At 64.3% G+C, this 56628-nt stretch carries 54 protein-coding genes (1 of these 54 only partly in view); 24 read left to right on the top strand and 30 right to left on the bottom strand.

What is annotated here, in order from left to right; all coding sequences use genetic code 11:
• The 6 genes from AC1D34_RS00660 to flaF all read left to right on the top strand — a co-directional run.
• Nucleotides 1-465 carry the 3' portion of a hypothetical protein gene (locus tag AC1D34_RS00660; RefSeq protein WP_441491508.1) on the top strand. It extends 24 nt beyond the left edge of the window, so only the last 465 of its 489 coding nucleotides appear in the window; its start codon lies beyond the left edge, outside the window; it ends in the stop codon at nt 463-465.
• A gap of 192 nt (nt 466-657) precedes the next feature.
• Nucleotides 658-1119 carry a hypothetical protein gene (locus AC1D34_RS00655; RefSeq protein WP_476823227.1) on the top strand — a complete coding sequence of 154 codons (462 nt, stop codon included), beginning with the start codon at nt 658-660 and terminating at the stop codon, nt 1117-1119.
• Between the two features lie 244 nt (nt 1120-1363).
• Nucleotides 1364-2668 (top strand): flagellin N-terminal helical domain-containing protein, encoded by a 1305-nt coding sequence (locus AC1D34_RS00650; protein WP_441491510.1) that lies wholly within the window; start codon nt 1364-1366, stop codon nt 2666-2668.
• Nucleotides 2669-2891: 223 nt separating this feature from the next.
• Nucleotides 2892-4202, top strand: a complete 1311-nt coding sequence (locus AC1D34_RS00645; RefSeq protein ID WP_441491511.1) for a flagellin N-terminal helical domain-containing protein — start codon at nt 2892-2894, stop codon at nt 4200-4202.
• Between the two features lie 40 nt (nt 4203-4242).
• Nucleotides 4243-4635: a flagellar biosynthesis repressor FlbT gene (gene flbT / locus AC1D34_RS00640; RefSeq protein ID WP_441491512.1), complete on the top strand. Its 393-nt coding sequence runs from the start codon at nt 4243-4245 to the stop codon at nt 4633-4635.
• Nucleotides 4619-4990, top strand: a complete 372-nt coding sequence (gene flaF, locus AC1D34_RS00635; protein WP_441491513.1) for a flagellar biosynthesis regulator FlaF — start codon at nt 4619-4621, stop codon at nt 4988-4990. The genes flbT and flaF overlap by 17 nt, the downstream gene beginning before the upstream one ends.
• Nucleotides 4991-5086: 96 nt before the next feature.
• On the opposite strand, the gene AC1D34_RS00630 is transcribed toward flaF, so the two are convergent.
• From AC1D34_RS00630 to AC1D34_RS00595, 8 genes are all read right to left on the bottom strand, one after another.
• Nucleotides 5087-6604 carry a flagellar biosynthesis protein FlgL gene (locus AC1D34_RS00630; protein WP_441491514.1) on the bottom strand — a complete coding sequence of 506 codons (1518 nt, stop codon included), beginning with the start codon at nt 6602-6604 and terminating at the stop codon, nt 5087-5089.
• Nucleotides 6605-6615: 11 nt separating this feature from the next.
• A complete protein-coding gene (flgK, locus tag AC1D34_RS00625) occupies nt 6616-8490 on the bottom strand; it encodes a flagellar hook-associated protein FlgK (RefSeq protein WP_476823226.1) in 1875 nt (624 codons plus the stop codon).
• A gap of 71 nt (nt 8491-8561) precedes the next feature.
• A complete protein-coding gene (locus AC1D34_RS00620; protein ID WP_476823225.1) occupies nt 8562-9977 on the bottom strand; it encodes a flagellar hook protein FlgE in 1416 nt (471 codons plus the stop codon).
• A gap of 201 nt (nt 9978-10178) precedes the next feature.
• Nucleotides 10179-11180 carry a YcjF family protein gene (locus tag AC1D34_RS00615; protein WP_476823224.1) on the bottom strand — a complete coding sequence of 334 codons (1002 nt, stop codon included), beginning with the start codon at nt 11178-11180 and terminating at the stop codon, nt 10179-10181.
• Between the two features lie 17 nt (nt 11181-11197).
• Nucleotides 11198-12646 carry a YcjX family GTP-binding protein gene (locus AC1D34_RS00610; protein ID WP_476823223.1) on the bottom strand — a complete coding sequence of 483 codons (1449 nt, stop codon included), beginning with the start codon at nt 12644-12646 and terminating at the stop codon, nt 11198-11200.
• A 25-nt stretch (nt 12647-12671) separates the two neighbouring features.
• On the bottom strand, nt 12672-13199 hold the full coding sequence (locus AC1D34_RS00605) for a SixA phosphatase family protein (RefSeq protein WP_441491519.1): 528 nt from the start codon (nt 13197-13199) through the stop codon (nt 12672-12674).
• 52 nt (nt 13200-13251) lie between these two features.
• Entirely contained in the window at nt 13252-13488 is a 237-nt protein-coding gene (locus AC1D34_RS00600; RefSeq protein WP_069879946.1) for a helix-turn-helix domain-containing protein, read from the bottom strand.
• Nucleotides 13489-13497: 9 nt separating this feature from the next.
• Nucleotides 13498-14064 (bottom strand): hypothetical protein, encoded by a 567-nt coding sequence (locus AC1D34_RS00595; RefSeq protein ID WP_476823222.1) that lies wholly within the window; start codon nt 14062-14064, stop codon nt 13498-13500.
• Between the two features lie 91 nt (nt 14065-14155).
• Here AC1D34_RS00595 and AC1D34_RS00590 point away from each other — a divergent pair, with 91 nt between their 5' ends.
• Nucleotides 14156-14749, top strand: a complete 594-nt coding sequence (locus AC1D34_RS00590) for a hypothetical protein (RefSeq protein ID WP_441491522.1) — start codon at nt 14156-14158, stop codon at nt 14747-14749.
• A gap of 12 nt (nt 14750-14761) precedes the next feature.
• On the opposite strand, the gene AC1D34_RS00585 is transcribed toward AC1D34_RS00590, so the two are convergent.
• Nucleotides 14762-15607, bottom strand: coding sequence for an AAA family ATPase (locus AC1D34_RS00585; RefSeq protein ID WP_441491523.1), 846 nt, complete (start codon nt 15605-15607; stop codon nt 14762-14764).
• A gap of 147 nt (nt 15608-15754) precedes the next feature.
• Between AC1D34_RS00585 and AC1D34_RS00580 the strand changes: the two genes are divergently transcribed.
• On the top strand, nt 15755-17542 hold the full coding sequence (locus AC1D34_RS00580; protein WP_441491524.1) for a cation:proton antiporter domain-containing protein: 1788 nt from the start codon (nt 15755-15757) through the stop codon (nt 17540-17542).
• Here AC1D34_RS00580 and AC1D34_RS00575 read toward each other — a convergent pair.
• Nucleotides 17481-18560: a glycosyltransferase family 4 protein gene (locus tag AC1D34_RS00575; protein ID WP_441491525.1), complete on the bottom strand. Its 1080-nt coding sequence runs from the start codon at nt 18558-18560 to the stop codon at nt 17481-17483. The genes AC1D34_RS00580 and AC1D34_RS00575 overlap by 62 nt on opposite strands.
• Nucleotides 18560-19372 carry a UDP-2,3-diacylglucosamine diphosphatase gene (locus AC1D34_RS00570; protein ID WP_441491526.1) on the bottom strand — a complete coding sequence of 271 codons (813 nt, stop codon included), beginning with the start codon at nt 19370-19372 and terminating at the stop codon, nt 18560-18562. The genes AC1D34_RS00575 and AC1D34_RS00570 overlap by 1 nt, the downstream gene beginning before the upstream one ends.
• Nucleotides 19373-19496: 124 nt before the next feature.
• Here AC1D34_RS00570 and AC1D34_RS00565 point away from each other — a divergent pair, with 124 nt between their 5' ends.
• The 3 genes from AC1D34_RS00565 to AC1D34_RS00555 all read left to right on the top strand — a co-directional run bounded on the left by AC1D34_RS00565 (nt 19497) and on the right by AC1D34_RS00555 (nt 22211).
• Nucleotides 19497-20276, top strand: a complete 780-nt coding sequence (locus tag AC1D34_RS00565) for an SDR family oxidoreductase (protein WP_441491527.1) — start codon at nt 19497-19499, stop codon at nt 20274-20276.
• Between the two features lie 228 nt (nt 20277-20504).
• The gene (locus AC1D34_RS00560; RefSeq protein ID WP_476823221.1) at nt 20505-21428 is read left to right on the top strand and encodes a DMT family transporter; all 924 of its coding nucleotides are present in this window, start codon (nt 20505-20507) and stop codon (nt 21426-21428) included.
• Nucleotides 21429-21590: 162 nt separating this feature from the next.
• A complete protein-coding gene (locus tag AC1D34_RS00555) occupies nt 21591-22211 on the top strand; it encodes a helix-turn-helix domain-containing protein (protein WP_043237595.1) in 621 nt (206 codons plus the stop codon).
• Between the two features lie 137 nt (nt 22212-22348).
• Here the strand turns inward: AC1D34_RS00555 and AC1D34_RS00550 are convergent, their stop codons facing one another.
• The 9 genes from AC1D34_RS00550 to lysM all read right to left on the bottom strand — a co-directional run bounded on the left by AC1D34_RS00550 (nt 22349) and on the right by lysM (nt 31011).
• Entirely contained in the window at nt 22349-23278 is a 930-nt protein-coding gene (locus AC1D34_RS00550; RefSeq protein WP_476823220.1) for a c-type cytochrome, read from the bottom strand.
• Between the two features lie 149 nt (nt 23279-23427).
• On the bottom strand, nt 23428-23862 hold the full coding sequence (locus AC1D34_RS00545) for a c-type cytochrome (RefSeq protein ID WP_441491530.1): 435 nt from the start codon (nt 23860-23862) through the stop codon (nt 23428-23430).
• A 283-nt stretch (nt 23863-24145) separates the two neighbouring features.
• Nucleotides 24146-24583: a c-type cytochrome gene (locus AC1D34_RS00540; RefSeq protein WP_441491531.1), complete on the bottom strand. Its 438-nt coding sequence runs from the start codon at nt 24581-24583 to the stop codon at nt 24146-24148.
• Between the two features lie 131 nt (nt 24584-24714).
• A complete protein-coding gene (locus AC1D34_RS00535) occupies nt 24715-27024 on the bottom strand; it encodes a xanthine dehydrogenase family protein molybdopterin-binding subunit (protein WP_476823219.1) in 2310 nt (769 codons plus the stop codon).
• Nucleotides 27025-27147: 123 nt separating this feature from the next.
• Complete coding sequence (locus AC1D34_RS00530) at nt 27148-27471, bottom strand: rhodanese-like domain-containing protein (RefSeq protein ID WP_441491533.1); 324 nt, start codon at nt 27469-27471, stop codon at nt 27148-27150.
• A gap of 10 nt (nt 27472-27481) precedes the next feature.
• Nucleotides 27482-28801 carry a TRAP transporter large permease gene (locus tag AC1D34_RS00525; protein WP_476823218.1) on the bottom strand — a complete coding sequence of 440 codons (1320 nt, stop codon included), beginning with the start codon at nt 28799-28801 and terminating at the stop codon, nt 27482-27484.
• Nucleotides 28798-29274, bottom strand: coding sequence for a TRAP transporter small permease (locus tag AC1D34_RS00520; protein WP_441506264.1), 477 nt, complete (start codon nt 29272-29274; stop codon nt 28798-28800). The genes AC1D34_RS00525 and AC1D34_RS00520 overlap by 4 nt, the downstream gene beginning before the upstream one ends.
• 36 nt (nt 29275-29310) lie before the next feature.
• Entirely contained in the window at nt 29311-30363 is a 1053-nt protein-coding gene (locus tag AC1D34_RS00515) for a TRAP transporter substrate-binding protein (RefSeq protein WP_441506265.1), read from the bottom strand.
• A 207-nt stretch (nt 30364-30570) separates the two neighbouring features.
• Nucleotides 30571-31011 carry a peptidoglycan-binding protein LysM gene (gene lysM, locus AC1D34_RS00510; RefSeq protein ID WP_476823217.1) on the bottom strand — a complete coding sequence of 147 codons (441 nt, stop codon included), beginning with the start codon at nt 31009-31011 and terminating at the stop codon, nt 30571-30573.
• 195 nt (nt 31012-31206) lie between these two features.
• On the opposite strand from lysM, the gene AC1D34_RS00505 reads away from it, so the two are divergent.
• Together AC1D34_RS00505 and AC1D34_RS00500 are read left to right on the top strand one after the other, a co-directional pair.
• Complete coding sequence (locus AC1D34_RS00505) at nt 31207-31635, top strand: GlcG/HbpS family heme-binding protein (protein ID WP_476823216.1); 429 nt, start codon at nt 31207-31209, stop codon at nt 31633-31635.
• A 126-nt stretch (nt 31636-31761) separates the two neighbouring features.
• On the top strand, nt 31762-32832 hold the full coding sequence (locus tag AC1D34_RS00500) for an NAD(P)/FAD-dependent oxidoreductase (protein WP_476823215.1): 1071 nt from the start codon (nt 31762-31764) through the stop codon (nt 32830-32832).
• A gap of 196 nt (nt 32833-33028) precedes the next feature.
• Here AC1D34_RS00500 and AC1D34_RS00495 read toward each other — a convergent pair whose 3' ends face one another.
• A complete protein-coding gene (locus AC1D34_RS00495) occupies nt 33029-35485 on the bottom strand; it encodes a hypothetical protein (RefSeq protein ID WP_441491539.1) in 2457 nt (818 codons plus the stop codon).
• Between the two features lie 168 nt (nt 35486-35653).
• Nucleotides 35654-36889 carry a urate hydroxylase PuuD gene (locus AC1D34_RS00490; protein WP_476823214.1) on the bottom strand — a complete coding sequence of 412 codons (1236 nt, stop codon included), beginning with the start codon at nt 36887-36889 and terminating at the stop codon, nt 35654-35656.
• Between the two features lie 171 nt (nt 36890-37060).
• Between AC1D34_RS00490 and uraH the strand changes: the two genes are divergently transcribed.
• Nucleotides 37061-37417, top strand: a complete 357-nt coding sequence (gene uraH, locus AC1D34_RS00485) for a hydroxyisourate hydrolase (protein WP_476823213.1) — start codon at nt 37061-37063, stop codon at nt 37415-37417.
• A gap of 122 nt (nt 37418-37539) precedes the next feature.
• Nucleotides 37540-38964, top strand: coding sequence for an allantoinase PuuE (gene puuE / locus AC1D34_RS00480; RefSeq protein ID WP_476823212.1), 1425 nt, complete (start codon nt 37540-37542; stop codon nt 38962-38964).
• Nucleotides 38965-38970: 6 nt separating this feature from the next.
• Here the strand turns inward: puuE and AC1D34_RS00475 are convergent, their stop codons facing one another.
• Nucleotides 38971-39732, bottom strand: a complete 762-nt coding sequence (locus AC1D34_RS00475; protein WP_476823211.1) for an SDR family NAD(P)-dependent oxidoreductase — start codon at nt 39730-39732, stop codon at nt 38971-38973.
• 162 nt (nt 39733-39894) lie between these two features.
• Between AC1D34_RS00475 and AC1D34_RS00470 the strand changes: the two genes are divergently transcribed.
• Entirely contained in the window at nt 39895-40032 is a 138-nt protein-coding gene (locus tag AC1D34_RS00470; RefSeq protein WP_476823210.1) for a hypothetical protein, read from the top strand.
• 18 nt (nt 40033-40050) lie between these two features.
• On the opposite strand, the gene AC1D34_RS00465 is transcribed toward AC1D34_RS00470, so the two are convergent.
• Together AC1D34_RS00465 and AC1D34_RS00460 are read right to left on the bottom strand one after the other, a co-directional pair.
• Entirely contained in the window at nt 40051-41490 is a 1440-nt protein-coding gene (locus tag AC1D34_RS00465) for an SNF2-related protein (protein WP_476823209.1), read from the bottom strand.
• On the bottom strand, nt 41487-42458 hold the full coding sequence (locus tag AC1D34_RS00460; RefSeq protein ID WP_476823208.1) for a LysR family transcriptional regulator: 972 nt from the start codon (nt 42456-42458) through the stop codon (nt 41487-41489). Before AC1D34_RS00460 ends, AC1D34_RS00465 begins: the two co-directional genes overlap by 4 nt.
• Nucleotides 42459-42627: 169 nt before the next feature.
• Here AC1D34_RS00460 and AC1D34_RS00455 point away from each other — a divergent pair, with 169 nt between their 5' ends.
• The 6 genes from AC1D34_RS00455 to AC1D34_RS00430 all read left to right on the top strand — a co-directional run bounded on the left by AC1D34_RS00455 (nt 42628) and on the right by AC1D34_RS00430 (nt 49554).
• Complete coding sequence (locus AC1D34_RS00455; protein WP_476823207.1) at nt 42628-44157, top strand: ABC transporter substrate-binding protein; 1530 nt, start codon at nt 42628-42630, stop codon at nt 44155-44157.
• A 178-nt stretch (nt 44158-44335) separates the two neighbouring features.
• The gene (locus tag AC1D34_RS00450; protein WP_043237557.1) at nt 44336-45253 is read left to right on the top strand and encodes an ABC transporter permease; all 918 of its coding nucleotides are present in this window, start codon (nt 44336-44338) and stop codon (nt 45251-45253) included.
• A gap of 2 nt (nt 45254-45255) precedes the next feature.
• Entirely contained in the window at nt 45256-46152 is an 897-nt protein-coding gene (locus AC1D34_RS00445; protein WP_476823206.1) for an ABC transporter permease, read from the top strand.
• Nucleotides 46152-47138, top strand: a complete 987-nt coding sequence (locus tag AC1D34_RS00440; protein WP_476823205.1) for an ABC transporter ATP-binding protein — start codon at nt 46152-46154, stop codon at nt 47136-47138. Before AC1D34_RS00445 ends, AC1D34_RS00440 begins: the two co-directional genes overlap by 1 nt.
• Nucleotides 47135-48148, top strand: a complete 1014-nt coding sequence (locus AC1D34_RS00435) for an ABC transporter ATP-binding protein (protein WP_476823204.1) — start codon at nt 47135-47137, stop codon at nt 48146-48148. Before AC1D34_RS00440 ends, AC1D34_RS00435 begins: the two co-directional genes overlap by 4 nt.
• A 17-nt stretch (nt 48149-48165) precedes the next feature.
• Nucleotides 48166-49554 carry a M20 family metallopeptidase gene (locus AC1D34_RS00430; protein WP_476823203.1) on the top strand — a complete coding sequence of 463 codons (1389 nt, stop codon included), beginning with the start codon at nt 48166-48168 and terminating at the stop codon, nt 49552-49554.
• A gap of 3 nt (nt 49555-49557) precedes the next feature.
• Here AC1D34_RS00430 and AC1D34_RS00425 read toward each other — a convergent pair whose 3' ends face one another.
• On the bottom strand, nt 49558-49812 hold the full coding sequence (locus AC1D34_RS00425) for a hypothetical protein (protein ID WP_441491552.1): 255 nt from the start codon (nt 49810-49812) through the stop codon (nt 49558-49560).
• A 156-nt stretch (nt 49813-49968) separates the two neighbouring features.
• Nucleotides 49969-50481: an MgtC/SapB family protein gene (locus AC1D34_RS00420; RefSeq protein ID WP_476823202.1), complete on the bottom strand. Its 513-nt coding sequence runs from the start codon at nt 50479-50481 to the stop codon at nt 49969-49971.
• 198 nt (nt 50482-50679) lie between these two features.
• Here AC1D34_RS00420 and AC1D34_RS00415 point away from each other — a divergent pair, with 198 nt between their 5' ends.
• Nucleotides 50680-51357 (top strand): HPP family protein, encoded by a 678-nt coding sequence (locus tag AC1D34_RS00415; protein ID WP_476823201.1) that lies wholly within the window; start codon nt 50680-50682, stop codon nt 51355-51357.
• A gap of 123 nt (nt 51358-51480) precedes the next feature.
• Nucleotides 51481-52446 carry a pyridoxal-phosphate dependent enzyme gene (locus AC1D34_RS00410; protein WP_476823200.1) on the top strand — a complete coding sequence of 322 codons (966 nt, stop codon included), beginning with the start codon at nt 51481-51483 and terminating at the stop codon, nt 52444-52446.
• 350 nt (nt 52447-52796) lie between these two features.
• Here AC1D34_RS00410 and AC1D34_RS00405 read toward each other — a convergent pair whose 3' ends face one another.
• The 3 genes from AC1D34_RS00405 to AC1D34_RS00395 all read right to left on the bottom strand — a co-directional run bounded on the left by AC1D34_RS00405 (nt 52797) and on the right by AC1D34_RS00395 (nt 56259).
• On the bottom strand, nt 52797-53537 hold the full coding sequence (locus AC1D34_RS00405) for a lysozyme (protein ID WP_476823199.1): 741 nt from the start codon (nt 53535-53537) through the stop codon (nt 52797-52799).
• A gap of 165 nt (nt 53538-53702) precedes the next feature.
• Nucleotides 53703-54872, bottom strand: a complete 1170-nt coding sequence (locus AC1D34_RS00400) for an acyltransferase family protein (RefSeq protein WP_476823198.1) — start codon at nt 54870-54872, stop codon at nt 53703-53705.
• Between the two features lie 541 nt (nt 54873-55413).
• Nucleotides 55414-56259 (bottom strand): hypothetical protein, encoded by an 846-nt coding sequence (locus AC1D34_RS00395; RefSeq protein WP_476823197.1) that lies wholly within the window; start codon nt 56257-56259, stop codon nt 55414-55416.
• Between the last annotated feature and the right edge of the window lie 369 nt (nt 56260-56628).

Here is a 56628-nt window from a genome sequence, read left to right as displayed (position 1 = left end):
GACGAGCGGCCGCGGATCGCAAGCGCTCTCGAAGCGCAGGCGCTGATCGAAGCCGTGCTGGAGACGCTCGGGGCCCTGTCCCATGTCGTTGGCGAGGAAACCGAACTGGTCCGCGCCGGCAAATTGTCGGACGCAATGGAACGCGAACCGCGAAAGACCGAGCTTGCCGGCATCTATATGCGCGGCGTCGAGCAGGTGAAGCTGAATGCGGTGGCATTGGCGCGCTTCGTCCCCGATCAGGTCAAGCGCCTGAAGGCCGCCCATGTCGCATTCCAGGACCTGATCGAGATCAACCAGATCGTGCTTGCCACCGCGCGAGCCGTCTCGGAATCGATCGTCCGCGATCTCGCCTCCGAGGCAAACCGTCCGATGCGGGCCGCCGGCTACGGACCGACGGCAACTGTGGGAGCCGGCGCCTTTGTCCGCCCGAACTCCGGGCCGCTCGTGATCTCCCGCAGTCTCTGAGCCACGGGGAGCCAGCGTGCCAGGGGGGAGGCGGCGGCTGCCACGGCAATCGTCAAAATTTACCTAATCTCCTTACGGAAGATTCAATCTTCGCGGTCATTGTCGATATGATGCGAAGGGTGCGGCTTGTCCGCGCCTTTCGTACGACGGCCGCGAGGGGTGGCTGTTATCCGACTCCAGAAGGAGTGAGCGATGGATTTCGGGGCCTCGACGAGGGCGACAGCGGTCGGCGCCTATCACGTGACCGCCAGAAGCGATGCCGCCGCAACCAAGGGAAGCATCCCGGTCGAACTGGCGCCAGCGCAAACCGTCCAGTCGGCAGGGGCGGGCGAAGCCGTCCAGCTCGACCTGCAGGCCCGTTCCGAACAGGCCCGTCGCGATGATGCTGCCGCGAAGCGGAGCGCGATGCTCGACGATCAGTCCGCGCGCCAACGCGAAAGAGATCTGCGCGACGTCATTGAGCGGCGCCTCGTGATCGACCCCCGCTCCCGAACGGTCATCCTTCAGAAGAAAAACAAGGCAACGGGCGAGACGATTTCGCAACTTCCGGATGAAGCGATCTTGAGATTGCGCATCTATTCGCGGGAACTCGCCGAACGTTCCCGACAATCGGACCAGACGGCTGTCAGGCATTATGTCGAGCGAACCGCCTGACGCGCAGCCGCGTTTCTTCCCGTTTGCAAATCGCCGCCCGCTCATGCGGGCGGTCTGCGTTTGGAGCCAGCGARGCCTGATCAGGCTCTTATCAAGCACTTAACCATGCCGCGGCTTTGCCCAATCTCGCGGCAATTCGATCGGTGAAATTTACCACTCGTTACGGGTTGGCGACCGAGTGTCCTCCGGTCGCGGCCAGAAGGCCACGGCGCCAGAAGGCACCATCCCAGAAGGGTATTCTACAATGGCTACCGTTTCCGTTTCTGCCGGCGTCCGCGCCGCGCTCGGCTCGCTCGGCTCCACCAAGACCGAAGCCCAGCAGGCCCAGTATCGCCTCGCCACCGGCAAGAAGGTCAACTCGGCCGTCGATAGCCCGGTCAACTTCTTCACCGCCGCCAGCCTGAACGATCGCGCCGGCCAGTTCACCGGCCTGCTCGACGGCATCTCCAACGGCATCCAAACGATCCAGGCGGCCTCGAAGGGCATCGACTCTATCACCAAACTGGTTGCGTCGCTGCAGTCGACGGTCAAACAGGCACAGAACGAAGCCGCGGCAAACCGCCCTACGGTCGCAGGCACAGTGGCTCTGGGCAAGGCCTCCGAAGCAACCGCGACCAACAGCACGATCCGCGACGTGGCGCTGAACAAGGTGCTTGTGGGCACTGCGGCCGATGCGTCGGCGACCGATCCCGGCAAGCTAGGTATGGCAGCTGGTTCGACGACAATCCGCCTGACGTCGGCCAGCGCGACACCGGTCACCTATGACATCTCCATCAGCGCGACGACCACCGTCCGCGACCTTGTCGAGAACATCAACAAGTCGGGCATCGCGACCGCTTCGGTCGGCAATGACGGCAAGCTTTCCGTCATCGGAACCGGTTCAGACGCCCTGTCGGTCCAGGCTGGCGCGGTCGCTGGCGCGCCGCCTGTTTTCACAGCTGGTGCAGCAACCGAGAACGAGCTGCTCTTCGGCACCGGCACCGTCACCGCCGCTGTGACGAAGGCCGGCTCCTCCGCCACCCGCACCTCGCTGGTCGCGCAGTTCAACGACCTGCGCGATCAGATCGATGCGCTCGCCAAGGATTCCGGCTTCAACGGCATCAACCTGCTTGGCGGCGATAAGCTCTCGATCACGCTGAACGAGAAGACGGGCAGCAACAAGAACAAGATCGACGTGCAGGGCGATCTGTTGACGTCGGAATCGCTGGGTATCGGCAAGGCCAACGACCTCAAGACGTCGATCGCCGGCGAATTCAGCCTGCAGAACGACAATGACCTCGCCAAGGCAGCCGATTCTCTGACCAACTCTCTGTCATCGCTGCGGGCCACGTCGTCTTCACTGGGCTCCAAGCTTCAGGTCGTTCAGACTCGCCAGGACTTCAGCAAGGACCTGATCAACACGCTGACCCAGGGTGCCGACAACCTCGTCCTCGCTGATACCAACGAGGAAGGCGCCAAGCTGCTCGCTCTGCAGACCCGCCAGCAGCTCTCGCAGACCGCCCTCACCCTGTCGAACCAGGCTGACCAGGCCGTCCTGCGGATGTTCTGATCCTTCGTCCGCAGAAGCGGGCTTGCCCACAGAATGTGGGCCGAAGACAACAAGCGGCGGGGCGCGAGCCCCGCCGTTCTTTTTTGCAGTCGCCCTATCGTCGCGGATCGGGCCCGCAAAGCACCGGTTTTAGCGGAATTAACGGAATATTATCCTTAACGAGGAATTGTCGGGTCCACAGCAAAACCGGAGCAGCGCAGAATCGCGCTTTCAGGGGACCACGATGGCCAACACGATCCTTTCCAGCGGCGTCCGCAACAACCTCCTGACGCTTCAGCAGACGACCGCGCAGCAAAGTGTCATTCAGAATCGCCTCGCCACGGGCAAAAAGGTCAACTCGGCCATCGATAATCCGGTCAACTACTTCACTTCGTTTAATCTGAACGATCGTGGTGAGCAGTTGACGGGCTTGCTGGACGGCATTTCGAACGGCATCCAGACCATCACGGCCGCATCCAAGGGCATCGACTCGATCACCAAGCTGGTTTCATCGCTGCAGTCCACCGTCAAACAGGCTCAGAACGAGGCCGCTGCAAACCGTCCGACGGTCGCCGGCACATTGGCCCTTGGCAAAGCCTCTGAGGCAACCGCGACGAACAGCACGATCCGCGACGTGGCGCTAAGCAAGCTGGTTCAGGGCGCAGTATCCGATGCAACGGCGGCTCTGCCAGGTAACGCCGGGTTGGCTGCTGGTTCGACGACGATCCGCCTGACATCGGCCAGCCCGACCCCCATCACTTACGACATCACCATCGGCGCAACGACCACCGTCCGCGATCTTGTCGAGAACATCAACAAGTCAGGCATCGCGACCGCTTCGGTCGGTAATGACGGCAAGCTTTCCGTCATTGGAACCGGCTCGGACGCCTTGTCGGTCGAGGCTGGCTCAATCGCGGCAGGCCCGCCGCCTGTCTTCACGGCTGCTGCTGCAGCTCAGAACGAGCTGCTCTTCGGCACTGGCACCGTCACCACCGCTGTGACCAAAGCCGGTTCCTCAGCCACGCGTACCTCGCTGGTCCAGCAGTTTAACGACCTTCGCGATCAGATCGATGCCCTCGCCAAGGACGCCAGCTTCAACGGCATCAACCTGCTCGGCGGCGACCGGCTCTCGATCACGCTCAACGAGAAGACTGGAAGCAACAAGAACAAGATCGACGTGCAGGGCGATATGTTGACAGCAGAATCGCTGGGTATCGGCAAGGCCAACAATCTCAAGGTTTCGATCGCCGGCGAATTCAGCCTGCAGAATGACAATGATCTCAACAAGGCGGCAGATGCCTTGACGAACGCAATCTCATCGCTTCGAGCTACCTCGTCGTCTTTGGGGTCGAAGCTGGCCGTGGTGCAGACCCGTCAGGATTTCACCAAGGAACTGGTCAACACGCTCACGATCGGTGCAGACAAGTTGGTCGCTGCCGATCCGAACGAGGAAGGTGCCAGCCTGCTCGCGCTGAACACCCGCCAGCAGCTCTCGCAGACCGCACTCTCGCTGGCCAACCAGGCGGACCAGGGCGTGCTCCGGCTCTTCGGCTGATCACCCCCTCCCCTCCCAAACGCCAGAAGGCAGGATCGTCATGGCTCTCAAAGTCGAGCTCAAGCCAAACGAGCGCATCATCATCGGCCAGGTGGTGATCCGCAACGACGAGCAGCGCACGCGCTTCTTCATCGAAGGCGAAGCGCCGATCCTGCGCGAGAAGGATATTCTCACCGCCGCCAGCGCCGACAGCCCGGCGAAGAAGATCTATCTTGCCATCCAGCTGATGTATCTGGCGCAGGACCCGACGCATGAACACGAGACCTATTTCGCACTCGTGCGCGATTTCATGAAGGCGGCTCCGAGTTCCCTGCCGCATATGACCGAGATCAATAACCGCATTTTAAGCGGCGATCTGTACAAAGCACTCAAGGCAGCCAAGCAGCTGATCGCCTACGAAGCGGAACTCATCGAGAATGCAACACGGGTTTAACGCGTATGCCTCTGCCGCCAAGACTGCCCAGTCTGCCGTCTCCCCTCGCGAGCTCGAAGCCTCTCTGCTCCTGAAAGCCGCCGTCCGGCTTCAGTCCGTCGCCGACGACTGGTTCAACCGCCAGCGCGAACTCGATGAGGCCCTGAACTACAACCGCAAGCTCTGGACCCTGCTGGTCTCGGCCGTGATCGCCGAGGACAATCCGCTGCCGGTCGAGATCAAGCGCAACATCCTTGGCCTCGCCAATTTCATCTTCAACCAGACCTTCCGCATCGCGGCCAATCCGGCTCCGGAAGCACTCGCCGCCCTCATCAACATCAACCGCGACATCGCCGCCGGCCTGCGCGGGCGCTGACCCGGCGACCCTCGCGCGCCGACATCGACCCAACCTTCAAACGAAAACGGCGCCAGGTTATGGCGCCGTTTTCGTTTGGACCACGCCTCGACCGGGTCAGATATAGTTCGTCAAGGTGAGCTTTGAGAGGATCGCGGTCGTCTGGTAGCTCGCCTGTAGCCGCGTCTGTAGTGCCAGGATCTGCGTCGCCACCTCTTCGGTGGTGACCTCTTCGACCCCGGCGAGGGTCGTCGTCAGATAATTCTGGGTAGCGGTGTGGCGCTCTTTGGCGCTTGCCATCGCCTTCTGGGCTGTCCCGAGCTCGACGATGATCTCGGCCGGCTTCTGCACGCCGTTGGCGTAGCCGATCGTGTTGTTGACGCGCTCGGCCAGGGCCTCGTAGCGCCCCCTTGAGTTGGGATCTCCAGCGGGGAACGTCTCGGCAGCGAACACCGCAAACTGCGCCAGCCCCACCTTGAAGGCTTCCTCATTGGCGCGGGCGCCGATGCCGATGGTCTCGGTCTGATCGACCTGCACCGTCGCCGTCGCGCGCGCCGAGCCCGGTGCATCATCGCCCTGATACCAGATCACCGTATTCGCCGCAGTCCCCGGCGCAGGCGCAGCCGTCGCGGTGGCAAAGGGTGGACCTGGCACCCGCACCGGCGGGTTGCTCGGACTGCCGTCGAAGAAGTTTTTGGCCGCGACCTGGGCTGACGAAGCCGAGAGCGTGGTCTGGGCCTCCTTGCCGAACGCGGCCGAGACCGATGCGCGCAGATTGGCAGCCGTGGCATTGACGTCGGCGCCGATCTCGAACGTATCCGCCGCGTTGCCACTGGTCCCGGATGCACGCGCCGTCAGGACGATCTCCTTCTGGGTGCCATCGGGCAGATCGACCTTGAAGCGCAGCGTGTCGCCGGGTTGCGGCTGGGCCGCGACATTCACGGAGATATCGGCCGGCGGGCCCGCGGTATAGGTCGGGACCAGTCCTGCCGATGTCGTGGTGGCGGACTTCAGCTTGAAGCCGTAATTGGGATTGCCAGCCTCTTCCGCGATTGTCGCCGTCGTGCCGGCACCACCCGCCGTGAGCCGTCCGAGCCCGGTCAGGCCGAGATCGGCCTCCTTGCGCTCGGCGATCAGCTGCTTCAGCCCGGCGCGGCCGGCGCCGTCCCCATCCATGATCAGGGAATAGCTGACCACCGGCTCGGTATCCGAGGTCCGCCCCGAGAACAGATAGCGCCCGCCGACATTGGTGTTGAGCAGGTCAAGCGTCTGCTTGAATTTCTCTTCGGCCAGCAACTGCGGCGCCGTACGGCCGCTGGCACTCTCGACATAGCTGCCGGAGCGCGCATCATTCTTGGTCTCGGCCGTCATCTTCGCAAAATTCTCGACTGCCTTGGTCGAGAGCTTGAGATTGACGTCGGCAAGCTGGATTCCGGAGAGCCAGGAATCGAGCGTGGCCTTCTTGGCGTTGAGGTCGAGGCTGGTGCGCCGATCGATACCGAGATCACCATAGCTGGTGACCTTCTTGCCCGTGTCGAGCTGGCGCTGAAGATCATCGAACTTCGCCCGGGTCGAAACGAATTCGCTCGGCCTGGCCGCGCGATAGGCTCCGGTGCCATAGGAGGTAATCGTCATGATGGCGTCCCTCAGACTCTCATCAGCATGTCCATCATCTCCTTCACGGTGGAGATGATGCGGGCATTGGCGGCATAGGCGTTCTGCAGCTCGATCAGCGTCGCCATTTCCTGATCGACATTGACCTGCGAGGTCTCGGCGAAGCGGCTCTGCACCGAGGCAAGCGCCACCTGCTGGCCTTCATCGAGGCGCTTGGCGTTCTCGACCGCCTGCCCCTGCGAGGCGACGACGCGCTGCACGAAGTTCGAGACGGTGATGTTGGAGGTCGCCGTCGAGCCGTCGAGCGAGACCGCGTTGGTGACGCTTCGCAGGCCCTTGGTCAGCCGGTCGAGCAGCATCTGCGGCCGGGTGGCGTCACCCTGCGGCGTCGCCGGCGTGGTGTTGAAGACGACCAGCTTCGAGCGGTCCGCGATCAGGCCAGGATTGATCGTGATGCGGCCGGCAAAACCCAGCGCCTGGGACTTGCCCTCGAACGAGCCGGTATAGGCGCCGTTGCCGTTCCCGGCATCGACGAAGAAGGGCAGTTCGGGCGATCCACCGGCCCCGGACAGGCTGGTAGCGGTCGGTCGCGCGGTCAGGCCGAGCACATCGCGGGTATTGCCCGCGCCGTCGTCGACGATGCGCAGCATCGAACCGGTGTTGGAGACTGTGAACCCGCCGCCGATCGCAGCCTGGATCTGGGTTGCGACCGAAGCCGGCCCGCCTGAGAAATCAATGCCGACCACGGTGTTGTTGGCATCGCCGCTGGCCGATGCCGGCAGCGGCAGCGATGCACCGGATTCCACGCGCACGAAGGTGAAACGCCGCGTCGCGCCACCGGGAGTGACCTGGTAGTCGAGCGTTACGCTGTTGCCGGACTGAAGCCCGGCGAGGTCGACATCGAAGCCTGAGGCCGCGCCTGCGGTGACGGCCGTTCCGGCGATCTCCCGATCGGACAAGGCGCTCGAGAGCTGCGCCGCCATCTCGTCGAGCTGGGCCTGCATTTGCACCAGCGTCTTGTCGCGGAGCTCGAGATTGGCCGCGATCTCGCCCGACCGGAACACCTTGTTGGCGATCGCGTCGATCTGGTTGCCGGAATTGTCGGTCATCGTGATGGTGCCGACACCGCGCGTCGCCGCGTTGGGGCTCCATTGCGATTCCGGGCCAAGCGCCGAGCGCCCGTCGAAGCTGAACTTTACCGCCGGGCGGCCGTCGAAGATCTGGGCACCGGATCCAGTGATGATGCTGAGCGAGCCGCGCGCATCCTCGCTGGTCTTGATGTCCATGTATTGCGAGAGTTCGGAGACGATCCGGTCGCGCTGGTCCTTCAGGCCGGCTGTCGCCTGGTCGCTCTGCCCCTGCACGATCCGCGCATTGACGCTGGTCAGCGAGTCCAGCAGCTGGTTGATCTGGTTGACGGCACCGCCGATCTTCGTCTCGGCCTGGGTGCGCTCAGCCTGAACACCGGCGGACAGCCCGTTCAGGCGGTTTGCGAGCTGGCTGGCCGCGTCGAGCACGGCCGTGCGGTTGGTATAGGATGAGGGATCGTTCTTCAGCGCCTGGAGAGAGGTGGTGAAGGAGCTGTAGACAGAATCCAGCGCCGTCGCGCTTCCCGGCGCGCCGAACAGCTTGTCGAGGTTCGAGAGCGCATCCGCCCGTGTCGAAGTGTAAGCGGCGCCGGCACTTTCCTGCCAGAGCTGATGCTGGACGATCTTGTCGAGCAGGCGCTGAACAGCCGTGCTCGACGTGCCGATCGTGGCGCCGCTCAGCGTATCGGAAGTGCTGACGACGCGCCGGACATAGCCGGCAACGCCGGCATTGGCGACATTCTGCGAAACGACGCCGATACCGGTCTGCGTGACATGCAGCCCGGAAATCGCGGTGCCCAGGGAAGTACTCAGACCCATCGTCAACTCCTGCCGTCACCGGCGATCCTCCTGGATCGCCCGGAACCGCCTCCGCCGGCGGTCAAGGCCGCTCAGCGGATGATGCTGAACACGTCGCGCAGCATTTCCTGCGCAGTGCTGATCACCTTGGTGTTGGCCGAATAGGCCTGCTGGGTGACGATCATCTTCGAGAACTCGTCGGCGATGTCGGTGTTGGATTGCTCGACATTGCCGCCGATGAGCTGCGACGTACCCAGACCGATGATCGGAGGACCGGACTCGATCGTTTCCTCGAAGGCGCCACCGTCGAGGCGCTTCAGGGCGTTGCCGGCATTGAAGCGGGCCACCGAGAGCTGGGCCATCGCGACGACCTGGCCGTTGCTGAACGTGCCGATCACCTGGCCTTCGGCCGAAACCGAGACGCGGTCGAGCGTGCCGGCGGTGTAGCCATCCTGGCGGATGCTGCGCGCGTCGATCTGGCCGCTGACATCGCCGTTCTGGGTCAGGCCATTGCCGCCGGTCGTGAGATTGATGCCGGAGATCGCCGTGCCCGCGATCGTCATGTTCGGCAGCGTGATGTTCCCGCCGGCAGGGCTCGTCATCTGGCCGGTGGTACCGAAAGTGATGTCGACATTGGCATTGCGATAGGCCACGGCGCCGCCCGTCGCGCCGGTGTTCTCGGCAACGAAAAGGTTCCAGGTGTCGACGGTCGCCGGAACGGCCGGCGGCCCCACCTGGGCCGGCGCCGCATTCGTGGTCTTGGCCCAGCGCAGTTCGACGCTCGTCGCCTTGCCGAGCGCGTCATAGACCGTGACGGAGCCGCCGGCGATGGAATCACTCAGGAATCGGGTGACGTCGGCGCCGGTCACGAGGCCGGTTCCGCCGGCGGTCGTGGACAGCGGATTGGAGGTATAGCCGGTGGCCTTCAGCAGCTCGGAACCCGGAACTGTGGTCTTCGCGTTCGTCGTGCCGGGATAGGCCGGGATATTGGCGCGATACTCGATCGAGGTCGTCGCCTTGGCCGGGAACTGTTCCTTGGTGATGCGCAGCACTTCTGGCTGGGTGCCGACCAACTGGCCCGTGACGGCGTCGATCTTCAGTCCCTTCAGATAGTAGCCCGCGCCATTGACCAGATAGCCATTGGCATCGAAGTCGAAATCGCCGCGGCGGGTATAGAGATTGCTGTTGGTGAACTGGGTATTGGCCCCGAGGCCGCTCTGGCGCTGGTCGACGACGAAGAAGCCATCACCGTTGATCGCCACGTTGGTGTCGATGCGCGTGGCCTGGAGGTCGCCCTGGATCGTATTGGTCGCGCGGCTATAGGCCGCGACCGACCCCGCGATCTGGCGATTGAGTGCCGAATCCGGGACGAGATCCGAAAACGTCGTATCGACACGCTTGAAGCCGGCCGTCCGCGAATTCGCGATGTTGCCTGAGATATTTTCGAGCGCATAGGACTGCGCCTGCATGCCGGAAACTGCCGGCGTCAGCGCGCTGAAGACACCCATGATACCCTCGCCTCAACCCTGGCGCCCGGATGGGCGCCCAATACGTCGAGGCAGCCACTGCACGGCCTGTGCCATGCAGGAGGATTCTATTTTTCAACGACTTGGATGGTTTCGAAACCGTGTCGTGGMGAATTCCGCCCGGCAGTTTCCGTGCCGGCCGGCAAATTTTGCCGAGCCCCAAGATCTTGCCGAGCCCGAAGGTCAGCTGGAAGCCGTGCCGCGCCAGGACGGAAGGTCGCTTGCCACATCCGACAGGGTGGGTGGCTTGGCTTCGATGAATGGCAGAGGCCGGCACACGGCAAGCGCAGCGAGCCCGACGCGCGCCGTCAGCAGGCCATTGAGCACGCCCTCCCCGAGCTTGGCCGAAAGCCGAGCGGCGAGCCCCTGCCCGACGACCTGCTGGACCAGCGCGTCACCGGCCGCGATGCCGCCTGTCACGACCAGGTGGCCGAGCACCTGCCGTGCCAGACGCAGCAGGCCCAGCGTCCCGGGGCGGCCGGCATAGATGCCGGCGATCGCCCGCAGCAATCTCGCGCAGGCCACAAGCACGAAGACGATATCGATCAGGGCCCGCGGGCTGACGGCCGTGACCAGCGAGACCCGGCGCGCGGCCAGCGCGATCTGCGCCTGCGCCGCGGCGTCGAGCGGCGTCATCAGGCTCCGCTCTGCGACCGTCAGAACGTCATGCGGCGCAAAGAGCTGGGGCAGGCTGTCCGCCAGCTCTGCCCGGCTCTTTGCAGTCTCCGGTCGCGTCGCATAGAGGCGCTGAAGTTCGCCGGTGATCGCCTTGGCTTCGTCGAGACTGCCACCGGCAAGCACCGCCGTGGCACGCAGCCGCAAGGACTCGACGCGCCGCTCGCGCAGGATGTCGCGCAGAACCTTGCCCAGCATCACCAGAAGGGCGAGCACGGCGAGCGCCGCCGAGGCCAATGCCGCATAACCCAGCACTGGGCTCTCATTCATCAGCGAGGAGATGGTCCGCTCGGCCCAGACGCCGATCGAGAGTGTCAGGAAGGCGGACAGACCCGCAACGAACACGCTGCCCCAGCTGAAGCCCTTTCGGCTCGCCACCGGGACGACGGCCGGCTCGACCGGGTCGAGCGGTTCGATTTCGGGCAGGACCGCGACGCCCTTCGTCATGCGTGGAGCGTCCTCGCCCGGCACGGTGGCATCGAGACGAACGGCGCGGGGAGCCTTGTTCATGGATCTGCCTCCCTCCGTCACGCCAGCTTGTCACCGATCAGGAATTCGAGCGCACGGTCGAGGCGAATCTGCGGCGGAGGCTGGCTCCGCCCTCCTGCATCCGGCAGCACCAGCGGCGGCCTGAAGCGTGGCGCCCGCACCTGCCAGGACTGCGCCTTCGGATCGAAGATCGCCTCGGGACGCTCGGGCAGTTCACCCGGGAAGATCGCCGCTTCGGCGATGCCGTCGAACACCTCGTCGCCGACCCTCTCGCCCGCCTCCGGAACGCCCGCAATCGCCGGCAGATCCTCGCGTCCCTGCTTGATCCTGACCTCCCTCGTCGCCCGCACCGCAGCCAGCGCCATCGCCTCGACCTTGGCGCCGGCCCCTTGCGCCCGTGCGGCCGCCCGCGCCACGAGATGAGACATCACTGCTGCCAGCCGGTCATGGCTGGTATGGTGGATATGGTCGGCTTTCGTCGCAGCGAAGAGGACGCGCTCGATGCGTGGCGCGAACAGGCTCGTCAGCCAGGAGTTGCGACCGACGGAAAATGCCGTGAGGGCCTGGCCCAACGCCGTTTCAAGATCGGCGAGCGCCGGTGGACCGGCATCGAGCGCCGCCAATGCATCGACCAGCACGATCTGCCGGTCCAGGCGGGCGAAATGATCACGGAAGAACGGCGTCACCACGACGCGCTTATAGGCCTCGTAGCGATCCGCCATCAGCCCCGCCAGCGTGCCTGGCGCGACCTCGGTATCGGGAGCGATGTCGAGCGGCGCGAAGGTCAGCGCCGGTGAACCCTCGAGGTCACCTGGCATCAGGAACCGCCCGGGCGGGGTCACGGCGACAGCCTCCGGATCGGCGCGCAGCCTCGCAAGATAGGCCTTGAACAGATCGCTCGCGAGTTCCGCGGCCAGTTCGTCAGGCGGCCCCGACGGATCGCGGACAGCGAGGCCATCGAGCCAGGGCTTGGCCGAACCGATCCGGTGAGGCTTGCGCGCATCCGCGATCGCCTGCCGCGACCACGTCTTGTAGTCGACGCCGATCAGCGCGAGATCGAGCAGCCATTCGCCGGGATAGTCGACGATATCCAGTGTCAGCGTCGCCGGCCCCTTGAACCAGCCGGCCGCTCGCTCGTAGTCGATCTCGACCCGCAGCTCAGCAATGCGCCGGGTCGACTCGGGCCAGCGCCGGTCGGGACCCGACAGGGCGGCGCGGTGAGCCTCATAGGGAAAGCGCGGTATATCGGGATCCGGCTGGGGCACCAGCCGTACGCGCGTGATCCGTCCATCTGCAGCCGCCTTGAGCACCGGCAGCCTGGCGCCCTCGATGAGATTCTGGATCAGCGCCGTGGTGAAGACGGTCTTGCCCGAGCGCGACAGACCGGTGACACCCAGTCGCAGGCGCGGCCGGGCAAGTCCAAGCAGGCTGTCACCGAAGGCCAGCGCGGCATTGCGCGCCTCGTCGAGATAGGAGGGGGAGCTCATGTGGCGAGGAACGGAGCAGGTCCGCTCATTCGTCCGGCCCTTCGCCCAGCGAGGCGGGTGTCACGAAACGATCGAGCCGCCCGCCGCGCGGTGCGACATCGCGCCAGTCTTCGACGGCGAAATCAAGCACGGCAAGCCCGCAGGTCGGGTATTTCTGTGCCATTCGCGCCGCCGCATAACGGTCGCCATGGCCGGTCAACTTTGCGGCCAATTCCTCAAAGCCGGGATTATGCCCGATCATCAGGAGCGTGCGGACATTGGCTTCCGTGTCATGGACGACCTGCAGCAATCGCTCGGGCTTGGCCTCGTAGATGCGTGGTTCGAGATGGCTCCCGGGGCGCTCCGGCAGCATCGGCCCGACCAGCTCCCAGGTTTCGGTTGTCCGTCGTGCTGGCGAGACCAGCACGAGATCGGGCAGCAGCATCTCCTCTGCCAGATAGCGCCCCATGACAGGGGCTGCTTCGCGGCCCCTGACCGCTAGTGGTCGCTCCCGATCGGTGAGACCGGTGGACCAGCTCGACTTGGCGTGGCGGAGAAGCAGAAGGCGCAGCATAATCAGAACCTAACCATCTGCTTCGGGTTTTGCGAGAGGCCGCGCACGACTCTCAAGCCTCTGCGCCCCCACCCTCCTCCTCTTCGCCCGGCTCGTAGCGCAGCAGGTCGCCGGGCTGGCATTGGAGCGTGTCGCAGATGCGCGAAAGCGTATCGAAACGCATGCCACGGACCTTCCCGGACTTGAGCTGAGACACCTGCTGCTCGGTCAGGCCGATGCGCTGGGCAAGTTCCTTCGAGCGCATCTTTCGACGCGCCAGCATGACATCGAGTTCGACGATGATCGGCATCGCCCTGTCCTACACGAAACTCTGATTCTCGTCAGAGAGGCGCATCGCCTCGCGCAGCACCAGCCCGAAGGCGACAAGGACAGCGCCTGCAGCCAGCGCGCCGAACATGGCGGGATCGAGCGTGATCGCAAGCTGCCTGCGGCCGGCCGGATTGTCATAGGTCAGCGCCACGCTCTGCAGGGCGCGCGCAATCGGGGTCGCCGCACCAAACAGAATGAGCAGCCAGCCGATCCGGCTGAGTTCGACGGCATTGACGACTTCGAGGACCCGTCCCTTTCCGAAGCGCCCAAACAGGTTTGCGAGACGCAGCATCGCGTAGATGAACAAGCCAGCCGGAACGGTGGCGACAGACAGGGCGAGCCAGTAGCTGCGCATCGCCGGCGTCGGCGGCGCGACAGTTACGCCAATCGTGCCGCGCGCATGATTGGCGAGGCTTTCAGGATCGCTCCACAACCAGGCCATGCCAAATCCCATGAGCAATGCTGCGGCATAGCTGGCGAGCCGTGCTGCCATGCTGAAGCGCTTCAACCTGGCCAGCGGCGCATCGCTCGACCTCAAAGTGTTTTCCGCGTTCATCTCATTCTGCCTTCGATTGACAAAATTAAACTAATATATGAATTTTTGAATGTCCAGGCCATATTCCMATTCGAAATTGACGAGCCTCACCATGCGCCCTTCCCTGTTCGCTTCCATGATCGCAGCCGCCCTTGCCGGCGCCTGCGGCCATGTCCCGCTGAGTTCCCTGCCGAAATTGTCGCGCATCGACATGCGCAGCACGACTTTGGCCGATCTGCGTGCTGCCATCAGCCTGCCGTCCGACATCCGCCCCCTGCCGGGCGGCGTCACCATGACGATCGTGGTCAACCCCAAGGACGGCGGGCGCCATGAGCGCAAGGTGGTGCTGGAAGAAGTGCGCGACGCCACCGAGCTCGCCGCATTGCCTGTCGTGACTTCTCCGGGACGGCGTCTGGCCGTGTTCCGGCTTAGCCCCGCGGATGCAACCAAGCTCTCGGTGTTCCGCGAGGAACTGCTTGTCGGGGTCGGCAACAGCGGCAATCGCGGTTCCCTGGCGCTAAACGCGGACAAGGCCTGCCGTACGGGAGAGCTCGGCGACAAGCCAATCCTGATGACGAGCTATCTGAAGACGTCGGAAACGCAGGACTACGTCGTCGTGGCACGCGATTTCGATCTGCGCGAAGCCGTGCGCGAGGTCGATGCCAAGATCGATCTCGCGGTGGCGATCCCGCCTTGCAATCCCTGAGCGGTCAGCCGCTCAGCGGCTCTCCCGCCTCACCATGAAGGCGAGCTTCTCGAACAGGCTGACATCCTGCTCGTTCTTGAGCAGCGCTCCGTGCAGGGGCGGGATCAGCTTGCGCGGGTCGCGCTCACGCAGGACCTCGGGGCCGATATCCTCGGCGACCAGCAGCTTCAGCCAGTCGAGCAGCTCCGAGGTCGAGGGCTTCTTCTTGATTCCCGGAACTTCGCGCACCTCGAAGAACAGGCGTAGCGCCTCCTCCATCAGCCGCTTCTTGATGCCGGGGAAATGCACTTCGACGATCGCCTGCATCGTCTGCGTATCGGGGAAGCGGATGTAGTGGAAGAAGCAGCGGCGCAGGAAGGCGTCCGGCAGTTCCTTCTCGTTGTTGGAGGTGATGATCATCACCGGGCGCTGCGCGGCCCGAACCGTCTGGCCCGTCTCGTAGACATGGAACTCCATGCGATCGAGCTCGAGCAGCAGGTCGTTGGGGAACTCGATATCGGCCTTGTCGATCTCGTCGATCAGCAGCACGGGTCGTTCGCCCGAGGCGAAGGCTTCCCAGAGCTTGCCGCGCTTGATGTAGTTGGAGATATCGGACACCCGCGGGTCGCCGAGCTGGCTGTCGCGCAGACGGCTGACCGCGTCATACTCGTAGAGACCCTGCTGGGCCTTGGTCGTCGATTTGATGTGCCAGGTGATCAGCGGCGCCTTCAGGGCCGATGCGATCTCCTCCGCCAGCACGGTCTTGCCGGTGCCCGGCTCTCCCTTGACCAGCAGAGGCCGCTCCAGCCGGATCGCCGCGTTGACCGCGACGGTGAGATCCTCGGTCGCAACATAGGAATCGGTGCCGGCAAAACGCATGGAAACCCCTTCGAACAATGCGGGCGGAAGCTACGGGCCGTCTCCGCCAACGGCAAGTTTTTTGCTGGGGTCCGCACAAGCGCTTGTATCGCAAGCTCTTGGACCGCAAACATGATTCGCCCCCTGAATCGGCAACGCGAGGATAGCTTGGCAGCCACGATCGACCCCTCGGCCTATAAAGACGCCATCGTCGTCCTCGCCACGGCCGGCGTAATCGTGCCATTTGCCAAGCGCTTCCGCGTCAATTCGATTGTCGCCTTCATGGCCTGCGGCGCGCTGCTCGGCCCCTTCGGATTGGGCGGCCTCGTCTCTTCGGTGCCGCTGCTGCGCACGATCACCGTGTCCGACTCGAGCACATTGACCGGCCCCGCCGAAATCGGCGTTGCCTTCCTGCTCTTCGTCATCGGGCTCGAGCTCTCCTTCGAGCGCCTGATGACCATGCGCAGGCTGGTCTTCGGCCTCGGGCTCGGGCAGGTCGCGCTGTCTGCCGCAATCATCGGCGGCGGCGCCTTCCTGCTGAAGCAGCCCGCTGCGGCGGCCTTGATCATCGGCTTCGGCCTCGCCCTGTCCTCGACCGCCATGGTCGTCGAACTGCTCTCGGCCAAGCGCCGCATGATGACCTCGGCCGGGCGCACCAGCTTTGCGATCCTGCTTTGCCAGGATATCGCGGTCGTGCCCTTGCTCTTCCTCATCGCCGTCCTCGGTGCGCAGAATGGCGGCTCGCTGATCGCCGGCCTTGCGCAGGCGCTCGTGCACGCCTTCGCAGCGATTGCCGGCATTGTGGTGGTCGGGCGGCTGGCGCTTCGTCCGCTCTTTCGCCTTGTCGCCTCGACGGACAGCTCCGAGAGCTTCCTTGCCGCAACTCTGCTGGTGGCACTCGGCACGGGACTTGTGGCCGCAACAGCTGGCCTCTCCATGGGCCTCGGCGCCTTCATCGCCGGCCTGCTCCTGGCCGAAACCGAGTATCGGCGCGCCATCGAAGTCACGATCGAGCCGTTCAAATCCCTGCTGATCGGCGTCTTCTTCCTGATCGTGGGCATGAGTGTCGATCCCGCGCAGCTTGCGGCCCAGCCCGCAATCATCCTCGGCATCGCGGCCGGCCTTCTCCTGACCAAAGTGCTGGTTGTGCTGGGCCTGGCCCGGCTGCTGGCTCTCTCCGTCCCGACAGCGCTCGAGACCGCGATCATGGTCGCTCCGGGCGGCGAATTCGCTTTCGTGCTGCTCAACGCGGCTGTCGGCGCGAAGCTTGTTGACCAGCACGCGGCAAGCCTCGTGCTTGCCGCGGTGTCCCTCACCATGGTGGCGCTGCCATTATTGGCTCGTGTGGCCCGCCATATGGCGGCGCGTTTCGCACCGCCGGTGATACTGCCTGAGGAGGCTACGATCCTGCCGCCCGACGACCATACGGGGCGTGCGATCGTCATCGGTTGCGGCCGGGTTGGCAGGCTCGTCGGTTCGATGCTGGAAGAGCACAAGAAGCCCTATATCGCGCTCGACTCCGATCCGATCCTGATCGCCGGCCAACGGCGCGCTGGCCGGCCCGCCTTCTTCGGCGACGCGACCAAGCCAGACTTCCTGAAACTCTGCGGCGTGGTCGACGCAAGCGCCCTGATTGTCACGATCCACAACCACCGTGCAGTCGATGAGATCGTCAAGGCGGCAAGGGCTCTGCGCCCCGATCTCGTCATCGTGGCGCGCGCCCGCGACGCCGCCCATGCCCGGCATCTCTATGAACTCGGCGTCAACGACGCAGTGCCGGAGACCATTGAGGCCAGCCTGCAATTGTCGGAGGCAGCACTTGTCGGGCTTGGCGTGCCGATGGGCCTCGTCATCGCCTCCGTGCACGAAAGGCGGGACGTGTTTCGGCGCGAACTCAAGCCCGCTGCCGCTCCTGCACCTGCGCTTCCCCGGCACGGGCGTTCGCGAAGGTTGTGATGTTCTGGACCGAGGCACGCTGGGAAATCCGCTGGATATGCCCGTAGAACTGCTCGGCACTGCTCTGCCAGCTATGGCCTGCGGCAAGTCCCAGGCAGGCTTCGCGCGGGATGCGCAAGGCCGCTAGCGCTGCGCGCCGCAGATCCTCGTCCAGCACGGCGGCACCACTGCCGGCAAAGACATCGCTCGGCCCCTGCACCGGAAAGGCGGCAACGGGCAGCCCGCTTGCCGCGGCTTCGAGCAGCACGATACCAAAGGTGTCGGTCAGGCTCGGAAAGACGAAGACATCCGACGACGCATAGATCGCGGCCAGGTCGTCGCCCTCGCGTGTGCCCAGGAACGTCACATCCGGGAAGGCCCGCTGCAGATCCGCGCGCGCCGGGCCATCGCCGACGACGACCTTGCTGCCGGGCAGGCGCAGCGACAGGAAGGCATCCAGGTTCTTTTCGACCGCGACTCGCCCGACGCTGAGGAAGATGGGACGCGGCAGGTCGAGCACGCTTGCCTGGCGCGGATGGAACTGCTGGAGATCGACGCCTCGCCCCCAGCGCAGAATGCGCTCGAACCCGTTCTCCTTCAGTTCGGCCTCGACTGTCGCGGTCGAGACCATGACCCCGGCAGCCGCCCCATGGAACCGGCGCAGGAACTGGTAGCTCCAGCGTTCCGGGATGGGCCAGCGGGCCGCGACATATTGCGGAAACCTTGTGTGGTAGCTCGTCGTGAACGTCCGCTTCTGCGCGAGGCAGACGGCGCGGGTCAGCCAGCCGATAGGCCCTTCCGTCGCGATATGGATGTGATCCGGCCCAAAATCGGTGATGCGCCGGGCGATGGCGCCCTGCGTTGCCAGCGCGATGCGGATATCGGGATAGGATGGCAAGCCAATCTGCCGAAATCCCTCGGGCGTCAGCATATGCGGCGTCACACCGAATGACGGTCCTGCCTCGACCATCCGCTCCAGCGACCGGACGACCCCATTGATCTGGGGGCGCCAGGCGTCCGTCGCGATGAGGACGCGCATCAGGCGGCCTCGCTGACCAGAGCCGGCAGCGGGATCGGCCGCACGGGCTCGCTCTTCAGCCGGTATTGCGGCCAACGAATGACCTCGAAGCGGCCGTCATGATGCTCGACCACAGCCGTGCAGCTTTCGACCCAGTCGCCCGTGTTGATGTAGGTGAGCCCGTCGATCTTGCGATGTGCGGCGTGGTGGATATGGCCGCAGACGACGCCGTCCGCACCATGGCGGCGGGCCTCGGCGGCAAGGCAGATCTCGAACTCGCCGATATAATTGACCGCATTCTTCACCTTCTGCTTGGCCCAGGCCGAGAGCGACCAGTGCGGCAGATGGAAGAGGCGACGGACCTTGTTGACGACCGTATTGGACGCAAGCGCGACCGTGTAGGCCCAGTCGCCCAGCAGGGCGAGCCATTTTGCGTTGCGCACGACCAGATCGAACAGATCGCCATGGATCACCAGCAGGCGCTTGCCGTCGGCAGTTTCGTGCAGCGCATGGTCGGCGATGTGGATTCCGCCGAACTCGCTTCCAGTGAAGTCGCGGAGGAAATCGTCGTGGTTGCCGGTGATGTAGATCAGCCGCGAACCCTTGCGCACCTTGCGCAAGAGCTTCTGCACGACGTCGTTATGCGCCTGCGGGAAGTACCAGCCGCTCTTCAGCCGCCAGCCATCGATGATGTCACCCACGAGATAAATCTGCGGAGCATCATAGGCCCGCAGGAATTCGAGCACGAGATCGGCCTGTGCTCCTCGCGTTCCCAGATGCAGGTCGGAGATGAAGATGCTGCGAACCTGCTTCGCCTCGTCCTCGTCGCTCATGCCGCCAGCCCATCTTGTTGCATTGCTTGCGGCGTGTGTCTGATTTGCATTGCGCTTTGATGACGCAGACCTCAATCCGTGGTTCTGCTCAGCTGAACATCAGCGAAAGCTCGGGAGAAACGCGATGGATTTGGGTATTGCCGGCCGTACGGCCATCATTTGCGCATCGAGCAAGGGGCTTGGCCGCGGCTGCGCCGAGGCCCTCGCAGAGGCCGGATGCACCGTGGTCATCAACGGCCGCGACGCGACCACGCTGGAGGCCACGGCAAGCCAGATCCGGGCCAAGTATGGAGCAACCGTGATCGCGGTCGTTGCCGACGTCTCGACCCGCGCAGGTCAGGACGCGCTGCTCGCCGCCGCGCCGGAGCCGGACATCCTGGTCAACAACAATGGCGGCCCACCGCCGAAGCCGTTCCGCGAAGTCTCGCGCGAAGCGCTGCTCGAAGGCGTCATCCAGAACATGGCGACGCCGGTCGAACTGATGCAGCGTGTCGTCGACGGCATGATCGCGCGCGGCTTCGGCCGCATCGTCAACATCACCTCGATGAGCGTGCTGACCCCCTTGACCGGGCTCGATGTCTCGTCGGGCGCACGCGCCGGTCTGACCGCCTTCTTCTCCGGCGTCGCCCGCGAGGTCGCATATGCCAACGTCACCATCAACAACATCCTGCCCGGCATGTTCGATACCGATCGGCTGAAGGGCTCGACCACCAAGATGGCGGCGATCAAGGGGATCACGCCCGAAGAAATGACGAAGGGCCGCATGGCCGAAATCCCGGCGAGGCGCTTCGGCAGCGCCGAGGAGTTCGGCAAGGCCTGCGCCTTCCTGGCAAGCGCCCATGCCGGCTACATCACCGGCCAGAACCTGCTGATCGACGGCGGCGTCTTCAAGGGAACGTTCTGAGACGCGGCAAGACCAGCATCTGCCCCGGTGAGCCTTGCTGTCCGGGGCAGGAATTCTCTCCCAGTTCCTGCCGCGCAAGACCCGCATCCAGCACGCTTCCTCGGCACGCATGCGCCGCCGCGGGCATCAGGGTTGCAAGCATTGCGCTTGGACCGGACGCGCGAACGTGATCTAGAGGGACCAAGTCTTTTATAAGACTCTCTCCCCCGACACGTACGCGCAGCACCGTTGTCTCCTCTCCTCGGCATCACGCTCAAGCTGATCTCGGCTTTGTCCTTCACCCTGATGTCGGCTGGCATCAAGGCGATCGCGGCCCGTTATCCGACAGGTGAACTCGTCTTCGTCCGGTCCTTCTTCGCGCTGATCCCGCTGCTGCTCTGGCTCGGCTGGCGCGGCGAAATTCCGGCTGCCCTGAAGACCAAGAATCTGCGCGGCCATTTCAAGCGGGGGGTGATCGGTTCGACCGGCATGTTCTGCGGCTTCGTAGCCTTGAGCTTTCTGCCGCTCCCGGACGCGGTCGCGCTCGGCTATGCCGCGCCGCTCGCAGTCGTCGTGCTTGCAGCTCTGGTGCTGAAGGAGCGTGTCCGCATCTATCGCTGGAGCGCGGTGACGATCGGCTTCATCGGCGTCCTGATCATGCTGTCCCCGCATCTGGGCAGTTTCCAGATCTCTGGCAGCAATGCACCGGCAATCGGCGCGGCCTTCGGCCTTGCCGGCGCCTGCTGCTCGGCTTTTGCCTCGATCGAGGTGCGGCAATTGACCATGACGGAGCGCACCGGCGCGATCGTCTTCTATTTCACGCTGATGACGACGACGCTCGGCCTCTTCACCATTCTGCTCGGCTGGCGAATGCCCGATCTTCAGGACGCCGCACTCATGGTCGCGATCGGCATTCTTGGCGGGCTCGGCCAGATTTTCCTGGTCCAGGCCTATCGCTACGGCGACGCCTCGCTGATCGCGCCGTTCGAATACTCGACGATGCTCTGGGCCRTTACGATCGGCTGGTTCGTCTTCGGCGACTGGCCGGCTTCAGCCGTGCTCATCGGCGCAGCCATCGTCATCGCATCCGGCATCTATGTGATCCTGCGCGAGAAGCAGCTCGGTCTGCTCAAGCGGGAGACGCGCGAGGTCGGCCCGACGCGGGCGACCTGAGAACACGGGCAGAATTGTGTGAAAGGCGCCCCGACGAAGCCGCCCTCGGCCGTCGCCCGCCCCTCTCCGGCTTGCTCCTTCCAACTGGAACAGGCATTGTCCGGTTAGACAAACGTTTGTTCGCTTCCGCAAACGATCAGCATTCGTGTGACAGGTATCAGGATGGGTATCGAGACCAAGGAACGTGGCGGGCGCGAGCTCGAATCCGGAGCCCAGGTCATCTCGGGCCAGCTCGGCAAGACGATCCAGCGCCTGCGCAAGGCCTATAATCTCTCGCTTTCCGAGCTCGCGGAGCAGTCGGGCGTTGCCAAGTCGATCATCAGCCAGATCGAGCGCAACGAAACCAACCCGACACTGGCGACGATCTGGCGGCTCTCGCAGGCCCTCGACATCTCGATCGAGCGCGTGCTGTCGAGCGGCGAAGAGGAAGCCTTCATCGACAAGACCACCCGCGCCGATACGCCGATTCTGGTCTCAGAAGACGGCAAGCTCAGGCTCGCCATCATCGGGTGGATCAAGACGGTCGAATGGCTGCAATGGTACGACGTACAGGCCGAGCCCGGCGGCGAGCTCGATTCCGAAGGTCATCAGCGCGGCTCGATCGAGTCGCTCTCCGTGACCTCCGGCGAGTTCGAGGTCGAGGTCGGGGACGTGATCCAGCGCGCCAAGGCGGGCGAGACGCTGCGCTACCGCTGCGACCGCCGCCATATTGTCCGCTGCGTCGGCGACCAGCCCGGTTCGGCGCTGATGGTCTGCATCCTCAAAGCGGCGGTGATGGAGTAGACGCTAAAGCACCGGCCTGAAGAGTGGATTGCGGTCTCGCGAAGGCCGATCCAAACGCAGAAGGTTGGATCATCCCGGGCGGCCAAAGGCAGACCGGGATGACAGTGCGAGCGTAACCGCCAACGCGCCAATGCGGCTCACTCGGCCTTCTTGGGCCGCGGCGGGCCGACGACCGCCGGCAGCGACTTGATGAACTCCGCCATCGCCATCCGATCGGCATCTGACAGCTGTGCGGTGTTGCGCACCACCGCCGCCATGCTGCCGCCGACGCTGTCGAAGCTCGGAGTAAAGCCGGTCTTGAGCATCTCGGCGATCTCCGACTTCGACCAGTTCGCCAGCCCGTCCGCATGCTGCGTGATGTTCGGCACGAAGCCCTTGCCCTCCGGGTCTGGGCCACCGGCGAAGCGTGTCGCCGGAATGATCGCGCCCAGCGCATTGCGATTGGAATGGCATTCGGCGCAATGGCCCGGCCCCTGCACCAGATAGGCGCCCCGGTTCCACTCCTCGCTCTTCGTCGGGTCCGGCCGGAACGGCGTACCGTCGAAGAACAGCAGCTTCCAGCCCCCGACCGCGCGGCGGATGTTGAAGGGGAAAGGCAGATCGTGCCCCGGCGCACGTCCTTCGACCGAGGGCAGCGTGCGCAGGTAGGCGAAGAGATCGGCCAGGGCCTTGGGTGGCATCAGCCGATAGGAGGTGTAGGGAAACGACGGATAGTAATGCTGTCCCGACGGCGAGACACCGGTCGCCATCGCATCGACGAAATCCTTCACGCCCCAATTGCCGATTCCGTCCCGCGTGTGCGGTGAGATATTGGGAGCGTGAAACGTGCCGAAGGGCGAGGGCAACGCAAGCCCGCCGCCAAGCCGGAGCTTGTCATCCTGACCGGGCGTTGCATGGCATGAAGAGCAGCCTCCCGCCGCAAAGAGCAGTTTGCCATTCTCGACATCCGGCGGCGGCAGAGTGCCGATCTCGGGCGCGGGCGAGACGACGCGCGGGTCAGTGAGAACATAGAAGCCGGCTAGTCCCAACAGGATGAAAATGCCGAGCGTGAGGAATAGGCGGCGCATCAAGCGTTTCCCGGTTTGCTGGTGCCTCATCGCTCCGAGGATTCCAAAAGTTCGAAGCGCAGGTCTGACGAGAATGGGCGGGCCCATGGTGGAGCCCGCCCATCAACCCATGTTCGACCGCACGACGCAACCGCGCGGCGCAGCCGAGCTTACTTCTTGATGCGGTAGACCTCGTGGCAGGAGCCACAATTCTTGGTCGCAGCGCCAAAGGCAGCCTTGAAACTGTCGAGGTCCTTGGCGGCGGCGGCGCCGGCCACAGACTCGGTCTCGAACTTGGCGAGCGCGGTCTTGAAGCCAGCCTGATCCTCCCAGATCTTCGGCGCAGCCGTGGTCTCGCCGCCGGTCTTGGCGGTTTCCGGGAACAGGACCGGCAGCTTCTTGGCCGCGTCGGCGTAGACCTTGAAGATCGTCTGGGCCTTGGCGGAATCGAAAGCTGCCTCGCCCTTGGCGATAGCCGCGCCCTCGCGCGTTGCCGCGCCAACGGCCTTCATCGCGTCGCGGCGCTGGGCGATAGGGTCAGACTGCGCGACGACGGCCGAAAGGCCGAGAATGAGGCCAGCAGCAACGACTACGGTACGGATCATGCGCGACTATCCTTTTCGGGGAGATGCGGCGCCTGACAGGCACCGCTTAGAACCCTTCCAGATCAGCTCATTCGCATGACAGCGCCAAGTCGCATTTTCGTGAACGCACCGGAATTTAAGCAAATCTATCTGGCGCTGCCGCGGACAGGCGGCCCCCACCAACGTTGCGGGAGTCTGGAACGGCCGTAGTGCAGGGCAAAGACAAAAGGGCGGGCTCCAATATGGACCCCRCCCATCACCTCATGTTCGACCAGGCGGCACCACCGCAGTGGCCCAGAGAAACCTATTTCTTGATGCGATAGACCTCGTGGCAGGCGGCACAGTTCTTGGTCACCGTTCCAAAGGCGGTACGGAAGCTGTCGAGGTCCGTGGTGGAGCTCGCCGCCGCAACGGTGGCCTCCGTATCGAGCTTGGCAAACCCAGCCTTGAAGCCGGCTGGATCCTCCCAGATTTTGGGTCCGGCTGTACTCTCGCCACCGGTCTTGGCCGTATCAGGGAAAAGGCCCGGCATCTTCTTGGCGGCGGCCGCGTAGACCTTGAAGATAGTCTCGCTCTTGGTCGCGTCAAAGGCAGCCTCGCCCTTGGCCATGGCCGCGCCATCGCGCGTGGCGGCGCCTACCCCCTTCATCGTATTGCGACGCTCGGCAATCGGATCCGATTGGGCAATCACGGTCGAGAGCGTCACAACTAGGCCAGCGGCGACGAGTACGGTGCGTATCATGCGTAAGCCTCCTCCCGGAAAGCGCGGCGTCGAGCGCGCCGCTTAGAAGCGTTCCAGATCAGCCGATCCGCATCACGACGCCAAGTCGCATTTCCGTGATCACGTCGGAACGAGAGGGGCTTACGCCTGCGTCAGTGCTGATAGCCCGCAGCTCTCAATGCCCCGAAGACCTTCTTCGGCGTCGCGGGCATATCGATCGCCCGGATGCCGGCTGCACGGTCGAGCGCGTCCACCATCGCGTTCATCACCGCCGGGCAGGCCCCGATCGCCCCGGCCTCTCCGGCGCCCTTAACACCGAGCGCGTTGGTGACGCAGCGGACATTGCGGGTCTCGAAATGGAAGTTGGGAACGTCGACCGCGCGCGGCAGAGCGTAATCCATGAACGTCGCCGTCAGCATCTGGCCGGAGCTATCGAAGCGGATTTCCTCCATCAGAGCCTGGCCAATGCCTTGGGCGGCACCACCATGGACCTGGCCCTCGAGCATCAGCGGGTTCAGAGTCACGCCAAAATCGTCGACCACGACATAGTTGGCGATCTCGGTCGCGCCGGTACCGGGATCAACCTCCAGCTCGCAGATATGCGTGCCATTCGGATAGGTCGCTTCCGGTGGCGTCCAGCTCTGATGGACCCTGAGCTTGTCCGCCGTCGCTCCAGGCAGGSCGGCAATAGCCTTGAGGTCGAGCGCCTTGTCGGTGCCGACGATCCGCACCGCGCCATCGACGATCTCGAGATCACCGATACCGGCCTCGAGCTTTTCGGACGCGAGCTGCTTCAGGTTCTCGGTCAGGATCGAGGATGCCTTGTCGAGCGCAGCCCCCCCAACCGGAATGGAGCGCGAGCCGCCGGTGCCGGATCCGGTTTCGACCCGGTCGGTATCGCCCTGAACGACGCGGATGCGGTCCATCGGAATGTCGAGATGCTGCGCGACGAGCTGCGAGTAGGCCGTCTCGTGCCCCTGCCCGTTCGACTGGGTGCCGATCAGCACGGTCACCGTGCCGTCCTTCTCGAGGATGACGGTTGAACTCTCCGGGCCGCCGCCGCCGCAAGCCTCAATATAGCAGGCCATGCCGATGCCGCGGATCTTGCCGGCCTTGGTCGAGGCCTTGAGACGCGCCTTGAAGCCCTTCCAGTCGGCGACGTCCATGGCGCGGCGCATATGCCCCTCGAACTCACCGGAATCATAGACTGGCCCGGTCTGGGTCGAATGCGGCATCTCCGCCGGCCTGACGAAGTTCTGCGCTCTGACAGCGTCTGGTGTCTTGCCGGTCTCGCGCGCGATGGCATCGACCAGCCGCTCGATCAGGTAGGCGGCCTCCGGACGCCCGGCTCCGCGATAGGCATCGACCGGCGTGGTGTTGGTGAAGACCCCACGGAAGCGCACATGCACGGCCGGGATATTGTAGCAGCCCGGCGTCATCGTCGTGCCGACCCAGGGGATGAAAGGCCCGTACTGCGAGAGATAGGCGCCCATTTCCGCAGCGAGATCGACCTTGAGGCCAATGAACCGGCCCTGCTTGTCGAGCGCCATCGTAGCCGTGGTCAGATTGGCGCGGCCATGCGTGTCGGCGAGGAAATGCTCGGTCCGGTCCGCGACCCAGCGCACCGGGCGTTTCAGCTTCTCGGCCGCCACCATGGTCAGGGGGTATTCGCGATACATGAAGATCTTGGTGCCGAAGCCGCCGCCGACATCGGGCGTGATGACGCGGATGCGCGAGGGGTCGACCTTCAGGATGTAGCCGGCGAGGATATCGCGCGTGCCATGGCTGCCCTGGCTGCCGAGCGTCAGCGTCCAGCGTTTCGAATCCTTGTCGTATTCGGCGATGCAGGCGCGCGTCTCCATGTAGTTGGAGGCGAGACGGTTGTTGACGATCGTGACGGAAACGATGCGATCGGCCTTGGCGAAAGCCTTCTCCGTCTTCTCCGCATTGCCCTGTTCGGCCTCGAACGCGACATTGCCCTCACGCCCCGGCCAGACCTGCGGTGCCTTTGGAGCGAGCGCTTCGGCGATACCGGTGATCGAGGGCAGGACCTCCCAGGCGATATCGATCGCCTCGGCTGCGTCGCGGGCCTGGCTCAGGGTCTCGGCAACGATGAAGGCGACCGCCTCGCCGACATGACGCACCGTGTCGGTCGGCAGGATCGGCACCGGATTCGGCTCGACCGATTCGCCCGAAACCGTCGTGATCAAGCCCTTGCAGGGAATGTCGCCGAGATGCGCGACATCTTCGCCCGTCAGGATCAGCTTCACGCCCTTCATCTTGCGGGCGGCGTCCTTGTCCCGGATCGTGAACTTCGCATGAGCATATTGCGAGCGGAGCACGAAGGCATGCAGCGCTCCCTCGACGGCGATATCGTCGGTATAGCGCCCCGTCCCGGTGGTCAGGCGGTGATCCTCGACCCGGCGAATGGGCTGGCCGACTCCGAACTTCATGGGGCGCATGGGCTTACATCCTTGAAAGTACGAAAATCTCAAAACCGTCGCTTAGGAAACTGGAGCAGGATCGGCGTCGCGTCAGCCCCCCGGAGGCAGAAAGCTGCGATGCATGAAGCGCAAGGCCCGGTCCTATTGCTCGACGGGCTGGCCGTGCATCGCCCAGTCCTTGAAGCCACCGCGATAATGGCTGTCGATATCGAGCCCGGCCGACTGCGCGAATTCCAGAGCCCGCAGCGAGCGCACGCCGGCCGCGCAGGAGAACACGACGCGTTTTCCAGAAGGATTGGGCAGGTCGGCGGGGTTGAATTGGGACAGCGGCCGCGAGACCGAGCCGGGAATATGCCCGGCGGCGAATTCATGCGGCTCGCGCACATCCACGATCAGAATGGAATCAGCCGCGAGCCCGGCCTTGATGTCGTCGATATCGAGATCGTTCACAGTCACGGCTGCCATCCAGTCCAGGCTAATCCAGTAGCTTCACCAGATAGAGCGTGAGGGCTGGAAATGCCACCACGATGCCAAGCCGGATGATATCGGAGAGCACGAAAGGCAGCACCCCGCGATAGATCCGCGTGACCGGGACATCACGCGCCAGCGAAGCGACGACGAAGACGTTGAGGCCGATCGGCGGGCAGGTCATCCCGATCCCGACCACGATCAGGACGAGGATGCCGAACCAGATCGCGATATCGTCGACAGGCATGCCGAAATCGAGCGCGGTCACGATCGGGAAGAACACCGGCAGCGTCAGTAGGATCATGGCAAGTTCGTCCATGACGCCGCCGAGCACGATGTAGAAGACGAGCAGGCCGACTAGGATCGAATAAGGCTGCCACCCCGACGCCGCGATCATTTCGGCCGCAGCGGTCGGCACCTGGGTCAGCGCCAGGAAGGCGTTGAAGATCTCGGCTCCGAGCAGGATCGCAAAGATCATCGCCGAGGTCTCGGCCGTCTGCAGGATCGCCTCGCCGATCTCCTTCAGGCCGAGCGTCCGCCGGAACACGCCGATCATCAACATGACAAAGGCGCCGACCGAGGCCCCCTCTGTCGGGGTAAAGATCCCGCCATAGATGCCGCCGACCACGATCAGCGCGACCAGCATCGCCGGGATGACCCCGAGCAGCGGACCAAGCCTGTCGCGCCAGGCGATCCGCTCATGCGCCGGACCAAGCGTGGCGTCGAGCCGGGTCATGAGCGCGATGGTGATGCAGTACATCGCGGCCGCCATCAGCCCCGGGATCAGGGCCGCCTTGAACAGCTTGGCAATGTTCTGCTCGGTCGAAATCGCGTAGACGACCAGGATCACCGAGGGGGGGATCAGGATACCGAGCGTGCCGCCGACGGCGGTGACACCACAGGCGAAGCCGGGGTCGTAACGGTAGTGCCGCAGCTGCGGCAGCGCCGCGCGCGCGAAGGTCGCCGTCGTCGCAACCGAAGACCCGCAAATCGCGCCGAAGCCCGTGCAGGCCCCGATCATCGCCATCCCGAGCCCACCACGGCGATGGCCGACAAAGGCCGACGCGGCCTTGAACAGGTCGGATGCCAGGCCCGATCGCTCGGCGAAAGCCCCCATCAGCACAAAGAGGGGAATCACCGACAGCGTGTAATTGGCGAAGATCTGATAGGGCGTCGTCTTGATGTAGTTGAGGAACGGCTCCAGCCCGTTGAGCTGGATGTAGCCGAGGCCACCAACCAGCATCATCGCCAGCCCGATCGGCAACCTGACGACCATCAGCGCGAGAAGCGCGACGAAGCCCGTGATGGCGAGGGTAAAGCCGCTCACGCGCGCGCCCTCACCAGCCGGCTGGCGCTGACGAACGAGGTCAGCGAAACCAGCGCGGCCAGCACGGCGCAGAGCGCGATCGGGAGATAGCTCGGCAGCTGCAGGACCATCGTGTTCTCGCCGCTCGCGAAGGCCGCCAGCGCACCGGCCGCGAGTCGCCAGGCGATCAACGCCATGACCAGCGCATAGACGATGTCCCAGAGCGCATCGATTGCCCTTTGCCAGCGCAACGGCAGTTTCAGCGTGAAGGTGTCGACGAAGATGTTGCCGCGCCGAAGCTGGCAATAGGGCAGAAAGCAGAAGGCGGCGATCGCCGTCGCCATCTGCACCAGCTCGAAATCACCCGGGACGCCGGCCGCGCCGATCAGGTCGCTGCGCAAGGTCACGCTGACGACCACCATGGTCGCCAGCGCAATCAGCAGAACGCCACCCGCGATGGCGATCCCACGCACCAGAGCATCGAAGCCCGGCATCGTTGCCTCCCGGCCGCTGACCGCCATGATGCGCCGTCAAGCCGCCTTCTCGTGCTTGGCAAGCGCCGCCTTGGCGCTCTCCAGCAGCTTCGCGCCGTCGAGCCCCTTGTCCTTGGCGGCCTTGATCCAGCCGTCGATCACCGGCTCGGTCGTCTTACGCCAGCGCGCCGCTTCGGCTTCGTCGAGCATGGTGATGGTATTGCCGCGCTTGCGAACCATTTCGGACACCACGACCGCCTGCTCGTCCCAGACCCTGCCGGCCATGGCAGCCGCAACAGCCCCCGAGTTCTTGTCGAGAACCGCCTTCAGCTCGGGCGCGAGCGAATCGTATTTCGCGCGGTTCATCGCCAGGATGAAGGTCGCGACATAGAAGGTCGGCGAGCCCGGGATCTCGGTGTGATACTTCACCAGCTCCTGGACCTTGATCGACGGCACGACCTCCCACGGCACGACGCAGCCATCGATGACACGCTGCGCCAGCGATTCCGGCACCTGCGGGATCGGCATCCCGATCGCATTGGCACCGAGCGCCCGCAGCGCTTCGCCGGCAAGCCGGGTCGGGAAGCGCAGTTTCAGACCCTTCAGGTCCTCCATCGTCTTCACCTGCTTGTTGGCATGGATCAGCCCGTGATCATGCGCCCAGAAGCAGATCGGTTTGACGTCCTTGAACTCGTCCTTGAGGTTCTGCTCGGCGTAGTCCGTCAGCGCCAGCGAATTGACCAAGGCGCGCTTGTTCGAGACGAAGGGCAGCTCGAAGGCCTCGATGCCGGTGAACCGCCCAGGCGTATTGCCGGGCAGCGTCCAGACGATATCGGCAACACCGTCACGAGCCTGGTCGAAGAGCTGCGGCGGCGTTCCGCCAAGCTGCATCGACGGAAAGATGTCGATCTTGATGCGGCCATTCGATTCAGCCGCGACCTTGTCGGCCCAGGGCTTCAGGAACTTGGAATGGCCATTGGCGACGGGCGGCAGGAAGTGATGCATCTTCAGCGTCACCTCCTGGGCATTGGCGCGACTGACACGCATCACGGCCGGCGCGGCAACGGCCGAGCCGGCAAGCGTCAGGAATTTGCGGCGATCAAAACTCATTCATCCCCTCCCCAGAGGCCTGCTCAGGCACAGCATGACGGGCCATTCCCATAAGGAATGCCCTGTCTGCCTTATTGGTATGACAGATGAGCGCCAAAGCGCGGCTGACGCAAGAGCCGTCCGCTTGAAATTGACGCGGTCTCGACGAGCATCAGAGCGGCATGCGGGCCATCCCGCATGCCGTTGCTTCAGTAACCCGAAAGCGGATCAGGCCTTGGGCGGAATACGCAGCACCCAGYCGGGCATGATTAGGTCGGGATTCTTCACCGGCGGCGTATTGGCCTTGACGATCTCGGTGTATTTCGCGCCCTGCCCCTTGCCGTAATGCTCCTCGGCGATCTTCCAGAGCGTATCGCCCTTCTTGACCGTGTAGAACACGGCAGCGGGCGCTTCCTTCGTGACCGCCAGCTCGGACTCGACCTGCGCGACGCCCGTCGTGTTGCCGAGCGCAAGAATGATCTTCTCGGCCTCTTCGGTAGAAACCGCCTTGCCGGACACCTTCACCTTGTCGCCATCGATCTGGATATTGACGTCGGAGGGCAGCCCGTGCCCGGCCAATTCCTTCTGCAGAGCGTCGGGCGTCGCCGCCTGTGCCGAACCACCGAAGATCTTCGCACCGGCTTCCTTGATGAAACTGAACAGACCCATAGCTTATCCTCCAGTGTCGGGGCTGATATGAAGCCTGCTTGCCCCTGCAAGTTCAAGTTGAATTGCGTGATGCCGGCAAAGGGGGCGATATGCCGGCAGGTTTCACCATGACATGGCAGCTTGCGCGCTGCGGCAGCTTCCCTCCGTGCCCGCGGGCTGGCAAGAAGCTCGCGTCCTCAACGGAAGGCCCTTCCCATGCTTACCTTGGCCCAGGCCCAGACCATCCTCACCAACACGCTCGCCCATGCCGAGAAATCCGGGTTTAAACCGCTCGCGATCGCCATCATCGATGCGCGGGGGGCCCAGAAGGCCTTTGCGGCCCAGGACGGCACCAGCCTGAAGCGCGGCGAGATCGCATTCGGCAAGGCGCATGGCTCCGTGGCGCTCGGCCTCGGGTCGCGCGCCCTGCACAAGATGGCGCTCGACCGCCCCTATTTCATTGAAGCAGCAACCCATGCGGTCGGCGGATCGCTCGTGCCGGTCCCGGGTGGTGTGCTCATGCGCGATGGGGCCGGCGTGCTGCTTGGCGCAATCGGAATCTCGGGAGACACCTCGGACAATGACGAGGCAGCGGCCATCGCCGGGATTATAAGCATAGGCCTTGTTGCTGACACGGGCGCCTGAAACAGGAAATTCTTCTCTTTTCCGGCTACCGCCTACGCTTGGGCGGGGGTTTTCATTGCATCGCAGCAGGATTTGCTGCATCGGCTCCCGCGCATGGCCGCAGGGAACACCCCGAGGGAATTCACGATGAGTGCCGAAATTGCCAACGAGAACGTCGCTGAGAGCGAGGTCATCGAAACCGACGTCGTGATCGTCGGCGCGGGTCCGTGCGGCCTGTTCGCGGTGTTCGAACTCGGTCTGCTCGATATCCGCGCCCATCTCGTCGACATCCTGCCGAAGGTCGGCGGCCAATGTGCCGAGCTTTATCCGGAAAAGCCGATCTATGACATTCCCGGTTTTCCGATGGTCACGGGACAGGGCCTGGTCGACAATCTGATCGAGCAGGTCAAACCCTTCGGCCCGACCTTCCATCTCAACCAGATGATCGAGTCGCTCGAGCCGACCGGCACGGCGGAGGCGCCGCGCTTCCGGGTGCGCACCGATGCCGGCACCGTCTTCAACACCAAGACGGTGCTCGTTGCCGCCGGGGGCGGATCATTCCTGCCGAAGAAGCCGCCGATCCCGGGGATCGAGGCCTATGAGGGCAACAGCGTCTTCTACGCCGTCCGGAAGATGGAAGCCTTCCGCGACCGCGAGATCCTGATCGTCGGCGGCGGCGATTCCGCGCTCGACTGGACCCTGAACCTGCAGCCCCTCGCCAAGCGAGTGACGCTGATGCACCGTCGCGACGATTTCCGCGCTGCGCCGCATTCGGTCGAGCAGATGCGGGCACTGGTCGCGGACGGTAGGATGGATCTGAGGATCGGTCAGGTCACCGGCCTGAAGGGCGACGGCACCGCACTGGAAGCCGCGATCTGTCGCGACAGTGCCAATGAGGCCTTCGAGGTCTCCTGCAATGCCCTGCTGCCGTTCTTCGGGCTGACGATGAAGCTCGGACCGATCGCGAGCTGGGGGTTGAACCTGCACGAGAACCTGATCCCGGTCGACACCGAGAAATTCGAGACCAATGTGCCGGGCATCTTCGCCATCGGCGACATCAACACCTATCCCGGCAAGCTCAAGCTGATCCTCTCGGGCTTCCATGAGGCGGCGCTCGCCGCCCAGAAGGTGCACCGTTATGTCTATCCGGAGAAGCGGTTGACCTTCCAGTACACCACCTCCTCGACCAGCCTGCAGAAGAAGCTCGGCGTCGCCTGAGGGCTAGGCGAGGCGAAACCCGCAAGGCTTCTCCTCGAGCAATTTGGGTCCGGCGATGCGTTCGTGTCGCCGGACCTTTCCTTTGGGGGGCGATCTGACGCATCGGCCCGAAAACTGGATTGCGGTTTTCGGGAAAGCCGATCCAGACGCGGAAAGGATAGACCATCGGGCCTGATACGAAATCCGGTCCGATGATTTAGCGAACCAGGGTCGCAGTCTGCGGCGCTTGGCCGTGATCGCGGCTTTCGAACCAGCCGCCATCTTCATAGAGACGCGGATTGGGCGTCGGGCCGGATCCCGCCGCCACGCGCGGCTCGGCAGCCGAAGGCGCCTCCTCGGGCACGATCGGTTCGACGCGATCGCGCAGCTCCGCGATGGCGCCCTCGACCGGCTTGAAACTGAAGCGCACGGTATGCGTCCCCGCCGGCACCTGCACGGCGCGAAACAGCACATTCGCCCTCAGGATATCGACGTCCGCACCGTCGAGCTCCGCCCGCCACCATGGATGCCAGATGTCGTTGAGCAGGACGAAGCCAGGCTTGTCCGTCGTGACCGTGATCTCAACTTCGGTGTTCTGATAGCGCGTCAGCTTGACCTCGGCTTGCGCCGAAATCGGCCCTTCCGGCACCGCATCCGGCGGCACGCTATCGAGCAGCACAACCTGCTGCGGATCGATGTCGGGCCACTGGCCCGCAGATTTCATGCCGTCGAAGTCGGCAAGCTGCCACCCACCGACGAACATGGCGCGCGGCAAGGCCCGTGGGTTCTCGTAGATGTATCCATCCCCCGTGAAGGCGACGAGCTTGAGATCATCCGATTTCAGCGCGTGATCGACCTGGCCGATCGGAACCCGCGTCGCGATGTAGCGCAGGCCGAGGAGATCGGCGAGGCGGCAGCGATAGGAGGGAAAAAGCGGTGTGAACTTGCGCTGGTCCGGCGCAGCGATCGAGTCCCGCGTGCCGACCGCATCCGAGAAATCGGCCAGCCGCAACGGATTATAGCCGAGCGTATGGTCAAAGCCGTGAACCATCCCGACATTCGGCCATTCGAACCCCATGCCGAGCAACTCGACGCGGTCACGGCGTGGCGAACCGGCCGGCTGGGCAACCAGTTGCTTGAGAATGTGGACGGTCTCGTTCTTCGTCTCCTGACGGAGCACGTCGTAGAGCTGCGGCGACAATGCAGTCGAGTCGTTGGGGCCGTTATTGACGCCAAGATCCGCGCCGACGACGCCGGCGACCAGGAGCACGCTGGCGAGCGGCGCCAGCGCTCCGCGCCAGCGCGTCAGCACGACCAGGACCAGCCCCGCACCCGCAAACCAGAAGGCCGCCGACAGGCTCGGCCACCAGGCGTCGGCAAGGTGCCCCTCGCGCTTCGAGATGAACAAGGCCGCGGCGACGAGCGCAGCGACGACCACTCCGGCAAAACCGAGATCGCGATACAGTGAACCGAGACGCTCCTCGCTCAGAATGCGATGCAGCACGTATCCTGCGAGCAGCGCACCAAGCGCGCCGATCAGGAAGGTCGCATCGGCCGGGCGCCGGAAGACCTTCACGCCCGGCAAATACTCGTAAGTCGCCTGAAACAGCGGCGTGTAGCGCCCGAGCGCAAACAGAACCATGAAGACGAAGAGCAGCGTCAGCGGCCGGATGGCCTTGTCCCAGAGCCAGCCACGGCTCAGGCCCGGCGCGATCAAGAGCAACAGCGGCAGCGCCCCGACATAGACCTGCCCCATATTCTGCGACAGAAAGAGCTCCTTGGCATCCCAGGCCGGGCTGTAAGGGCCCCAGAAGTCCACGGCCGGATCGCGCGCGCCGAAAAGATCAGCCACGAAGGCGGTCAGCAGCGAGGCCGGATGCAGCGAGCCGCGCCCAGCTTCGATGAGATCGACCTCGGGACGAGTCGTCGCCTCGGCGAAAAGCCAGGTCCAGATCAGCGGCAGCAGAATCGTCGCAAGTCCCGCAACGCTCGCGACCGAAATCGGTGCGAGGCTCGCGCGGACAGCGGCCCAGCCGCCGGAGAACCAATGCGCGACGACCATGCCGATCAGCACATAGGCGCCCAGCAGCGCCACCTGGTCGGGCTCCAGCACCATCATGCCGGCGGCAAAGCCGGCAAGCGCGCCAGCGCGCAGCGACGAGCGCTGAAGCATGCGCGCCGTCAGCCAGAAGGCGATCGCAAAGAATGCGAGACTCGCGATCTGGCCGACATGCTGCACACGCCAGGCAGCCGAGGCGCCAAAGGCGAAGACGAGCGCGGCAAGCAGGCCGCCAGCCGGGTGCCAGCCGCGATCGCGGAAGAACATCAGGAAGGCGAGCCCGCCGGCGAGCAGGTGCGCCAGCACGTAGGCATCCACCATCCGGAAGCTCGGCGATGGCGTCAGCAGCGCGAGCAGGATGGCGGGCGAGAAGATCAGGGATTGCGGATCGGCAACCTGTGGCGAGCCGCCGAAGACATTATGCGTCCAGAATGGCGACTGGCCGCTATGCAGGGCCTGGGCGAGAAACTGAATCTGGGCCTGGAAATGCGCCTTGGCATCGAAGGGAATCGTGACCGCCCCCGAAAGCCAGGGCCAGCACAGGATGCTCCACGCACAAACAAATCCCAGGGCCGCCAGCCAATAGCCGGCGACCTGCCCTTCAAACCGCTTCACCCGGACCCCCAAGGTCCCCCGGCACGGACGGCCCCGTTGTGGGAACCTTCTTCCAGCCCAGTCAGTATTGCTGACCTTGCCAAGGCCCACGTGAACCGAAACTGAATGGGTTCACATTTTCGTGCGCCGGTCGAAAACAGGCTGAACGCATTCGAAAGCCCGGAGGCCTCAGCGCTGCGCGGCGAGCCAGGCTCCGAGCGTGCGCCGCTCTGCATCCGTCATGCCGGTCAGGTTATTGGGCGGCATGGTATGGGTCATCACCGCCTGTGTCCGGATGGCGCGGGCCTGAACGGCGATCCKCTCCGGCTCATGCAGCCAGATTCCCTTGGGCGCGATCTGGATGCCGGGCCAGGATGGCTCCGGCGCGTGGCACATGGCACAGCGCCCGGTCACGATGTTAGCCACCTCGGCGGGCGGCAGGTTCATTCCCGCCAGAAGTGCCGGCCTGGCCGGCTCGATAGCCTTCAGGCCGAGCCGTTCGCGCCCGCCCGGAGACGATGCCATCGCCAACCAGAAGGCGAGCCAGAGCGCAACCAGTGCAACGGCCCAGGTCCACCACGGCGATTTCGCGTGGTCGGCATGGCGGACATTGTAAAAATGCCGGATCAGCGCGCCGGCGATGATGATCAGCGCCACCAGGGCCGGGATGATCGCCGAATTCGCATAGGTGACGGGGTAGTGGTTCGACAGCATCAGGAACAGCACCGGCAGGGTGATGTAATTGTTGTGCGTCGAGCGTTGCTTGGCCTGCTTGCCCAGTCGCGGATCGGGCTTCTCGCCGGCCGTCAATGCGGCGATGACCTTCCGCTGGTTCGGCATGATGATGAAGAAGACATTGGCGGTCATGATCGTCGCCATCAGCGCACCGGTATGGATCAGCGCGCCGCGCCCGGAGAAGACCTGGCTGAAGGCGTAGGATGCGGCAACGACATAGCCGAAGCCGAGCAGGCCGAGCACGACCTCGTTCTTGCCCAGCGGGGACTTGCAGAGCCAGTCATAGAACAGCCAGCCCAGGGCCAGCGCGGCAATGCCGATCGCGCCCGCGGCGAAGGGCGATAGCGCCATGACCGCCGGGTCGATCAGATAGAGTTCCGACTGAGCGTAATAGACCCAGACCAGCAGGAAGAAGCCCGAGATCCACGTCCAGTAGCTCTGCCATTTATGCCAGGTCAGTTCCTCCGGCATGCGCGGCGGGGCGACCAGATATTTGCGCATCTCGTAGAAACCGCCGCCATGCACCTGCCAGGCACGTCCTCCCTCACCTGCCGGGATATCGGCCTCGGGCCGCAGGGACGCGTCGAGATGGATGAAGAAGAAGGACGCGCCGATCCAGGCGATCGCCGTGATCACATGCAGCCAGCGCAGCAGCATGCCGCCCCATTCGAGCAGATAGGCGTCAAGCATGGGAAATCCCCACTCCCCGAGGGCGCGCAATTGATTGACAGGGCCGAATCCGGGATGGAACCTTCATGATGCGTCCAGACTAGGGTTGGCCTTTTTCCGAACGCAAGCTTCGCCACGAGCAGCACACAGCATCAGCGGCTCGGCCGGCGCATTTTCAAGGGATTGGATGGGATGGGACGCCTCTCGACGCATGTGCTCGACACGGTCAATGGCAGGCCCGCCGCGGGTCTGACACTTGCACTCGATCGCCTGACGCCCGATGGCAAGCGCGAGCGCATCATCGAGACCACGACCAATGCCGATGGACGCACCGACCAGCCTTTGCTCACCGGAGAGGCCGTCCAGCCCGGCACCTACGAACTGACCTTTGCGCTCGGTGCCTATTTTCGCTCGCTCGGCACCACCATGCCGGAGCCGGCTTTCCTCGATGTCGTGCCGATCCGCTTTGGCATCGCTGACGCCGAAGGCCACTACCATGTCCCGCTCCTGGCCTCGCCCTGGAGCTACTCGACCTATCGCGGCAGTTGAGGCATCGGCCCCGAAAACCGGATTGCGGCTCTCGGTAAAGCCTACGCAACACCGACATCGCCGCCCTGCCCCAATCCCTGGCGCCTCCCGCCACGTCAAGATCACCCTCGCGAGCACCAGCCATGAGCGACCACACCTACCCCCGCGACCTCGTCGGCTATGGCCGCAATGCCCCCCATCCGCACTGGCCGGGCAATGCCCGCATCGCCGTGCAGTTCGTGATCAATTACGAGGAAGGCGGCGAGAATTGCATCCTCCATGGAGACGCGGCCTCGGAGGCCTTTCTCTCCGAAATCGTCGGAGCCGCGCCCTGGCCCGGCCAGCGCCACATGAACATGGAGTCAATCTACGAATACGGCTCGCGTGCCGGCTACTGGCGGCTTTGGCGCATGTTCACCGAACGCCGCCTGCCGGTGACGGTGTTCGCCGTTGCGAGTGCGCTCGCGCGCTATCCCGAGATCGTCACATCGATGAAGGAGGCCGGCTGGGAAATCGCCACCCATGGGCTGAAATGGATCGACTATCGCAGTCTCCCCGCCGAGCAGGAGCGCGCCGATATCGATGAGGCGATCAGCATCCAGCGCGCACTCACCGGCGAAAGACCGCTCGGCTTCTACCAAGGGCGTTCATCCGAGAACACGACGCCGCTGATGATGGAGGAAGGCGGCTTTCTCTACACCGCCGACGCCTACGCTGACGAACTGCCCTACTGGATCACCGGACCGAAGGGCCCGCAGCTCACGGTCCCCTATACGCTCGACGCCAACGACATGCGCTTCGCCACGCCGCAGGGCTTCAACACCGGCGAGCAATTCTTCACCTATCTCAAGGATTCCTTCGACACCCTCTATGCGGAGGGCGACGAGGCGCCGAAGATGATGTCGATCGGGCTGCATTGCCGGCTGGTCGGCCGTCCGGGCCGCGCCGCGGCGCTGGCTCGTTTCCTCGATTATGTCCGCAGCCATGATCGCGTCTGGGTCGCGACCCGGCTCGATATCGCCCGCCACTGGATCAGGCAGCATCCGCCGGCCGGAGGTTACCAGCCATCAAAGCTCCCGAAAGCCCTTTTCGCCGAGGTGTTCGGCCGGGTCTGGGAACACTCGCCCTGGGTAGCCGAAGCCACCTATGACGCCGGTCTCTCGGCCCGCGAGGACAGCGCGGAAGGCCTGCACAGGGCAATGGCGAAGGCGATGCGCTCCGGTTCGCGCGACCAGCAGCGCGCGCTTCTCCTCGCCCATCCCGATCTTGCCGGGAAGCTTGCCGCCGCCAAGGAACTGACTCCAGAGTCGACGATCGAACAGGCCTCGGCCGGCCTCGACCGGCTGACCAGCGACGAGCGCGCACGCTTCACAGCGTTGAACGAAGCCTACAAGGCCCGCTTCGGCATCCCCTTCATCATCGCAGTCAAGGGGCTCACCAAGGATGAGATCGTCGCTGCCTTCGAGGAGCGCCTGAAGAGCACCCCGGAGCAGGAATTCCTGACCGCGCTGGTCCAGGTGGAGAAGATCGCGCTGCTCAGGCTGCGGGATCTGTTGCCGCCGGGCTGAATGGCTCTACAGCCCGCTGACCAGATGGCCGCCATCGACGGCAACGACCGAGCCGGTCATGAAGCGGGCGGCGTCTGAGCATAGCAGCAGGAATGGGCCGTCGAGATCGGTGAGATCGGCGGCGCGGCGCATCGGGATGCGCTTGATCAGCGCCTTGCCCTCATCAGTCTCGAAGAAGGCGCGATTGAGATCGGTGACGACATAGCCCGGTGCCAGCGCGTTCACCCTGATCTTGTGGCGCGCCCACTCCAGCGCCAGCGCCTTGGTCATCTGGACCAGTCCAGCCTTCGAAATCGCATAGGGCGCGACGCTGAGCGCCACGCGCTCGGCGAGGATCGAGGCGATATTGACGATGGCGCCGCCGCTTTCCTGCTGTGCCATCAATCGCGCCGCCGCCTGTGCGGCGAAGAAACAGCCCTTCAGATTGATATCGAGATGTGCATCCCATTGCACCTCGCTCAGGCTCAGCGCGCGCTCGGGATCGGCAACGCCGGCATTGTTGACCAGCAGATCGAGGCCGCCCATTGCAGCCTGCGCCTCCGGGATGCCGGTCTCGATCGCCGCGACCGATCCGATGTCGAGCGCGAGCGGCATCACCTTGCCCGGCAATCCGGCGCAGGAACGAGCCAGCTCGGACAACCGGTCGAGGCGGCGCGCAGCAGCAACGACATGCGCACCCCGCGCCGCGAGAAGCCGGGTGAAATACTCACCGAGCCCTGAAGACGCACCGGTCACCAGCACGCGCTTGCCCTGCAGATCCTCGAACATGCCGCTTCCTCACCGCTCCTCGATGCAACGCGAAGGGACACCGCCGCGATGCAAGGGTCAACCGGCTGATAGATGCCCACCCGCGGCGGCGAACCGTGCTGCGCTGCGGAACAGGCCGGTCTCGCCTGCGTTCTGAACAAGGGTTCGGCCAGGAGGGATCACATGTTCCGGATTCTATTGATCATCGCCGTGATCGCTATCGGCTTTGACGCTGTCGTTCATCAGGGCGCCTATACCCGCGAGATATGGCTGGGCCTTGTCGGCCTGACCAACTCCCTGCTGGGCAGCGTCAAACAGTGACACCTGGTTGCCGTGCATTCAGGCCGCGGCTCGCTCCTCGACGAGGGACGCGATCGCATCCAGCATCTGCGTGTCGTCGCCGGCCATTCCGTCCATCGCCGCCATGCGGATTATGACGGTGGCCGCGACCGTCTCCTCCACCGTATCCTCGGCATAGGCATAGAAGATCGTGGCGTGCTGACCGTCGCGATGGCAGCGGCCTTCGATCTGCTGCAGTTGAATCGCGCTGTGTCGCATGTCGTGGACGACCAGCGACCGCTCGCGCTCGCCGCCTGCCATCTCGCCGCGATGCAGGGAGATCGACTCCGTCACCGTAAAGACGACGACGTCGAGCGCCCCGGTCTGGAAGGCAAGCCGCGTCTCTTCATTGGCCTGCCCGGAATGCTCGCCATTGATCTCGCCGACCTTCCAGCCGCGCCCGCGCAGCATCTCCGTCAGCATCGCGCTGGTCTCGAGAAAGGCGACGGAGATCGCGACCTGTTCGTCATTGCCGAGCAGGTCTTCGACGAAATCGGCGGTGCCAGGAATACGCAGCAGGCTCGCCTTCTGGCGGAACCTGAGATCGGCCGCCCAGCCGGCCGGCTTGCGTGTCGAACCACCGGCCAGGCCGAGCTCCCGCCGGAACTCGCGCCATGTCGCGTCGTAGAGGCGCCGTGCCGGCGCATCCAACGCGATCGGCGCCAGCTCACGCTGCACCTCTGGCCAGCCGGCGATCTCTTCCGGCCGCCGGCGCAATCCGATTGCGTTCTCGCCCCGGTACAGCAGATCCGACATGAGCTTCCGGTCGGCCTCGTTCGACTCCCAGCTCCAGTTCTTCCAGCGCCCCTTCGCCCGGCCAATCTTCAGGCGCTTCATCAGGGCGCGAAAACCGTCGAGATCGGCGCTCGGAGCACCGGCGGCCTGGGCCAGCAGCGATCCGAGATAGGAGAGTTCGTGCGGGGATTGCCCCGCCGTCGCGCTCATATAAATCGCGAAGCGGGCCGCCGCGGCCATCTGGCGGCAGACCAGTCCCTGCTGCGAGTTCGGATTGCGGATGCGATGCGCCTCGTCGATCACCACGATCGGCCAGACCCGCTTCGGCGTCCCGAGCTTCGCGAGCTCGTTGTTCTTTGCCCGCGTCGAGCGCTTCTTGCTGTCGGTGGGGGCTGCGAGCAATGACTTCGTCCGCTCGAAATTCATCAGCGTGATCTTCTTCGGCGGCAGGCCGGAATGCGCGATGGTGCGCCGCCATTGTGGGATCGCGCCCTTGGGGCAGATCACCAGCACCTCGTCCTCCGGCATCGCGGCAACGGCGAGCCAGGCCGAAAGCGTCTTGCCGAGTCCGGTCAGATCGCCGAGCAGGAAGCCCGGCTTTCCAGCCGCGCGCGCGGTAAGGATCGCATCGCGCGCGACAAGCTGGTGCGGGTGCGGGATCATGATCTCCGACGGCGCCACGCCTCTTCCGGTCGGCTTCGTCATGCTCCCTCGGCTTCCCTCGCTTCGGCAGGTATGGCCGCCTGCCCGGCCCGCGGCGTCGCCGCTGCAGCCACGGCGTCGGCCGCCTGCAGTTCCGCGATCAGCACGGTGATGAAGTTCGTCACCAGCCGCGGCAGCACACGGCCCGACATGGTTTGCACTTGCAGGCTGCGCGGCGGCAACTCGCCATCCCTGAGCGGCAGCGCGACCACCGAGCCATCGCGGACCGAGGCGCCGAAGGAGATGCTGCTGGCGAACATCACGGCACCGCCGAGCTTGCAGAGATGTCTGAGGCTCGCGACATTGGTCGTGACCAGAACCGGGTCGACGGTCAGGCCCCGCGCCGAGAAGTAGATATCGACGATCCTGCGCACCGTCGCCTCGCCATCGAGCATCCCGATCGGATGGGCGAAAATGTCCTCGATATGGATCGGCGTCTTGGTCGCCAGCGGATGATGCGGCGCAACGAAGGCATAGGTCTGGGCCGCACATTGCCAGTTGATCGTCACCCCGCGCTCCGGCTGTAGCACGAAGGTCAGGCCGATATCGATCGAACCGGTGCGGATATGCTCGGTCACGACCTGAGGCGATATCACCTTGAGATCGAAAGCAACATTGGGGTGGAACTTCCGGAAATTGTAAATGACTTCGGGGATGAAGCTGACGGCAAAGCCCTCGGTGACGCCGAGGCGGATCAGGCCCTTGCTCGCGCTGCGCAACTCGCGGATTTCGTTGACGATCTGCTCGCTCTCGAGCTCGAGGCGCTGGGCATAGGCGGCAAGCGTCTGGCCGGCCTGGGTCAGGATCATGCCGTGTGAGCGCCGCTCGAACAGGCCGGCGCCGAGTTCCTTTTCCAGATTGGCGATCTGTCGGCTGACGGCCGAGCCGGCAACGCGCAGCCGCTGCGCCGCGGCGCTGACGGAACCTGTTCGCGCCACGGCCAGGAAATATCGCAACGCCGGAGTTTGCATGATCGGGCTTTAGCGATGCTTTGCCGGTTCGGCAATGATCCCTTCTATTCATTCTTATGGCGGCAAGCGCTTTCCTTAGGCAGATTTCAAACTGCATGCAGAGCGACGGATGACCGTTGCCGCACGTGGCTACACCAAGACGAGCGATAACGCTGCGAGGGGAAGAAGTATGAGATTTGTCACGAAGGCCATCGCGTTGGCCCTGGCTTCGACGGCTCTGGCCGCAGCGGGAGCGGCCACGCCGGCATTCGCCCAAAAGGCCGCCAATAACGTCCGCTTCGCCTATGATCAGGCACCTGAGAACGTCGACCCCTTTTTCAACAATGTCCGCATCGGCGTGATCATCGGCGCCAATGTCTGGGATACGCTGGTCTATCGCGACCCGGTCACCAACGAGTACAAGGGCCAACTCGCCAAGAGCTGGAAGCAGATCGACGACAAGACCATCGAGTTCGAGCTCCGCGAAGGCGTGAAGTTCCACAACGGCGAGGAATTCGACGCCGATGACGTGGTCTACACCCTGAATTTCGTCGCCAAGCCCGAAAGCAAGGTCGTCACCCAGGGCAACGTCAACTGGATCGAGAAGGCCGAGAAGCTCGACAAGTACAAGGTCCGCCTGACCACCAAGGAGATCTTCCCGGCTGCGATCGAGTATCTTGCCGGTCCGGTCGTGATCCATCCGAACGAGTATTACGAGAAGGTCGGCCCCAAGGGGCAGAACGAGAAGCCGGTCGGCTCGGGCCCTTACAAGGTCACGAACTACGTCCCCGGCAAGTCGATCACCCTTGAGACCAACAAGGACTACTTCAAGGATTCGCCCAAGACGCAGGCCAAGGTCGGCAAGATCGAAATCCGCTTCATCCCCGACCGCCAGACCCAGATGGCCGAGATGCTGTCGGGCGGTGGCGACCTGATCATGCACGTGCCAAAGGATCAGGCCGACCAGCTCAAGACCGTGCCGATGCTGCAGGTCGTCTCCGGCGAGACGATGCGCATCGTCTTCATGCAGATGAACATCCTCGAGAACACGCCCTCCCCGGCGCTCAAGGATGAGCGCGTCCGCAAGGCGATCATCCACGCCATCGATCGCGAGGCGATGGTCAAGAACATCGTGGGCGACGGCTCGCGCGTCATCAATACGATCTGCTTCCCCTCGCAGTTCGGCTGCACGGACGAGGGCGCCGCGCGCTACCCCTACGACCCCGCCAAGGCCAAGGCGCTGCTCGCCGAAGCTGGCGTCAAGGACCTCACGCTCGACATCGTCGCCTATCGCGAACGCAATCAGACCGAGGCGCTGATCGGCTATCTCCAGGCCGTCGGCATCAAGACCAACCTGCGCTTCCTGCAATACGCCGCCATGCGCGAGCTCATCGCCACCAACAAGGCGATGCTGACGCACCAGACCTGGGGCTCGTTCTCGGTCAACGACGTCTCGGCCAACACACCGAACTATTTCGCCTTCCGCAGCGAGGACATCACCCGTGATCCGCAGGTCCGCGACCTGCTGAACAAGGGCAACAACTCGGTCGCGCCGGAGGTCCGCAAGGAGGCCTACAAGGAGGCGCTGAAGATCATCGCCGACAAGGCCTATGCCGCGCCGCTCTATTCGCTGCCGGTCTATTACGTCGCGAACAAGGACCTGATCTTCAAGGCCTATCCGGACGAGCTCGTCCGCTTCTGGGAAATGAGCTGGAAGTAACACGCTCTCCGCTCCGATCGAGCCAAGCGTCTTCCCGGATCGGTGCTGACCGCGCCGATCCGGAATCCATGCCAGAGCGTCTCGGACAGGGATTCAGATGTGGATCCCCGCTTTCCGGCGCGCTCAGGCCGGGATGACCAGGGATTCCGTTCCCCATGAACATCATTGGAAGCACCACGTGTTAGGCTTCATTCTCAAACGGCTGGGCCTGGCGCTGCTTGTCGCGCTCGCCGTCTCGGCCATCGCCTTCTTCCTGTTGCGCCTGTCGGGCGATGTCGCGGTAGCGATCGCCGGCGAAGGTGCGCAGCAGGCCGATATCGACCTGATCCGCGAGACCTACGGCCTGAACCGGCCGATCGTCGTGCAGTATCTCGACTGGCTCTGGCGGACACTCTCCGGCGATCTCGGCACGTCGATCTACTTCAAGACCGACGTCGCCTCGCTGGTGATGGCCAAGCTCCCGGTAACGCTGATCCTCGGCCTGACATCGCTCGCTTTCGCGCTGCTGATCTCGATTCCGCTCGGCGTGCTCGCGGCAATCTACGCCAATAGCTGGATCGATCGCGTTGCGCTGGCGATCGCCGTCGTCGGCCAGGCGATGCCGAACTTCTTCTTCGCGCTGATCCTGGTGATGCTGTTCTCGATCACCTTGCGCTGGCTGCCGGTTTCCGGCTCCGATAGCTGGCTGCACTATGTCATGCCGACCGTGGCGCTCGGCTACTACGCCGCGCCGGCCTTCATGCGGTTGATCCGCGCCGGCATGATCGAAGTGCTCTCCGCCGATTATATCCGTACCGCCCGCGCCAAGGGACTGCCCCCCGGAAAGGTCGTCTTCAAGCACGCGCTGCGCAACGCGGTCGTTCCCGTGGTGGCGCTCGCCGCCGTCCAGCTCGGCTTCCTGCTCGGCGGCTCGGTGGTGATCGAAACGATCTTCGCGCTCGATGGGCTCGGCTACCTCGCCTATCAGAGCATTACCTACAAGGATTTCCCGGTCATGCAGGTCGTCGTCCTGCTGCTCTCGGTCGTTTACGTCCTGCTTACGCTCGCGGCCGATATCGCCAATGCCTGGCTCGACCCGCGCATCAGGGTGGCTTGATCATGAGCGAAACCGCACTCTCCGCTCCCGACGCACCCGAGCTCTCCGAAGCCCGCAAGCTGCTGCGCCGCATGCTCGGCCAGAAGGCCTTCGTCTTCGGCGTCGGCCTGCTGCTGCTCTTCATCGCAATCGCGCTGCTCGCGCCGGTTCTTGCGCCACATGATCCATATCTGCAGAACCTGACGGCCCGCAATGTGCCGCCGTTCTGGTACGAGAAGGGCAATTRGGCCCATCCGCTCGGAACCGATCCGCTCGGGCGCGACTATCTCTCACGCCTGCTCTACGGTGCCCGGATCTCGCTGCTGATCGGCATTAGCGTCGTCGTCATCTCGGGCCTGATCGGCACGACGATGGGCCTGCTCGCCGGTTATTTCGGCGGCCGGATCGACATGCTGATGACGTTCCTGGTGACGACGCGCCTGTCGATGCCGGTGATCCTGGTCGCGCTCGCAGTCGTCGCCATCGTCGGCTCCTCGCTCTGGATCGTCATCCTGGTGCTCGGCCTGCTGAAATGGGACCGGTTCGCGGTCGTCATGCGCAGCGCAACCCAGCAGGTCCGCTCGCTCGACTATGTCRCCGCCGCCCAGGCCGCCGGCGCCTCGACCACGCGCATCATCCTCGGCGAGGTGCTGCCCAACATCGCTCCGCATCTCATCGTCGTCGCCACGCTGGAAGCGGCGAGCGCCATCCTGCTCGAAGCGGCGCTCTCCTTCCTCGGGCTCGGCGTGCAGCCGCCCCTGCCCTCATGGGGTCTGATGATCTCCGAAGCCAAGGCCTACATGTTCTTCTCGTTCTGGCTCATCGCCCTGCCAGGCACGGCGCTCGCCGTGCTCATCTTCGCGATCAACCTCGCCGGCGACGGCCTGCGCGACGTGATCTCTCCGGAGGGTCGCAGCTGATGCAGGCCTCCGACAACACCGTGATTCTGGATGTCGACGGTCTCACCRTCGACATYGCCACCCCGCGCGGCCCGCTCCATGCGGTCCGCGACCTCTCCTTCAAGGTCGAGCGCGGCAAGACACTCTGCCTCGTCGGCGAGTCCGGCTGCGGCAAGTCGATGACCTCGCTTGCAATCATGGACCTGCTGCCGAAGGCCGCGAAGCGCAGCGCCCGCAAGCTCGGCTTTGCCGGCGAAGACCTCGCCAGGGCTGGCGCCAAGCGCATCAACAGCCTGCGCGGCAACCGCATGGCGATGATCTTCCAGGAACCGATGACGGCCCTCAATCCGGCCTACACCATCGGCGACCAGATGACCGAGGCCTATCGCCTGCACAAGAAGGCGAGCGAGGCCGAAGCACGCCAGCGCGCAACCCATTTGCTCGACAAGGTCGGTATCGCCAATGCCGCCCAGCGTCTCGGCCAGTATCCGCACCAGCTCTCGGGCGGCCTGCGCCAGCGCGTGATGATCGCCATGGCGCTGATGTGCAGCCCGGAACTGCTGATCGCCGATGAACCGACCACGGCGCTCGACGTCACCATCCAGGCGCAGATCCTGAGACTGCTTGCCGACCTCCAGCAGGAGCTCGGGATCGCCATGGTGCTGATCACGCACGACCTCGGCATCGTCGCGCGCATCGCCGACTGGGTCGGCGTGATGTATGCCGGGCAGATCGTCGAGGAAGGCCCGACGGAAGCGATCTTCCGCCAGCCGCGCCACCCTTACACACAGGGGCTGATCGACTGCATCCCCGTCCCCGGACGCACCGAACCGGGCGGCAAGCTCGGCGYCATTCCCGGTGTCGTTCCCTCGCTCATCGGCGAGATCAAGGGCTGCAGCTTCCGCGATCGCTGTCAGCACGCTGAAGCGGCATGTGCGCAAACCCCACCCTTGCGCCACCGGCCTGACGGCCAGAGTTGGCGCTGCATCCTGGAGGACGCGGCATGAGCGGCGCTCTCTCGACCAACACCCTGCCGCAATCCGATATCCTGCTCGAGGCCCGCGAGCTGACCCGTTCCTTCTCGGTCAGGCAAGGCCTGTTCAAGGGCAAGCGCACGCTGCACGCGGTCAACGGCGTATCGCTGGCGATCGCCAAGGGTGAGGTGCTCGGCATCGTCGGCGAGTCCGGCTGCGGCAAGTCCACGCTGGCGCGCATGCTGCTCGGCCTGCTGCCGCCATCGAGCGGCGAGATCGCGCTCTCCGGCGAGAATGTCGGCAAGCTCGGGCGGCTCGGCATGGCCAGGCGGGTGCAGCCGGTTTTCCAGGACCCCTATTCCTCGCTCAACCCGCGCCGGACGATTGCCTCGATCGTCGCGCTGCCGCTCGCGGTGCAGGGCCTTGGCACAGCGGCCGAGCGGCGCAAACGCGCCATCGACATCCTCGAGAAGGTCGGCCTTCCCAGGCGCTTCGCGGACCGGTATCCGCGCGAACTCTCGGGCGGCCAGCGCCAGCGCGTCGCCATCGCACGTGCGCTGATCCTCAACCCCGAGATGGTGGTCTGCGACGAGCCGACCTCGGCGCTCGACGTCTCCGTGCAGTCGCAGATCCTCAACCTCCTCAACGACCTGCGCAGCGAGCTTGGCCTGACCTATGTCTTCATCAGCCATAATCTCGTGGTGGTGGAGCATATCGCGACCCGCGTCGCCGTGATGTATCTCGGCCGGGTCGTCGAACTGACCGACACCGCGACCCTCTTCAAGGCGCCGCGCCATCCCTACACCAAGGCGCTGCTCGCCTCGGTGCTGACGCCGGAGCCGGGCAAGGGCATCCCGGAAACCGGCCTCGGCCTCGCCTTTCCCGACCCGCTCAACCCGCCGCCCGGCTGCCCCTTCCATCCGCGCTGCCCGGCGAAGATGGCGCAATGCGCGACGGTGACGCCCAAGCTGCGCCAGGACGAGAGCGGGCTGGTCGCCTGCCATCTCTACGAATCCGCCGCCTCAGGCGCGACTGCATCCTGACATCCAAGGAGACGACCATGACCCGCGCCAAGGCGATTGCGCATGCATATGACTATTTCGACAGCGGCAAGTTCAAGAGCGACCTTACGCGCCTGGTCGCGATGCCGACCGAGAGCCAGAACCCCGAGCGTGCTCCGGTTCTGAGCGAGTATCTCGAGAGCGAAATGCAGCCGCTGCTGGAATCGCTCGGCTTCACCTGCAGGACGCTGAACCATCCGCGCGCAAAGGGCCCGTTCCTTTTCGCCGAGCGTATCGAGGACCCGAGCCTGCCGACGATCTTCGGCTATGGCCATGGCGACGTGATCCGCGGCCTCGACAAGCAGTGGAGCGAGGGCCTCTCTCCCTGGACACTGACCGAGCGCGGCGACCGTTGGTATGGCCGTGGCGTCGTCGACAACAAGGGTCAGCACGTCATCAACATCAACGCCCTGCGTGCCGTCCTCGAAACGCGCGGCAAGCTCGGCTTCAACGCCAAGTATCTGATCGAGATGGGCGAGGAATGCGGTTCGCCCGGCCTGCGCGAGCTCTGCACCGAGCAGAAGGAGCTGTTCAAATCCGATGTGCTGATCGGCTCGGACGGGCCGCGCCTCAATGCCGAGCGCCCGACGGTCTTCCTCGGCTCGCGCGGCGGGGTCACCTTCGATCTCACCATCAATGCCCGCGAAGGCGGCCACCATTCCGGCAACTGGGGTGGCATCCTCTCCGATCCCGCCATCCAGCTGGCCCATGTCATCGCTTCGATCGCCTCGCCGACCGGCCAGATCCGCATCCATGAGTGGGTGCCGAAAGAGTTGCCCGAGCCGGTGCGCAAGGCACTCGCCGATTGCGAGGTCGATGGCGGCCCGGACGGCCCGACGATCGATCCGGAATGGGGCGAGCCCGGCCTCTCGCCCGCCGAGCAGGTGTTCGGCTGGTGCTCCTTTGACGTGCTGGCGATGAAGTCCGGCGTGCCGGAAACCCCCGTGAACGCCGTGCCCCCGAGCGCCTGGGCCCGCTGCCAGCTCCGCTTCGTGGTCGGCATCGACCCGCAGGAGGTGCTGCCGGCGCTGCGTCGTCACCTCAAGCGCCACGGCTTCGGCATGGTCGAGGTCACGCTCGCTCGTGACGAGATCTTCAACGCGACCCGCCTCGATCCCGAGGATGCCTGGGTGCATTGGGCGCTCGCTTCGATCGCCAGGACCACAGAAAAGAAGCCCGCGCTGCTGCCCAATCTCGGCGGCTCGCTGCCGAACGACATCTTCTCGGAGATCCTGGGCCTGCGCACCATCTGGGTGCCGCATTCCTATCCCGGCTGCTCCCAGCATGCTCCCGACGAGCACCTGCCCGTCGCCATCGCGCGCGAGGGTCTCGGCATGATGGCGGGCCTCTACTGGGATCTCGGCGAGGGCAACACGCCGGCACTCTGAGGCCTATTCGACAGGCTTGCGCGGCCCCCTGTCGGGCGGCAGATCGAACGGTGTCGCCGGAGGCCTCTCCGGCGGCACATTCGGTGGCAGCTCCGGCGGCGGATCGCGCGGGACGCCGACCGGCTCTTCCTCTGGCGGCGATTCGACCGGCGGCGCCGGCGGGACTTCTGCCGGCGTCAGAGGCGGGGCCTCCGGCGGCGGAAATGGCGGCTGCGGCACGCCCGGTGAGTTGAGCCGATCGGTGGTCGTCGCGGACATCACGAACTCCTTGTTCGGTCATCAACGCGTCGAAGCCGCGAAGGTTCGCGCCGGCCCGCCAAACGCCCCGGCACTCCGAGAGCGCCGCTCACGCCCTGATCGATGGCAGGGCACTGGTACCATCATATGGAGCAGCGCGGAGGAACGCCCCGTCGGTCACGGTGCCGAGGAATCTCCGGACTCCGTCTCTGCTTTTGAGCCTGATCCATTTGCCTTCGGGGATTGAGCCTCCTTCGGCGGACGCCCCTGCACCCAATGTTCGAGCGAATGGTCGATCACGAGGAGGACGAGCGCTATGGCCGTGCCGGTGAGAGCCACCCGCCAATGACCAAGCCCAGCCGCGGAGCCGAGCGCCGCCGTCACCCAGACGGCCGCCGCTGTCGTCAGCCCATGTGGCATGCCATCGCTTTCGCGCCGAATGATGACGCCCGCGCCCAGAAAGCCGATGCCGGTGAGGACCCCTTGCACGACGCGGCTGGCGGCGTCGGGATGAGGCGCCCCGTAGAGCTCGCCACTGAAAATGGCCGCCGCCGCTGCCGCGCCGACACCAACGAGCCCGAAGGTACGGATGCCGGCGCTCTTGTGCCTCAGCGTCCGCTGCCAGCCTACCGCGATGCCGGCAAGCGCGCCGCAGAGCAGCTTCAGGAGAATATCGAATTCGGTCAGCATGCGAAGCGGTCCCCGACGACGAGGTGAAGCCGCATCTCTCTACCCACCCGCACGATCGATCGACAATGCCCCTTCGCCCCAGTCAAGCGCGATGCCAATTAACGAATTGCCACGTGAATTAAAGTAATTGCCATTGATTTGCGCACAATGCTCATATTACAAGCAGCGCTTCCGAAGGACCGGACCAGCGCGGGCAGCGTGAAACTCTTCAGTCCCATTCTCGCCGGCGCCACGATCTCGGAACGTCTGATCGCCTGCGCGGGCGCATTCGTCGCCATTGCGTTGACCGCCGCAGCCGGCCTTGTCTTCCCCGCTCCGTCGCCGCTGGTTGTTGCCCCGATTGGCGCCTCCGCGGTCTTGATCTTCGCCGTTCCGACAAGCCCTCTTGCTCAGCCCTGGCCTGTCATTGGTGGCAATGTCATCTCGGCCTGCGTCGGCCTTTGCGTCGCCTGGGCGGTTCCTGACGTCACCCTCGCTGCAGCGCTCGCGGTGGCGCTTGCGATCGCCGTCATGTCGGTCACGCGGTCGCTTCATCCGCCCGGCGGCGCGGTTGCCCTGACTGCCGCACTTGGTGGCTCGGCTGTCGCCAAATGGGGCTCTCTGTTCCCGTTGATCCCCGTCGGGTTGAATTCGCTGGCCTTGGTTGCGCTCGGGGTAGCATTCCATGCCCTCTCGCGCCGCTCCTATCCCCATCGTGCAGCACGAACCGAGCTGAACAAACTCCCGACGGGCTCAGCTCAGCCCTTCATCGCGGCGGATATCGACGAAGCTCTGGCGCAAATGGGCGAGACCTTTGACATCGCGCGCGATGATCTGGACCGGTTGCTGCAATATGCGGAGGCAAATGCGGCACGCCGACAAGCCCGGACGTCCTGACCGTCAGCATCGAGCGCTGGATTGCACGGCCGTCGGGCTTGTCTATTGCTATAGGGCGCTTCGGTTGTCTCGCCATGCTCGGCGTCGCGGGGGCGCCCCCGCGTTCTGGATCTGGACCAAGTCATGCTGAGCGCGTTTCCGCGGATCGATCTTGTCGGCGGCCCAACGGCGCTTGAGCCGATGCGCCGCATCAGCCGTGTGACCGGGCATCCGCAGCTTTGGATCAAGCGCGACGATTGCATGCCGCTGGCCTTCGGCGGCAACAAGGTGCGCAGCCTCGAATTCTGGATCGGAGAAGCGCTCGCACGGAACAGCGACATGCTGGTGGTGGCCGGCGCCCTGCCCTCCAACCAATGCCGGCTGGCCGCTGCGGCGGCGGCAAAAATCGGCATCGACATGCTCGTCCTCTATGCCGGAGACCCATCGGTTCCTCTGCGCGGCAACGCCCTGCTGACGAAGCGACTGGGGGCCGACATCCAGATGCTCGGCCCTGTTGGCGAGGAGGAGCGCGGGCGGCTGGCGCGGCAGACAATCGCCGAACTCGAGGCAGCGGGACGACGGCCCTATCTGATTGGCGATCCGGTTCTGGGGGCGTTGGGCTATGTCCGGGCGGCGCAGGAGTTATCCGAACAGGCCCAGGCGCTGCGTCTCGATCTCCGGCACATCGTACTTCCCGGCTCGATGGGCGTGACGGAAGCGGGAATGATCTTCGGAGCGGCCGTCCTCGAACTGCCGTGGACCTTCCATCTGGTCAGCGTCGAATACGACGCTTGTACCCTTCGGCGCCGTCTCGCCGATATCCTGGGCGACCTTGCTGGGCTTGTTGGCCGAGCCCTGCCATCAGGGTGTCTCGACCGCGTCCGCATCGACCTCGGACAACTCGGCGAGGGATATGGCACCCCCACGCCAGCATCGGTTCAGGCGGCAGCTCTCTTTGCCCGGCATGAGGCGCTGATGCTTGAACAGACCTACGTGGCCAAAACCTTCGCCGGGCTTCTGAAGCTGGCGGAAGACCGCATCATTTCGCCCGATGACGCGGCCTGCATCCTGCACACCGGCGGCACGCCGGCGATTTTCGAACAGGGCTGATCTGACTGCCCCGATCCGCGCACACGCCTTCGTTCAAACGGGGCGCTCATCCAGCTGTGCGGAGCGCTGGAATCTGGCCGAAGTTGCCGCTGCTACGCTGGGTCGAAGATCTGGCTGGCTCGGCACGAATGCATACCAGCACATGCAGGACGAGCCGCAAAACAACCATGCCGGTCCCGGGCAAGGCCGATCCCCAGGCGGGGCTAAATAACTGAACTTCAAGGAAGGTTCGTGGTGGGTGATGTAGGGCTCGAACCTACGACCCGCTGATTAAGAGGCACCTTTTATCGTTGATTTCAAACGCTTTTCTCACAAACCGAGGGAAAAGCGATGGTCCACAAATCAGACACTTACAGCCGATTTGCAAACCGATCCCCGCCCCGTTCGCCCCTCCGCGAGGTGGCGCCATGAGCGAGCACAACCAGCAATTCGACAGCTTTGACCAGTGGGTGAGCAAGGCGTCGTCGTGGCTCACCGGCCGCTGAGATCGCGGGGACGGTCGGGGATGCCAACCTTAAAATAGGCCAGACCGGAGTGACGCAGGAGGGCGTCGAGTATGTGGTCGTGTCGGCAAACGACATGAGCAAGGCGGCTATGACAACCGGCGGCTTCGCAGGCTTGGCCTCAACGGTATTGCTGGAGACGAAGGAGCCCCGCGCCCAAAGGCCAGCTTCTGCTGCCCTGCGGTTGACGAGGCCCTGAACCTTCTTCCCGCCAGCGTTCACCCATTTCATCAGCTCGCCAGGGACCGCGTCGTAGTTGCCCGCATTCAGCTTCTTGAGCAGGGTTGAGGTCGCAAAGCCGCCCTTCCCCTCGCCCACGTTGAAGGCGAACGACACGAGCGCGGCGAACTGGTTGTCATTGAGATTGACCTTGACGAGGCGTTCAACGGCGCGCTCGAAACGGTCGAGGTCATCCATCAGCAAGCGCTCGGCGCGCACAGCGCTGATCGTCATGCCGGGTATCACATGGGCGCCGGTCGAGCCGTAGCCGATGGTCCAGACCGCAGCTACGTCCTTGTAGGCCGTGAGCTTGACGCCTTCCCATTGCTTCACAAGCTTCAGCCCTTCGGCGTTGATGCGGCGTGTCATGTCTGTGCTCCGGGCAAAGAAAAACCCGCCGGTTAGGGCGGGCTGGGGGAAAGCCGCCTCGGAGGGCGGCGTTAGCTGAACAAGTGCCGGCTGCGTCAGGCAGCGAAAGCGAGGCCGGTCTGCCCCGGTTGGGGCGACCTTTTGCTGAACTTCTGGTGCGGTTGGTTATTCGGCCGGCGCCAGCTCAACCCGGCTTGTCTTATCTCGCCATACCCTCCAGCGCTGGATGATCTGTTTACCCTTCCGGTCAGACCATAGCTCGACGGTGACATGGAGCCCCCACGCGACCGCAAGCGCACCTACAGTAACGATTACCAGAGACACCAGAGGCGAGGCGCCCCAATCGATCAGAAGCCGGAGTGCGGCATAACCCGCTACCCCATGCACAACATAAAGAGGATACGAGATATCGGCAAAGAACTCCCCGATTTTCGTCCTTTTGAACAACAACGGGCAGCTCGCGGCGAACGCAAAAACTATCAGCGCCGCCCCATAACTCCAGGCTGTTGGGAGTAGCGCATTGAATATAGTGCCATTGAGCGCGGCGATATAAACTAAGAAAAGCGCGGCGACGAGGAACGCCATCTGTTGCGGGTTGACGCGTCCAACATGGGCGTAGTGGAAAGCCACCCCGATGAACATGTAGACCAGATACGGTCCCGAAAGCATGCCGGCCAGAGCGATCGGATAATGCTGCGCGGCCGGCGAAGCCCCGACCAAGATGCACATCGCCAGCAAGACGATTGGCGCCACAAAAACGAAAAGCGACATTCGGCGGAACCATCCGGCCAGGAGCGCGCAGATGACGTAAAACTTCATCTCGACCTCAAGCGTCCAGATGATGCCGTCTATGTTGCGCGACCATAGAATATCGCGGAGCCCGGGCATGTAGTGGATAGCCACCTCGTTCAAAGAGAAGGGCCACGGGCGCAAAAAATACTGCGACATCGCCCAGATCGCCGCGAGAGAGATCGAAAAACCGACCATGTAAAGCGGTACGATGCGGAAAAGCCTGCCAACCAAGAACTCGCCGGCGCCCTGCCTGCTGAGGGAGAACGGGATCACGAAGCCGCTGATTAGGAAGAACAGGGCGACGCCGAACGCCCCCCAATTGAACTGCGGGACGACAAAGAGCCAGGCCAGATACGACGGCAACGTCACGGAAGCGTCGGGGGCGTTGATAAGGTCCCCGACGGCTTTGGGGTTGAGCCAGAAAATCCCGAAATAGTGGGAAATGAGAACGCTGAGCGCGGCATAACCCCGCAGCGTTTGGGCATAAGGTACACGCGAAGAGTGCTGCAAATGCGAAGCCCCTTTGATGCACTCGAATGCCACAAACGTTGCCCGGCCGCAACGTCTCACACAGTTGCGGCACCGGTTGTCGACGCAATGAACGTCCCGCCGTTCCCTATCCAGTTCACGGTCGCAGACTGCGCCCCGGCTTGTACCAAACTACTCAGACCGTTCCCGTAGCTGAACATGTTGGAATTAATATTGCGGTTAGATGTGCCAAGGGAGGCAAACCCATTCCCATTATTGTCTCTGAGTGTGGTCTGCGATGTCGAGTTATTGGTGCAGTCGGTCATGACAAGACCCGTACCAGTACACCGTTCAACATGAGTCTCGGACAAGTGAACACTTTCGCACCGGATCATTCTTACGCCTGCCACTGATGCAGGCGCCCCTACAACATCTCTGGCCCCGAATACGCTTGTTTTCGAGAGTCGAGCTTTTGTCACGTCCTCGAGAGTAATGCTGTCACCCAATGTAAGATGGACCCCAAGCCCATCGCTAACAACATTGAACACGTTAGAAATGTATACGCCAAGACCGCAAGTGAAATCCACCAAAACCCGATTAAGCCAAACCGAGGCGTTTAGGCCACTAGGGGGGTCTCCTGAAATGACGATTGGAATGCTCCCGGGTGTGTATGTCGGCGTGGTGGTGCCGCAGCCGCCTCGACCTGCGCCGGCCGCTGCGCCATGAACGGGGCCATTACGCCTGAACCGCCGCGGGAATTCTCGACGACGTGCTGAAGGCTGGACAGGCCCGCCGCAGAACCGTTCGAGACCTGATTGACAGCCTCGGGCCAAGTCAGCGCAACACCGCGCTGCTGGGCGGCCTCCATCAACTGCCCCGCCCTAACCATGGTTGCGTCGTCAACGCCCTGCAATGCGCCAGATAGCGCTTTCTCGGCCGTCGCCGGTCGAGTTGCGACGGTCGAGGCTACGCTGCCGCCGATGCCGCCAAAGATGCGCGCGACGGGTTCCAACGATGGAGCGAACTTGCGCGCCATCTGCCCGAGCGTCTCAGAAGTGACCGCGGGCACCACGACACCACCGACAATCTTCTGGAAGATTGAGCCTGGCGACAGAAGCCCGGGCGCGAACTCGCCCAGCGTTCGGATATATTCCCCCTCGGGGGTTTTCGGATCATACTTGATGCCGGGGACAGCCTTTGCCGCGTAATCAACCAGTTTCTCACCAGAGGCCACTTGGCCCAGGTCAGGAATCCTAAAGATCCCGTCCTTTTTGGTGGCCTCTGTCGATGGCGGCTCATCAGGCACCGCTAGAGAGCCTGTTTTGGCATAATTGACGGCGCGCCCTACTGTCTGATCAGCGGCCCAATGCCCGCCCTTCCGCGCATAATCCACGATCGTCCCCGGCAGCCCGGGCAACCCCAGCAATCCGCGGGCAACGGCAGAGGGAGCCGCTTTGGCCATGTCCTCGCCTACACCGGGCTTCTGGCTGCCAACGGCCGGGAAAGCCGCCCACGGGTCAGCCGCCGCGGCCTTCGGCGTCTCTACAACGGGGAATGCATCCCAAGGTCCAGCCATTAGGGTACCGGAGCGCCGCGTCCGCCACGGGGGACCAGAGCGCCGCGTCCGCCACGGGGTACCGGAGCGCCGCGTCCGCCACGGGGGACCAGAGCGCCGCGTCCGCCACGGGGGRCCAGAGCGCCGCGTCCGCCACGGGGTACCAGAGCGCCGCGTCCGCCACGGGGGACCAGAGCGCCGCGTCCGCCACGGGGTACCGGAGCGCCGCGTCCGCCACGGGGGACCAGAGCGCCGCGATGGCGAGCGGCTACGAAG

This window comes from Allobosea sp. P1_A7, assembly GCF_056406775.1.
Note: the sequence above shows the minus strand (reverse complement) of the source record. Positions and strands in the feature narration are given on the sequence as shown.

Coding starts and splice junctions, on each gene's coding strand:
- AC1D34_RS00655 (WP_476823227.1), top strand. CDS start 658: ATGGATTTCGGGGCCTCGACGAGGGCGACAGCGGTCGGCGCCTATCAC.
- AC1D34_RS00650 (WP_441491510.1), top strand. CDS start 1,364: ATGGCTACCGTTTCCGTTTCTGCCGGCGTCCGCGCCGCGCTCGGCTCG.
- AC1D34_RS00645 (WP_441491511.1), top strand. CDS start 2,892: ATGGCCAACACGATCCTTTCCAGCGGCGTCCGCAACAACCTCCTGACG.
- flbT (WP_441491512.1), top strand. CDS start 4,243: ATGGCTCTCAAAGTCGAGCTCAAGCCAAACGAGCGCATCATCATCGGC.
- flaF (WP_441491513.1), top strand. CDS start 4,619: ATGCAACACGGGTTTAACGCGTATGCCTCTGCCGCCAAGACTGCCCAG.
- AC1D34_RS00630 (WP_441491514.1), bottom strand. CDS start 6,604: ATGACGATTACCTCCTATGGCACCGGAGCCTATCGCGCGGCCAGGCCG.
- flgK (WP_476823226.1), bottom strand. CDS start 8,490: ATGGGTCTGAGTACTTCCCTGGGCACCGCGATTTCCGGGCTGCATGTC.
- AC1D34_RS00620 (WP_476823225.1), bottom strand. CDS start 9,977: ATGGGTGTCTTCAGCGCGCTGACGCCGGCAGTTTCCGGCATGCAGGCG.
- AC1D34_RS00615 (WP_476823224.1), bottom strand. CDS start 11,180: ATGAACAAGGCTCCCCGCGCCGTTCGTCTCGATGCCACCGTGCCGGGC.
- AC1D34_RS00610 (WP_476823223.1), bottom strand. CDS start 12,646: ATGAGCTCCCCCTCCTATCTCGACGAGGCGCGCAATGCCGCGCTGGCC.
- AC1D34_RS00605 (WP_441491519.1), bottom strand. CDS start 13,199: ATGCTGCGCCTTCTGCTTCTCCGCCACGCCAAGTCGAGCTGGTCCACC.
- AC1D34_RS00600 (WP_069879946.1), bottom strand. CDS start 13,488: ATGCCGATCATCGTCGAACTCGATGTCATGCTGGCGCGTCGAAAGATG.
- AC1D34_RS00595 (WP_476823222.1), bottom strand. CDS start 14,064: ATGAACGCGGAAAACACTTTGAGGTCGAGCGATGCGCCGCTGGCCAGG.
- AC1D34_RS00590 (WP_441491522.1), top strand. CDS start 14,156: ATGCGCCCTTCCCTGTTCGCTTCCATGATCGCAGCCGCCCTTGCCGGC.
- AC1D34_RS00585 (WP_441491523.1), bottom strand. CDS start 15,607: ATGCGTTTTGCCGGCACCGATTCCTATGTTGCGACCGAGGATCTCACC.
- AC1D34_RS00575 (WP_441491525.1), bottom strand. CDS start 18,560: ATGCGCGTCCTCATCGCGACGGACGCCTGGCGCCCCCAGATCAATGGG.
- AC1D34_RS00570 (WP_441491526.1), bottom strand. CDS start 19,372: ATGAGCGACGAGGACGAGGCGAAGCAGGTTCGCAGCATCTTCATCTCC.
- AC1D34_RS00565 (WP_441491527.1), top strand. CDS start 19,497: ATGGATTTGGGTATTGCCGGCCGTACGGCCATCATTTGCGCATCGAGC.
- AC1D34_RS00555 (WP_043237595.1), top strand. CDS start 21,591: ATGGGTATCGAGACCAAGGAACGTGGCGGGCGCGAGCTCGAATCCGGA.
- AC1D34_RS00550 (WP_476823220.1), bottom strand. CDS start 23,278: ATGCGCCGCCTATTCCTCACGCTCGGCATTTTCATCCTGTTGGGACTA.
- AC1D34_RS00545 (WP_441491530.1), bottom strand. CDS start 23,862: ATGATCCGTACCGTAGTCGTTGCTGCTGGCCTCATTCTCGGCCTTTCG.
- AC1D34_RS00540 (WP_441491531.1), bottom strand. CDS start 24,583: ATGATACGCACCGTACTCGTCGCCGCTGGCCTAGTTGTGACGCTCTCG.
- AC1D34_RS00530 (WP_441491533.1), bottom strand. CDS start 27,471: ATGGCAGCCGTGACTGTGAACGATCTCGATATCGACGACATCAAGGCC.
- AC1D34_RS00520 (WP_441506264.1), bottom strand. CDS start 29,274: ATGCCGGGCTTCGATGCTCTGGTGCGTGGGATCGCCATCGCGGGTGGC.
- AC1D34_RS00515 (WP_441506265.1), bottom strand. CDS start 30,363: ATGAGTTTTGATCGCCGCAAATTCCTGACGCTTGCCGGCTCGGCCGTT.
- AC1D34_RS00505 (WP_476823216.1), top strand. CDS start 31,207: ATGCTTACCTTGGCCCAGGCCCAGACCATCCTCACCAACACGCTCGCC.
- AC1D34_RS00500 (WP_476823215.1), top strand. CDS start 31,762: ATGAGTGCCGAAATTGCCAACGAGAACGTCGCTGAGAGCGAGGTCATC.
- uraH (WP_476823213.1), top strand. CDS start 37,061: ATGGGACGCCTCTCGACGCATGTGCTCGACACGGTCAATGGCAGGCCC.
- puuE (WP_476823212.1), top strand. CDS start 37,540: ATGAGCGACCACACCTACCCCCGCGACCTCGTCGGCTATGGCCGCAAT.
- AC1D34_RS00475 (WP_476823211.1), bottom strand. CDS start 39,732: ATGTTCGAGGATCTGCAGGGCAAGCGCGTGCTGGTGACCGGTGCGTCT.
- AC1D34_RS00470 (WP_476823210.1), top strand. CDS start 39,895: ATGTTCCGGATTCTATTGATCATCGCCGTGATCGCTATCGGCTTTGAC.
- AC1D34_RS00465 (WP_476823209.1), bottom strand. CDS start 41,490: ATGACGAAGCCGACCGGAAGAGGCGTGGCGCCGTCGGAGATCATGATC.
- AC1D34_RS00460 (WP_476823208.1), bottom strand. CDS start 42,458: ATGCAAACTCCGGCGTTGCGATATTTCCTGGCCGTGGCGCGAACAGGT.
- AC1D34_RS00455 (WP_476823207.1), top strand. CDS start 42,628: ATGAGATTTGTCACGAAGGCCATCGCGTTGGCCCTGGCTTCGACGGCT.
- AC1D34_RS00435 (WP_476823204.1), top strand. CDS start 47,135: ATGAGCGGCGCTCTCTCGACCAACACCCTGCCGCAATCCGATATCCTG.
- AC1D34_RS00430 (WP_476823203.1), top strand. CDS start 48,166: ATGACCCGCGCCAAGGCGATTGCGCATGCATATGACTATTTCGACAGC.
- AC1D34_RS00425 (WP_441491552.1), bottom strand. CDS start 49,812: ATGTCCGCGACGACCACCGATCGGCTCAACTCACCGGGCGTGCCGCAG.
- AC1D34_RS00420 (WP_476823202.1), bottom strand. CDS start 50,481: ATGCTGACCGAATTCGATATTCTCCTGAAGCTGCTCTGCGGCGCGCTT.
- AC1D34_RS00410 (WP_476823200.1), top strand. CDS start 51,481: ATGCTGAGCGCGTTTCCGCGGATCGATCTTGTCGGCGGCCCAACGGCG.
- AC1D34_RS00405 (WP_476823199.1), bottom strand. CDS start 53,537: ATGACACGCCGCATCAACGCCGAAGGGCTGAAGCTTGTGAAGCAATGG.
- AC1D34_RS00395 (WP_476823197.1), bottom strand. CDS start 56,259: ATGGCCAAAGCGGCTCCCTCTGCCGTTGCCCGCGGATTGCTGGGGTTG.